At 60.7% G+C, this 55,210-nt stretch carries 50 protein-coding genes, 1 tRNA gene and 3 pseudogenes (1 of these 54 cut by a window edge); 19 read left to right on the forward strand and 35 right to left on the reverse strand.

From position 1 onward, the window contains the following. The 5 genes in view from atzD to atzF are tightly spaced (at most 1 nt apart) and all read left to right on the forward strand, a layout consistent with a single transcriptional unit that may run on beyond the window. Positions 1 to 956: the 3' portion of a cyanuric acid amidohydrolase gene (atzD, locus tag IFT59_RS15775; RefSeq protein ID WP_062460518.1), read on the forward strand. 109 nt of this gene lie to the left of the window's left edge; the window shows 956 of its 1,065 coding nt (coding positions 110–1,065); its start codon lies beyond the left edge, outside the window; its stop codon occupies positions 954 to 956. A 1-nt stretch (position 957) separates the two neighbouring features. Next, on the forward strand, positions 958 to 2,508 hold the full coding sequence (locus IFT59_RS15780; RefSeq protein WP_192087462.1) for an ATP-binding cassette domain-containing protein: 1,551 nt from the start codon (positions 958 to 960) through the stop codon (positions 2,506 to 2,508). Beyond that, entirely contained in the window at positions 2,508 to 3,176 is a 669-nt protein-coding gene (locus tag IFT59_RS15785; RefSeq protein ID WP_184655908.1) for a cysteine hydrolase family protein, read from the forward strand. Before IFT59_RS15780 ends, IFT59_RS15785 begins: the two co-directional genes overlap by 1 nt. Then, positions 3,169 to 3,522, forward strand: coding sequence for a cupin domain-containing protein (locus tag IFT59_RS15790; RefSeq protein WP_192087463.1), 354 nt, complete (start codon positions 3,169 to 3,171; stop codon positions 3,520 to 3,522). Before IFT59_RS15785 ends, IFT59_RS15790 begins: the two co-directional genes overlap by 8 nt. Next, positions 3,519 to 5,336: an allophanate hydrolase gene (atzF, locus tag IFT59_RS15795; RefSeq protein WP_192087464.1), complete on the forward strand. Its 1,818-nt coding sequence runs from the start codon at positions 3,519 to 3,521 to the stop codon at positions 5,334 to 5,336. Before IFT59_RS15790 ends, atzF begins: the two co-directional genes overlap by 4 nt. A gap of 253 nt (positions 5,337 to 5,589) precedes the next feature. Here atzF and IFT59_RS15800 read toward each other — a convergent pair whose 3' ends face one another. From IFT59_RS15800 to IFT59_RS15860, 13 genes are all read right to left on the reverse strand, one after another. Continuing rightward, positions 5,590 to 6,024 (reverse strand): RbsD/FucU family protein, encoded by a 435-nt coding sequence (locus tag IFT59_RS15800; protein WP_162734845.1) that lies wholly within the window; start codon positions 6,022 to 6,024, stop codon positions 5,590 to 5,592. A 236-nt stretch (positions 6,025 to 6,260) separates the two neighbouring features. Next, the gene (locus IFT59_RS15805; protein WP_197978143.1) at positions 6,261 to 7,919 is read right to left on the reverse strand and encodes an ABC transporter ATP-binding protein; all 1,659 of its coding nucleotides are present in this window, start codon (positions 7,917 to 7,919) and stop codon (positions 6,261 to 6,263) included. A 23-nt stretch (positions 7,920 to 7,942) separates the two neighbouring features. Continuing rightward, positions 7,943 to 8,887, reverse strand: coding sequence for an acetamidase/formamidase family protein (locus IFT59_RS15810; protein ID WP_062577668.1), 945 nt, complete (start codon positions 8,885 to 8,887; stop codon positions 7,943 to 7,945). Between the two features lie 186 nt (positions 8,888 to 9,073). Next, positions 9,074 to 10,702, reverse strand: a complete 1,629-nt coding sequence (locus tag IFT59_RS15815; RefSeq protein WP_192087466.1) for an ABC transporter substrate-binding protein — start codon at positions 10,700 to 10,702, stop codon at positions 9,074 to 9,076. 22 nt (positions 10,703 to 10,724) lie between these two features. Beyond that, on the reverse strand, positions 10,725 to 11,645 hold the full coding sequence (locus IFT59_RS15820) for an ABC transporter permease (RefSeq protein WP_192087467.1): 921 nt from the start codon (positions 11,643 to 11,645) through the stop codon (positions 10,725 to 10,727). Beyond that, complete coding sequence (locus tag IFT59_RS15825; RefSeq protein ID WP_192087468.1) at positions 11,645 to 12,493, reverse strand: ABC transporter permease; 849 nt, start codon at positions 12,491 to 12,493, stop codon at positions 11,645 to 11,647. Before IFT59_RS15825 ends, IFT59_RS15820 begins: the two co-directional genes overlap by 1 nt. After that, a complete protein-coding gene (locus tag IFT59_RS15830; RefSeq protein ID WP_062577661.1) occupies positions 12,493 to 13,074 on the reverse strand; it encodes an ANTAR domain-containing response regulator in 582 nt (193 codons plus the stop codon). Before IFT59_RS15830 ends, IFT59_RS15825 begins: the two co-directional genes overlap by 1 nt. Continuing rightward, entirely contained in the window at positions 13,071 to 14,198 is a 1,128-nt protein-coding gene (locus IFT59_RS15835; RefSeq protein WP_192087469.1) for a transporter substrate-binding protein, read from the reverse strand. Before IFT59_RS15835 ends, IFT59_RS15830 begins: the two co-directional genes overlap by 4 nt. A gap of 1,157 nt (positions 14,199 to 15,355) precedes the next feature. Next, on the reverse strand, positions 15,356 to 16,243 hold the full coding sequence (locus IFT59_RS15840) for a 3-keto-5-aminohexanoate cleavage protein (RefSeq protein ID WP_192087470.1): 888 nt from the start codon (positions 16,241 to 16,243) through the stop codon (positions 15,356 to 15,358). Next, positions 16,240 to 17,211 (reverse strand): DUF6282 family protein, encoded by a 972-nt coding sequence (locus IFT59_RS15845; RefSeq protein ID WP_192087471.1) that lies wholly within the window; start codon positions 17,209 to 17,211, stop codon positions 16,240 to 16,242. Before IFT59_RS15845 ends, IFT59_RS15840 begins: the two co-directional genes overlap by 4 nt. Before the next feature lie 34 nt (positions 17,212 to 17,245). Further along, positions 17,246 to 18,154: a hypothetical protein gene (locus tag IFT59_RS15850; protein WP_113166296.1), complete on the reverse strand. Its 909-nt coding sequence runs from the start codon at positions 18,152 to 18,154 to the stop codon at positions 17,246 to 17,248. A 45-nt stretch (positions 18,155 to 18,199) separates the two neighbouring features. Further along, positions 18,200 to 18,943, reverse strand: coding sequence for an HpcH/HpaI aldolase family protein (locus tag IFT59_RS15855; RefSeq protein ID WP_192087472.1), 744 nt, complete (start codon positions 18,941 to 18,943; stop codon positions 18,200 to 18,202). A 19-nt stretch (positions 18,944 to 18,962) separates the two neighbouring features. Beyond that, complete coding sequence (locus IFT59_RS15860) at positions 18,963 to 20,276, reverse strand: MFS transporter (RefSeq protein WP_197978126.1); 1,314 nt, start codon at positions 20,274 to 20,276, stop codon at positions 18,963 to 18,965. 113 nt (positions 20,277 to 20,389) lie between these two features. Here IFT59_RS15860 and IFT59_RS15865 point away from each other — a divergent pair, with 113 nt between their 5' ends. Further along, entirely contained in the window at positions 20,390 to 21,193 is an 804-nt protein-coding gene (locus IFT59_RS15865) for a helix-turn-helix domain-containing protein (protein ID WP_162734844.1), read from the forward strand. A gap of 73 nt (positions 21,194 to 21,266) precedes the next feature. On the opposite strand, the gene IFT59_RS23440 is transcribed toward IFT59_RS15865, so the two are convergent. Next, positions 21,267 to 21,497 (reverse strand): helix-turn-helix domain-containing protein, encoded by a 231-nt coding sequence (locus IFT59_RS23440; protein WP_162734851.1) that lies wholly within the window; start codon positions 21,495 to 21,497, stop codon positions 21,267 to 21,269. 621 nt (positions 21,498 to 22,118) lie between these two features. Here IFT59_RS23440 and IFT59_RS15875 point away from each other — a divergent pair. The 3 genes and pseudogenes from IFT59_RS15875 to IFT59_RS15885 form a co-directional block, all read left to right on the forward strand. Continuing rightward, positions 22,119 to 22,433, forward strand: coding sequence for a hypothetical protein (locus IFT59_RS15875; protein WP_249407611.1), 315 nt, complete (start codon positions 22,119 to 22,121; stop codon positions 22,431 to 22,433). Continuing rightward, complete coding sequence (locus IFT59_RS15880) at positions 22,430 to 23,053, forward strand: exopolysaccharide biosynthesis protein (protein WP_192087473.1); 624 nt, start codon at positions 22,430 to 22,432, stop codon at positions 23,051 to 23,053. The genes IFT59_RS15875 and IFT59_RS15880 overlap by 4 nt, the downstream gene beginning before the upstream one ends. Positions 23,054 to 23,258: 205 nt before the next feature. Continuing rightward, positions 23,259 to 23,557 (forward strand): annotated as a pseudogene (locus IFT59_RS15885) (ethanolamine ammonia-lyase light chain EutC); the annotation flags it as partial. Between the two features lie 115 nt (positions 23,558 to 23,672). Here IFT59_RS15885 and cysG read toward each other — a convergent pair. From cysG to IFT59_RS15955, 14 genes are all read right to left on the reverse strand, one after another. Next, positions 23,673 to 25,148: a siroheme synthase CysG gene (cysG, locus tag IFT59_RS15890; RefSeq protein ID WP_192087474.1), complete on the reverse strand. Its 1,476-nt coding sequence runs from the start codon at positions 25,146 to 25,148 to the stop codon at positions 23,673 to 23,675. Continuing rightward, positions 25,120 to 27,771: a nitrate reductase gene (locus IFT59_RS15895; RefSeq protein ID WP_192087475.1), complete on the reverse strand. Its 2,652-nt coding sequence runs from the start codon at positions 27,769 to 27,771 to the stop codon at positions 25,120 to 25,122. The genes cysG and IFT59_RS15895 overlap by 29 nt, the downstream gene beginning before the upstream one ends. Positions 27,772 to 27,787: 16 nt before the next feature. Continuing rightward, on the reverse strand, positions 27,788 to 28,231 hold the full coding sequence (cynS, locus tag IFT59_RS15900) for a cyanase (protein ID WP_192087476.1): 444 nt from the start codon (positions 28,229 to 28,231) through the stop codon (positions 27,788 to 27,790). Positions 28,232 to 28,266: 35 nt separating this feature from the next. Continuing rightward, on the reverse strand, positions 28,267 to 28,602 hold the full coding sequence (nirD, locus tag IFT59_RS15905) for a nitrite reductase small subunit NirD (protein WP_192087477.1): 336 nt from the start codon (positions 28,600 to 28,602) through the stop codon (positions 28,267 to 28,269). Positions 28,603 to 28,606: 4 nt separating this feature from the next. Continuing rightward, positions 28,607 to 31,054, reverse strand: a complete 2,448-nt coding sequence (gene nirB / locus IFT59_RS15910) for a nitrite reductase large subunit NirB (RefSeq protein WP_192087478.1) — start codon at positions 31,052 to 31,054, stop codon at positions 28,607 to 28,609. Positions 31,055 to 31,059: 5 nt separating this feature from the next. Continuing rightward, the gene (locus IFT59_RS15915) at positions 31,060 to 31,857 is read right to left on the reverse strand and encodes an ABC transporter ATP-binding protein (protein WP_192087479.1); all 798 of its coding nucleotides are present in this window, start codon (positions 31,855 to 31,857) and stop codon (positions 31,060 to 31,062) included. 10 nt (positions 31,858 to 31,867) lie between these two features. After that, on the reverse strand, positions 31,868 to 32,773 hold the full coding sequence (gene ntrB / locus IFT59_RS15920) for a nitrate ABC transporter permease (protein WP_113110450.1): 906 nt from the start codon (positions 32,771 to 32,773) through the stop codon (positions 31,868 to 31,870). Positions 32,774 to 32,847: 74 nt separating this feature from the next. Further along, complete coding sequence (locus IFT59_RS15925; RefSeq protein ID WP_113110449.1) at positions 32,848 to 34,146, reverse strand: CmpA/NrtA family ABC transporter substrate-binding protein; 1,299 nt, start codon at positions 34,144 to 34,146, stop codon at positions 32,848 to 32,850. 349 nt (positions 34,147 to 34,495) lie between these two features. Next, complete coding sequence (locus IFT59_RS15930) at positions 34,496 to 35,779, reverse strand: CmpA/NrtA family ABC transporter substrate-binding protein (protein WP_192087480.1); 1,284 nt, start codon at positions 35,777 to 35,779, stop codon at positions 34,496 to 34,498. Between the two features lie 19 nt (positions 35,780 to 35,798). After that, positions 35,799 to 36,398: an ANTAR domain-containing response regulator gene (locus IFT59_RS15935; protein ID WP_192087481.1), complete on the reverse strand. Its 600-nt coding sequence runs from the start codon at positions 36,396 to 36,398 to the stop codon at positions 35,799 to 35,801. Positions 36,399 to 36,984: 586 nt separating this feature from the next. Then, entirely contained in the window at positions 36,985 to 38,607 is a 1,623-nt protein-coding gene (locus tag IFT59_RS15940) for a dipeptide ABC transporter ATP-binding protein (RefSeq protein WP_192087482.1), read from the reverse strand. Between the two features lie 10 nt (positions 38,608 to 38,617). Next, positions 38,618 to 40,207, reverse strand: a complete 1,590-nt coding sequence (gene ggt, locus IFT59_RS15945) for a gamma-glutamyltransferase (protein ID WP_192087483.1) — start codon at positions 40,205 to 40,207, stop codon at positions 38,618 to 38,620. Further along, positions 40,194 to 40,988: a glucosamine-6-phosphate deaminase gene (nagB, locus tag IFT59_RS15950; RefSeq protein WP_249407612.1), complete on the reverse strand. Its 795-nt coding sequence runs from the start codon at positions 40,986 to 40,988 to the stop codon at positions 40,194 to 40,196. The genes ggt and nagB overlap by 14 nt, the downstream gene beginning before the upstream one ends. Next, positions 40,985 to 42,187, reverse strand: a complete 1,203-nt coding sequence (locus IFT59_RS15955) for an ROK family transcriptional regulator (protein WP_192087484.1) — start codon at positions 42,185 to 42,187, stop codon at positions 40,985 to 40,987. The genes nagB and IFT59_RS15955 overlap by 4 nt, the downstream gene beginning before the upstream one ends. A 217-nt stretch (positions 42,188 to 42,404) precedes the next feature. On the opposite strand from IFT59_RS15955, the gene IFT59_RS15960 reads away from it, so the two are divergent. The 3 genes from IFT59_RS15960 (at position 42,405) to IFT59_RS15970 (ending at position 45,805) form a co-directional block, all read left to right on the forward strand. Then, positions 42,405 to 43,910 (forward strand): ABC transporter substrate-binding protein, encoded by a 1,506-nt coding sequence (locus IFT59_RS15960; protein ID WP_192087485.1) that lies wholly within the window; start codon positions 42,405 to 42,407, stop codon positions 43,908 to 43,910. Positions 43,911 to 43,988: 78 nt separating this feature from the next. Next, positions 43,989 to 44,930 (forward strand): ABC transporter permease, encoded by a 942-nt coding sequence (locus IFT59_RS15965; protein ID WP_062459243.1) that lies wholly within the window; start codon positions 43,989 to 43,991, stop codon positions 44,928 to 44,930. Next, positions 44,927 to 45,805: an ABC transporter permease gene (locus IFT59_RS15970; protein WP_062459246.1), complete on the forward strand. Its 879-nt coding sequence runs from the start codon at positions 44,927 to 44,929 to the stop codon at positions 45,803 to 45,805. The genes IFT59_RS15965 and IFT59_RS15970 overlap by 4 nt, the downstream gene beginning before the upstream one ends. An 875-nt stretch (positions 45,806 to 46,680) precedes the next feature. Here the strand turns inward: IFT59_RS15970 and IFT59_RS15975 are convergent. Further along, positions 46,681 to 46,845, reverse strand: coding sequence for a DUF2256 domain-containing protein (locus IFT59_RS15975; protein WP_113111302.1), 165 nt, complete (start codon positions 46,843 to 46,845; stop codon positions 46,681 to 46,683). A gap of 223 nt (positions 46,846 to 47,068) precedes the next feature. On the opposite strand from IFT59_RS15975, the gene IFT59_RS15980 reads away from it, so the two are divergent. Beyond that, positions 47,069 to 47,719, forward strand: coding sequence for a DUF2461 family protein (locus IFT59_RS15980; RefSeq protein WP_192087486.1), 651 nt, complete (start codon positions 47,069 to 47,071; stop codon positions 47,717 to 47,719). 153 nt (positions 47,720 to 47,872) lie between these two features. On the opposite strand, the gene IFT59_RS23445 is transcribed toward IFT59_RS15980, so the two are convergent. The 3 genes from IFT59_RS23445 to IFT59_RS15995 all read right to left on the reverse strand — a co-directional run bounded on the left by IFT59_RS23445 (position 47,873) and on the right by IFT59_RS15995 (position 49,471). Next, the gene (locus IFT59_RS23445; protein ID WP_082476394.1) at positions 47,873 to 48,130 is read right to left on the reverse strand and encodes a DUF3253 domain-containing protein; all 258 of its coding nucleotides are present in this window, start codon (positions 48,128 to 48,130) and stop codon (positions 47,873 to 47,875) included. Between the two features lie 329 nt (positions 48,131 to 48,459). Further along, positions 48,460 to 49,143, reverse strand: coding sequence for an EthD family reductase (locus IFT59_RS15990; RefSeq protein ID WP_192087487.1), 684 nt, complete (start codon positions 49,141 to 49,143; stop codon positions 48,460 to 48,462). A 127-nt stretch (positions 49,144 to 49,270) separates the two neighbouring features. Then, positions 49,271 to 49,471, reverse strand: coding sequence for a hypothetical protein (locus tag IFT59_RS15995; RefSeq protein ID WP_192087488.1), 201 nt, complete (start codon positions 49,469 to 49,471; stop codon positions 49,271 to 49,273). Between the two features lie 97 nt (positions 49,472 to 49,568). Here IFT59_RS15995 and IFT59_RS16000 point away from each other — a divergent pair, with 97 nt between their 5' ends. Then, complete coding sequence (locus IFT59_RS16000) at positions 49,569 to 49,934, forward strand: winged helix-turn-helix transcriptional regulator (protein ID WP_192087489.1); 366 nt, start codon at positions 49,569 to 49,571, stop codon at positions 49,932 to 49,934. Positions 49,935 to 50,241: 307 nt separating this feature from the next. Then, positions 50,242 to 50,528: pseudogene (locus IFT59_RS16005) on the forward strand (IS3 family transposase); the annotation flags it as partial. Positions 50,529 to 50,617: 89 nt separating this feature from the next. Here the strand turns inward: IFT59_RS16005 and IFT59_RS16010 are convergent. After that, the gene (locus IFT59_RS16010) at positions 50,618 to 51,067 is read right to left on the reverse strand and encodes a phage regulatory CII family protein (RefSeq protein ID WP_192087490.1); all 450 of its coding nucleotides are present in this window, start codon (positions 51,065 to 51,067) and stop codon (positions 50,618 to 50,620) included. A gap of 400 nt (positions 51,068 to 51,467) precedes the next feature. After that, complete coding sequence (locus IFT59_RS16015) at positions 51,468 to 52,157, reverse strand: permease (protein ID WP_192087491.1); 690 nt, start codon at positions 52,155 to 52,157, stop codon at positions 51,468 to 51,470. Positions 52,158 to 52,427: 270 nt separating this feature from the next. On the opposite strand from IFT59_RS16015, the gene IFT59_RS16020 reads away from it, so the two are divergent. From IFT59_RS16020 to IFT59_RS16035, 4 genes and pseudogenes are all read left to right on the forward strand, one after another. After that, positions 52,428 to 52,826, forward strand: a complete 399-nt coding sequence (locus IFT59_RS16020) for a hypothetical protein (protein ID WP_062460147.1) — start codon at positions 52,428 to 52,430, stop codon at positions 52,824 to 52,826. Positions 52,827 to 52,877: 51 nt separating this feature from the next. Next, positions 52,878 to 53,615, forward strand: a complete 738-nt coding sequence (locus IFT59_RS23370) for a CPBP family glutamic-type intramembrane protease (protein WP_197978127.1) — start codon at positions 52,878 to 52,880, stop codon at positions 53,613 to 53,615. A 76-nt stretch (positions 53,616 to 53,691) separates the two neighbouring features. Next, positions 53,692 to 54,231: a hypothetical protein gene (locus tag IFT59_RS16030; protein ID WP_192087492.1), complete on the forward strand. Its 540-nt coding sequence runs from the start codon at positions 53,692 to 53,694 to the stop codon at positions 54,229 to 54,231. A gap of 209 nt (positions 54,232 to 54,440) precedes the next feature. Further along, a pseudogene (locus IFT59_RS16035) lies at positions 54,441 to 54,554 on the forward strand (transposase); the annotation flags it as partial. Positions 54,555 to 54,922: 368 nt separating this feature from the next. On the opposite strand, the gene IFT59_RS16040 reads toward IFT59_RS16035, so the two are convergent. Beyond that, positions 54,923 to 54,999: transfer RNA gene (locus IFT59_RS16040), tRNA-Met, on the reverse strand. Positions 55,000 to 55,210: the final 211 nt, after the last annotated feature.

Genomic DNA, 55,210 nt, shown 5'->3' on the forward strand with positions numbered 1-55,210 from the left:
TCCTCGGAAAGACGGAGGGCAACGGATGCGTCAACGATTTCACGAGGGGCTTCGCCACGGCGAGTTTCGAGGCACTGTTCGCGCGCCACGGCGTCGAGGGTGTCTCGCTGGTGATGTCCGGTGGCACCGAAGGAGCCCTGTCGCCGCACTGGACGGTTTTTGCGCGTGAGAGCTTGATTGATGACGCCGCAGATGCAGGCGGGCCCGCTCTCGCCATCGGTACATCCAGAACGCCCCACCTCCCATTCCATCATCTCGGGCGTCGTGAACAGGCGCTTATGGTCGCCGAAGGCGTAAGAACCGCGATGGCGGATGCAGGCATCGACGACCCCGCGGACGTCCATTTCGTCCAGATCAAATGCCCGCTTCTGACGCTTGCCCGCATCGGCGAAGCAGACAGTACGGGGCACGCCGTCGCCACGCGCGAGACACTCAAGTCCATGGGACTTTCGCGTGGAGCCTCGGCGCTGGGCGTCGCCCTAGCACTTGGCGAAGTCGATGCCGCAACCATTACCGATGAGGTCATCGGCTCCCGTCACGACCTCTTTTCACGTCGCGCATCCGCATCCGCCGGCGTCGAACTGACCGATCACGAGATCATCGTACTTGGAATGAGCCGAGCCTGGAGCGGACCGCTTGCGATCGATCACGCCGTCATGGCGAGCGCCATCGATACTGCTTCCGTGCACGGCGCCCGTGCGCGCCTGCCGGAAAGGGCGACGATTGCCGCCGTACTGGCCAAGGCGGAACCCGACCCATCCGGCATGGTCGGTGGCCGGCGTCACACGATGCTGGACGATTCAGACATTGCCGGCACCCGCCATGCCCGCGCCTTTGTCGGCGGCGTGCTCGCGGGCGTCTTCGGCATGACCGATCTCTATGTCTCTGGTGGCGCCGAGCACCAGGGACCACCCGGCGGCGGGCCTGTCGCTATCATTGTTGAAAAGGAGAGATGAAGTGAGCATTGTTCGCGATACCCCTCTTCCGGAGCGTGGCAAGGCTGCCAGCATCGACACATTGGGAATGACCATGCGGTTCGGCGCGTTTACGGCGCTGGATGACGTTTCGATCAGCGTTCCAGCCGGATCCTTCCACGCGCTTCTCGGCGAGAACGGCGCCGGCAAGTCGACCTTGGTCAAATGCATCATGGGCTTTTACCACGCGACGTCGGGCTCGCTTTCGGTCGACGGACGCGAAGTCGCGATCGCTTCTCCAAGGGATGCGGCGACCTACAGGCTCGGGATGGTCTACCAGCATTTCACCCTCGTCCCTTCGCTGACCGGTGCCGAGAACCTCGTGATCAGCCGGGCTCAAGTGCCGGCCGTGATCAACTGGGCGAAGGAGCGCCGCGAACTCGCTGAATTCATGGAGCGTATGCCGTTCAAGATCCCGCTCGACCGACCGGTCAGCGAGCTTGCCGCTGGCGAGAAACAGAAGCTTGAAATCGTCAAGCAGCTCTATCTCGGCCGGTCCTTCCTCATTCTCGACGAGCCGACATCAGTTCTGACGCCCGCCGAAGCCGACGAGATGCTGGGCCTCGTGCGCGGGATGACGGAGAGCGGCGGGCTGACCGTGCTGATGATATCCCACAAGTTTCACGAGATCACCAAATTCGCCGACGACGTCTCGATCCTGCGTCGCGGCAAGCTGGTCGGGACGGGAAAGGTCAGTGACCTCTCGACCGCCGACATGGCAGCGATGATGATCGGCAATGTGAAACTCGCCGAACTCGACAGCCGCGCGCCTGTCAACCAATCTGCGGAAACGGTGCTCAGGCTCAGCAACGTCAGGGCGCCGGATCGATCTGGGCTGAGGACGATCGAGATCGACGACCTGTCGGTCCGCGAAGGCGAGATCGTCGGGATCGCCGGCATATCCGGCAACGGACAAAAGGAATTTGCCGAGATCCTGTCCGGTCAGCGACCTCTCAGCGCCGGCAGCATCGAGGTCAACGGCTCGGCCTATGGGGCAACTCGCGCAGAAACGCGGGCGAACAACGTGCGCTTCATTCCCGAAGAGCCGCTGCAGAACGCATGCGCACCCCGGATGACGGTGAGCGAAAACCTTTCCTTCAGGACCTTCGATCTCAAGCCCGATGGTCGGGATGCAATGTGGCTCTCCAAGGCCGGCATGAAGAAGCGAGCGACCGCGCTCATTTCCGATTTCAAGGTGAAGACCGCGTCGTCGTCATCGCCGATCGCGGCCCTATCCGGCGGCAATGTACAGCGTGCGGTGCTTGCCCGCGAACTGACAGGCGAAGTCGATCTGCTGATCGTTTCCAACCCGTGTTTCGGGCTGGATTTCTCGGCCGTCGCGGAAATCCGTGCCCGCATCATGAAGGCGCGCAACGCGGGAACGGCCGTATTGCTGCTTTCTGAAGATCTCGACGAGCTTCTCGAAATGTCCGACCGCATCATCGTCATTTCCGAGGGACGGCTCGTCTACGAGACGCCGGCGCGTGGCGCCGACATCGGCGTGATCGGGGCACATATGGCGGGGCACCACTGATGTCGATGATCAAGGCCGAACCGTTCGATTTTCCATTGCGACCTGCCGAGATGGCGCTTGTTGTGATCGACATGCAGCGCGATTTTGCCGAAGCCGGCGGCTTCGGCGCAAGCCTCGGCAACGACGTCTCTCGTATCACCCGGATCGTGCCGGACGTGAAGCGGCTTATCGAAGGTTTTCGCGCCGCGGGCCTGCCCGTCATCCACACGATGGAATGTCACAGGCCCGATCTCTCGGACCTGCCGCCTGCCAAGCGGGATCGCGGCAACCCCTCTCTCCGGATCGGCGACGAAGGGCCGATGGGCCGTGTGCTGATTGCGGGAGAACCGGGCACGGCAATCCTGCCCGAACTCGCCCCGATCGCCGGCGAAGAGGTGATCGAAAAGCCCGGCAAGGGCGCGTTCTATGCGACGGCACTCGGCGAAATCCTAAAGGAGAAGGGCATCACCCAGCTCGTCTTTGCCGGCGTGACCACCGAAGTCTGCGTGCAGACGACCATGCGGGAAGCAAACGACCGCGGCTATGAATGCCTGCTCTGCGAGGAGGCGACCGAAAGCTATTTCCCCGAATTCAAGGCCGCCGCCATCGCCATGATCCGCGCACAGGGCGCGATCGTTGGCTGGACGGCGCATATAGACGACATCCTGAAAGGACTGCCCCATGCCTGAAACGACACGCGCCATGCTGACGTCTGGAGGCTGGAAGGACCTGGACTTCGGGCCGTTCCGCAAAGACGTCACGATCCACTGGATCAGACCGTTCGAGGGCGACCAGCCGGGCGTGGCGATCCTGAAATACCAGCCGGGAGCATCCGTGCCACGCCACCTCCATCAGGGGCTCGAAACCATCCTCGTTCTCAACGGCGTGCAGTCCGATGAAGCGGGGGATTACGGTGAGGGCAGTTACGTGGTCAACGCCGCCGGCACCGAGCATTCGGTCTGGAGCGATAAGGGATGTGTGGTGCTGATCCAGTGGGACCGGCCCGTGAAGATACTTGAAGAGAGCATGGCATGACTTACTCCACATCGACGGATCTACCCGCATTCGACATCGTCTCGCTGTCGAATTTCTATCGCAACGGCGGCACCGTCACCGAGATCGTCGAGCGCGTGTTTGCCCGGATTGCCGAGGTCGATGACCCCGGTATCTTCATCCACCTGGGCGATAAACTCGAGATCCTGGCGGAAGCGGAAAAGCTCGGCGCCTTCGATCCCGCAAAGCTGCTGTTCGGCATACCCTTTGCGGTAAAAGACAATATCGACGTCGCGGGCATGCCAACCACCGCCGCCTGCCCGGACTACGCCTACACGCCGGAAAAAGATGCGACCATCGTGCGCCTGCTGAAGGAGGCGGGAGCGCTGGTGATCGGCAAGACCAATCTCGACCAGTTCGCCACCGGCCTTGTCGGCCTGCGCTCGCCCTACCCGGTCCCGAAGAATGCCATTGACCCGACACTCGTGCCGGGCGGCTCATCGTCAGGATCGGCCGTTGCCACCGCACACGGTATCGTCTCGTTCGCGCTAGGAACGGACACGGCGGGTTCCGGGCGCATTCCGGCCGGCCTCAACAATATCGTCGGCTTGAAACCAAGCCTTGGCGCCTTTTCCACCACGGGGGTCATTCCCGCGTGCCGGACGCTGGATTGCGTTTCGGTCTTCGCGTTGACGGTGGAGGACGCCTGGACCGTGTTTTCCGTCGCAGCCCGACCGGATGAGACCGACGCCTATTCGAGGGCGATCCCGACCACAGGCTATCGCGCGGCGCCTCCCGTGCTGACGATCGGCGTTCCCGCAGCGGCCGACCTGAGGTTCTTCGGCGACGCGTCGATGGAAGCGGCCTACGCACAGGCCCTCGCCGCACTGACGGGCCTCGGACACAAGCTCGTAGAAATTCCCTTTGCCGATTTCTACGAGGTAGCGGACCTGCTTTACGAAGGCGCCTGGGTTGCAGAACGCTACGCAGCCGTGAAGGACTTCTTCGATGCGCATGAGGACACGTTCCATCCGGTAACGCGCAGCATCTATGGCGGAGCGAAAGCCCTCTCGGCGGCCGATGCTTTCAACGGCCTTTATGCGCTGCAGGCGCTGAAGAAGAAACTCGCGCCGGTCATCGGTTCCGTCGATCTGTTCTGCGTGCCCACGGCACCGCGCCATTTCACGGTCGCGGAGCTGGAAGCCGAACCGATCCGGGAGAATTCCCGCCTCGGCACCTATACGAATTTCGTCAATCTGCTCGATATGTGCGGCATCGCCGTCCCGACCGGCAAGCGACCGGATGGCCTGCCGGCAAGCGTCACCCTTCTAGCGCCGGCCGGCAAGGACGGGCTGACAGCGACGCTTGCCCGCGATCTTCACGCCGCGAGCGGGCTGACGCTCGGCGCGACGGGCTGGCCGCTACCGGCTCCGACCGAGGCACCGCCTGTGGTAACGGCAGATGATCTGATCGATCTGGTCGTGGTCGGCGCGCATCTTTCGGGAATGCCGCTCAACCATCAGCTCATCGCGCTCGATGGACAATTCTCCCGAACGACACGGACGTCAGGCGACTACAGCCTTTACGCCCTCGCCGGCACCGTTCCCGCCAAGCCGGGCATGGTAAAGGTCGGCCACGGACAGGGCACGGAAATAGAAGTCGAGATCTGGCGCCTGACGCCCGCAGCCTTCGGCCGGTTTGTGGCGGCCATCCCCTCACCTCTCGGGATCGGCACGATCTCGCTTTCGGACGGAACGTCGGCAAAGGGGTTCCTCTGCGAACAGATCGCGCTCGAGACAGGCGCAAACGACATTAGCCGATACGGAGGCTGGCGCGCCTATTGCAAAAGCGGCTGATTGCTGGCGGCATGTGGTCTCTACCTAACCTCGATCTGCTTCTAACCTGACAGCACTCGATCCGACATAGCCGCAGACGGCTTCGGTGACATGCACGCCCGCTGCAGCTTGGCGGCCGATATTCGCATCACGCAGGTCGTCAACATGAAAAAGTGCATCCACGTCACGATCCCGAAAGCTCTGAATCAGAGATCAAAGGACGCCTAACCATATCAGAACTCTTGCAAAATCGAACCGACGGCGCCGACGGAAACTAGACGGATCGGATGACGCCCTTTGTGAAAATGAAACAACCAAAGGGCCTGTCATCCGTAGTCGCGACAACAGCGAATGCGCGAGCCGCAACGTCGTAAAACTTCGTCCTCTCGACGGGCTCGAAGCTAACCTGCCGCTCCTCCGTGTCGTTTACTATCTTTTCGACATCGTAATGAACCGACGCGGCGTAGCTCGGGTCTCCGTCAGGGACCATTTTAACTACGGGTTTTTCGAGAAAGTCGTCGACCGGCATCAACTTCAATATATCGGCGATGATTGAAACGAGCGGCACTCCCACAATCGGTAAGACACGTTGATGACGAGAATAAGCTGGGTAGTTGGCATCAACCACAGCCAGACAATCACCGTGCCCCATTGCTGCGAGTGCCCACAGCACATCCGGGCTCAAATGCTTTGGGATGTTCTTCAACATTGTCATACGAGTTCCGTTATAGCTGATAGAGTTGTATCGTTGGTGTGATGGCCAAGGCTATCTGCGGCACAAGCTGTCAAAAAAATCGATGAGTAGCAACGAAATCCGTGTCTTGTGTTCGGCATACGTGTTGACGCTCCAACGTTATCCTCGTCGTAAAGCGTCTATCGTCAGCCGCGTCACCGTGGCAAGACAGTCCCGCATCGAGGTCAGGCAATCCACGAATACGCGTCGCCTTAACCGTGATGGCGACGCGCAGCGGGATCGGGGATCGGCACCGCAGCCATCAACGCCCGCGTATACTCGTCCTTCGGCTGTTCGAAGACGTCGCGGCGGCGGCCCATCTCGACGATCGACCCACCGCGCATCACGGCCACATTGTGAGACATGCGCTCGATCACCGCCATGTCATGGGAAATGAACAGATAGGCGATCCCCATCGTCTCCTGCAGTTCCAGCATCAGGTCGAGCACGCGTGCCCGCACCGAGACGTCGAGCGCCGCGACGCTTTCGTCGGCGACGATGAGCTTGGGTTCGAGAGCCAGCGCCCGGGCGATGCAGATGCGCTGTCGCTGGCCGCCTGAGAACTCGTGCGGATACCGGCTGGCAGCCTCCGGCGGCAGACCGACGCGGCGAAGCAGGTCTGCGACACGGTCCTGCCGTTCGGTTCTGTTGCCGATACCGTGGATGACCAAGGGTTCGGCGATCGCCCGACCGACCGCCATGCGCGGATCGAGCGAGGCATAGGGATCCTGGAAGATCATCTGCGCCGAGCGGCGCACAGCCTGCATATCGCGCTGGCTGAGCATGCCGATCTCGCGGCCGTCGATCATCACCTGGCCGGTGAAGGGAATAAGCCCGAGGACGGCCTTTCCGGTGGTCGACTTGCCCGATCCGCTTTCGCCGACCAGACCCAGCGTCTCGCCGGGCAGGATATCGAAGGCGACGTCACTGACCGCATTCACCGGCGGCTTGCCCTTGAAAATCCGGCCGGCAGCGCTGCCATAGCTGACGCCGAGATCGCGGACATTGAGGACTGGCGACCGATCCGGCGCGGGAAGCGGCTGCTTCGGTTCGGCCGAGACACGCGGCGGACCGTCGGTTCCCGCATGCGCACCGAGGATCGGCACGGCGGCCAGCAATTGCTGCGTATAGGCAGCCTGCGGCCGGTGGAAGATATCGATGACGCCGCCCTGCTCGACGATACTGCCGTTCTGCAGGATGACGACGCGGTCGGCCATTTCCGCCACCACGCCCATGTCGTGGGTGATCATGATGATCGAGGTGTCGAACTCGCGCTTCAATTCGCGCATCAGCTTCAGGATCTGCGCCTGTACCGTCACGTCGAGCGCGGTCGTCGGCTCGTCGGCGATCAGCACTTTTGGCCGGCAGGACAGCGACATGGCGATCATCACCCGCTGCCGCATGCCGCCGGAAAGCTCGTGCGGAAATTGCTTCAGCCGACGAGCCGGTTCGGTCATATGCACCGCGTCGAGCATCTGAAGCGCCACGGCGTCCGCATTGTCGCGACCCTGATGCTCGCGGATCGCTTCGGTCAGCTGCGTGCCGATCGAGATCACGGGATTGAGCGAGGTCATCGGCTCTTGGAAGATCATGGCGATATCGCGACCCCGCACCGCGCGCATCGCCCGATCGGAAAGCGATGTCAGGTCGCGATCGCCGAGCAGGATCTTGCCCGCGGTCACCGTCAGCGAGGCCTTCGGCAACAGTCCCATGATCGACAGTGAGGTGACGGATTTACCCGACCCGGATTCGCCGGCGATGCAGAGCGTTTCGCCCGCCGCCAGATCGAAACTCACGTTTCGCAGAACGGGCTTGCGCCCCTCGGGCGTCCGCGCATCGACATCGAGATCGCGGACGCTGAGGATCGGCATCGCAGCTGTTGCGGAATGCTCGTTCACGCGAAGACGATCCGCGGGAAATAGAACGACACCACCCAGTTCGGCGCATCGACGATCTCGCTGATCCTGAGATCGCCGCAGACCGAGCAGAGCATATAGGCATCGACTGGGTTCAACCCGTGTTCGACGGTCAGCAGATCGATCATTCGCATGACGCTTTCGCGCGCACCGGTCATCAGGTCCGGCCCGATGCCGGTCGTGACTTCGTATCCGGCGCCGTCGAGATGGCGGGTCACCGGCTCGGTCACGGTGAAGCGCGGGGACTGGAGCTTCGCATCCTTGACCAGCTCGATCGTCGCCTCGACATTCATCTGGCTTTCGATCGCCGTGCCGCAGACCTCGCCGTCGCCCTGGGCGGCATGCGTATCGCCGATCGAGAACAGCGCACCCTCGACTTCAACCGGGAGGTAGAGCGTGACGCCGGCCGACAGGTCGCGAATATCGAGATTGCCCCCGACCCGGCGCGGCGGCACGACCGAATGGGTGCCCGGTTCGGCAGGAGCGACACCGATCGTCCCGGCAAACGGCTTCAGCGGCACCCGTCCACCGGGGCCGAACAGCGACGGCGCCATGGTTGCGGTATCATAGGTCCAGACATGCAGCGCCGGATCCTTGAACTGGTCGGCGAGAAGACCGAAGCCCGGAATGTTGGCCGTCCAGCCGACGCCTGACGGAATGAACTTGCGCAGCGTGACCTTCAGCGCGTCGCCGGGCTTGGCGCCTTCCACATAAACAGGTCCGGAAACCGGATTGATCTTTCCGAAATCGAGACTGTTCAGCGTCTCCAGCGTCGCATCGCGACCGAGCTGGCCGCCGGAGGAATCCAGGCACTCGAAATGGATCGTCTCGCCCGCTTTCGCGACCACGGCCGGTTCGAAATCCTTGTTCCAGCCGAAATTATGCTGGGCGCGGTGAATGGTGTGGGTACAGGCTATGCACATGAATGTTCTCCCTGGTATCTTTTGTTAGCAAGTCCCCTCCCCGACCCCTCCCCACAAGGGGGAAGGGCTTGCCTGCCGCTCCGTCCGCGATCGAAACTAGACGTCCTCGCGGATTTCTCCCCCCTTGTTGGGGAGATGGCCGGCAGGCCAGAGGGGGTATCGACCTCAGGCGAAAGCCGAAAGCGTCTACTGCTTCACGAAGATCGCGTCGTAATTGATGACGCGGGTCGGATCGATGTAGATGTTGTCGGCACCGCCCATGCGCAGCGACTTGGCAACGACGCGGCGCTCGTTGATCACAGGGACCCATGGCGCATCGGCCATGATGTCCGTGAAGACCTTGCCCCAGGTAGCGGTACGCTCGGCAGCCTTTGCCGGATCGGACATCGAATCGGCCGCAACGGCGCGTGCATCAAGATCCTTGTTGCAGTACCAGGACCAGTTCCAGCCGCCCTGTACCGCGCCGGCGCAGCCGAGGATCGGACCGTAGAAGTTCGACGCGTCCGGGAAGTCGGCGATCCAGGCCATGCCGCCCGACCAGATCATCGGCGCTTCGCCTTCCGTGCCGCCGGCAGCAATCACGTTCGCCTGGGCAAGCGCCCGGATTTCGGCCTTGACGCCGATCGCTGCCAGATCCTGCTGGATCGCCTGGGCAATGCGCGGCTGCGGATCGGTATTCGTCGAGTAGAGCACCGTCTCGAAACCGTCGGCAAAGCCCGCTTCCGCAAGCAGCGCCTTGGCTTTGGCAACGTCGTAGGCATAACCCGTAAACGACTTGTCGTAACCGGGCATCAGCGGCGGCAGCGGCTGGTTGGCGGGCGTGGCGCGGCCGTTGAGGATACGCGCGACCCGCTCCTTGTTGACCGCCATGTTGAGAGCCTGACGCACCTTGACGTTGTCGAACGGCTTCATCTTGGTGTTGAGCGTGATGTAGCCGGTATGCAGCTGCGCGCCGTCGACAATGATCTGGGCGCCGTCGGGCGAGTTCTTGATTTCCAGGAACTTTGCCGGCGGGATGCCGTCACCGGCGATATCGACCTCGCCTTTCTGTAGACGCAGCAATGCGACGAGAGGTTCCTGGCCAACCTCCACGGTGAACTTGTCGATATGCGGCACGTTCTTGACGTAATAGGCCGGGTTCTTCTCGAACACGAGACGCTGACCGATCGTCCATTCCTTCAGAGTGAACGTACCGGAGCCGACAGGGCTCTTGCCGAAATCACCACCGGCTGCCTCGACGGCTTCCTTCGGCACGACCGAGGCGAAGTTGATGGCGAGCACGTGCAGGAAGGTCGCATCCGGACGCGACAATTTGAACACGACCGTGCCGGCATCCGGCGTCTCGATGCCCGACAATGTCGTCGATTTGCCGCCCGTTACGTCCTCGAAGCCATTGATGGCGCCGAAGAAGCCGGCACCGGGGCCTTGCGTCTTCGGATCGACGGCACGCTCGATCGAGTATTTGACGTCGGAGGCGACGACTTCGCGACCGTTCGAGAATTTTACGCCCTTGCGGAGCTTGAACGTGTAGGTCAGCCCGTCCGGAGCGACCTCAAAGCTTTCGGCGAGCGACGGCACCGGGTTCGGCGTGCCCGGCTCGTAATCCATCAGGCGCGAATAAAGGCTCTTGATCATCGACCAGTTGACCCAGTCGTAACCGATCGCCGGATCGAGCGTGGTGATGTCGTCCTTGTAGGTGACGACGATATCGCCGCCCTGCTGCGGTGCGCCCTGCGCCATGGCGGACATGGTGCCCACGGGGGCGATTGCCACCATGGTTGCCACGGTTGTGTTTCGAAGCCAGCGTTTGAACATGTCGTTCCCCTTTTTGTTGCTGTCAGCGGGTTCTAATGCGCGGGTCGATGACCGGCGCGATGAGGTCTGCAACGAGGTTGCCGAGAATGATGGCGAGCGCAGAGGTGAGCGTCACGCCCATGATGATCGGAATATCCACCTGCTGGATCGCCTGCCAGGCAAGCTGGCCGATGCCCGGCCAGCCATAGACGGCCTCGACCACCACAACGCCGCCCATGAATTGGCCGATATCGATGCCGATCATGGCGATGACAGGCAGCACCGCATTCGGCAGCGCATGGCGGAAGGTGATGCGGCGCGACGACAACCCTTTGGCGCGGGCCGTTCGCACGTAATCCTGGTTGAGCACGTCGATCATGGCGGAGCGCACCATGCGCGCATACCAGCCGGCACCGAGCACGCCGAGCGTGGCGGCCGGCAGCACCACATGTGAAAACGTACCGTAGCCGCTCATCGGAAACCAGCCGAGCGTTGCGGCAAACACATAAAGCAGCAGCAGCGCCACCACGAATTGCGGCGCCGACACGCCGACAAAGGATGCCATCATCACCACCCGGTCGACGAACCCGCCGCGGCGGACTGCTGCGATTGTTCCAAGGGTCAGACCGAGCACCACTTCAACGACGATGCCGGAAAACATCAGCGTCAGGGTGGCAGGCAGTCGCGCCATGATCAGCGTCGCGACTTCGGTCTTCTGCGCATAGGAGCGACCGAGATTGCCCTGCAGCAGGTTGGAGAGATACGTCCAGAATTGCACAGGCAACGACTGGTCGAGGCCGAGTTCGCGGCGAATGTTGGCGACCGTCTGCGCCGTTGCGCTGCGGCCGGCAATCATCCGTGCCGGATCCGCCGGCAGGGCGTAGAGCAGCACGAAGGTGATCGCCGCGACCCCGAGCAGGATCAGCGCCATCTGCACCACGCGCCGGAGAAAGAGCATCGCCATCAGCCGCGTCCCCGCTGCGTCGGATCGAGAATGTCGCGAAGGGCGTCACCGACGAGGTTGAAGGAGAGTGCCGTCAAAAGGATGATCGCGCCGGGGAAGAACACCAGCCACGGTGCCGCCTGGAAATAGCTCTGGCTCTCGAAGATGATATTGCCCCAGGACGGCTGCGGCGGTTGTACGCCGATCCCGAGGAAGGACAGCGTCGCGTCAAGAAGCACGGTCGTTGCAATGCCGAGCGTGCCCCAGACGATCGCCGTCGGCATCAGATGCGGCAGGATATGCAGGAACAGGATCCGCCCGTGACCGGCACCGAGCGAGCGTTCGGCCATGATGAAGTCGCGCTCCACCAGCCCGCGGGTTTCGGTATAGACGATGCGGGCGACCTGCACCCAATTGACCAGCGCGATCACCATCGCGACGATCCAGAGGCTCGGGCGAAGCAGGGCGGCAAGCACGATTGCCAGCAGCAGCGCCGGAAACGCCATCATCAGATCGGTAAACCGCATCAGGAGCGTGCCGAAGAAGCCGCGCACGTAACCTGCGACGATGCCGACGAACAGCCCGATCGTCACCGCCACGCCATTGGCGACGAGCCCGATGATCAGCGATGTGCGGGCGCCGTAGAGAAGACGCGAAAACAGGTCCCGACCCAGCGTGTCGGTGCCGAGCAGAAACGGTCCGCCCGGCGGCAGCGGGGCGCCTTCCAGCGAAAGCCCGTCGAACATCTGGTTGTCAGGATCGAACGGCGCGATCATCGGCGCGGCGAGCGCTGCAATGACGACCGTGAGGACGATGAGAATGCCGAACAACGCGACCGGCTGCCTCAGAAGCTCCTTGAACACCCGCATCAGATCGCCTCCGGGAGCGGTTCGGCGCCGGCAACGATAAAGGCCGCGATCTGCTCCATCGGCAAGCGGCGGCGCATGGCGCATTCGCGCAGCGTCCGATAGGCCTGATCCTCGCCGATCGCATGCGAGACCATCAGACGCTCGACCGCCGCATAGACCAGCGGCCTCAGGCGCGAGCGCTCCTCCAGATGCCGAATGCGATCCTGTGCTTCCTCGCGCTCCTGCTGGATGGACAGCGCCATGACGAGGGCGGGGTAGACGGCGGAACTGGCGACGGGCTTGGCGATGATGGCGCCCGCCCCTTGCGACAGCGCCCAGGCAATGCGACCGGGCGCTTCCGATCCGAGCAGTGCCACGACAGGGCGAAGCGGCGCCTGCCTGTCGAACGGCAGGAGATCGTCCCAGCCCTGGTCCGCATCGACCATGACGATGTCGGGCAGATCGCCTGAAGACAGCGGTGCCCACTGGACATTTGCCTCGACACCGAGCAGCCGAAGCTGGCGCACGAGCTTTTCGGTATTGCCGTCTTCGCGGTGCAGGATCGTGACCTTTGAGCCGGCGAAAGTCGGGGTCTGCCTCATGACACCACCCGCAGTCTCGGCTGCAGACGATTGCCGCCGGTGAGATAAGGATCTGCCGCAAGCGGCGGCCGCGAAGCGATCACGTCGAAACTGTTGGAACTGTTGATGCGGCCGAGATGGAAGGGCAGCGCCGCATGGTTGGTTTCCGCATCGATGGCAAGCGGCCCAAACAGGCTCGGCCAGGGCTGGCGGCTGAGCTGCTGCCGCACGGCCCGCGGATCGTCGGTACTCGCCGCCGAAATCGCCGCAAGTGCGAGTTTGACCGCCGTGTAGGCGCTCGTAAAGACACTCGACACCCGGCGCTCGCCGAACCTCGCATGAACATTCCGCTTGAAGCGCGCGTTTTCGGACGTCGCCAGAGTATCGAAATAGGAGGCGGCGCAAAGTTGCCCCGTGGCAGCACCCGGTGCGATATCGGCTAGCTCGCATTCCATCAGGTCGCAGCTGACGACCGGGCAGACCTCAGGCCGAAACGCAGGATCCCTGTCAGCCAGCGCCCGCATGGCGGCCAGAAACGCATAGCTGGAAGGCCCGATAAGGTTGTTCAGAATGAAACTCGGACGCCGCTGCTCGATCTCCGAGATGATCCGTTCGACGGCGGTTTCATCAAGCGGCAGGTAACGCTCACCGAGGACCTCGCCGCCGGCATTGCCCACCAGTTCGCGCGCCAGCCGGTTCATTTCCCAGCCCCAGACATAGTTGGCACCCACCAGATAGGGCCGCTTGCCATAGCGGGGGATCAGATACTCGAACAGCGGCAAGAGATGCTGGTTTGGACAGCCGCCGAGATAGATGACGCTCTCATTGGCCTCGAACCCCTCGTAGGGGCACATGTACCAGAGAAGACCGTCGTGCTTTTCGATCAGGGGCAGGACTTCCTTGCGGGCAGCCGAGGTGATCGTGCCGACAATGTGCCGGCATCCCTGTCGTAGCAGATTGCGGGCACCGTCCAGATAGGCGGCAAGATCCGCGTGGGGATCGAAGAACACAGCATCGACGCCGCCATCAGACGCGTCGCCGAATTCGGCAATCGCGAGATCGGCACCGTCGCGCGCGTCCCGCCCCATCGACCCATAGGGTCCGGTTGTCGAAAAGAGAATGCCAATCCTGATCGGGTCGCTCATGCGGGTGCACCAAAACCAAAAAACCCCACAACGCAGATCCCGCACGGGGCGGGGCGATGTGAGGCGAAACTGCCTGGAGACAATCGAAGTCATGTGATGCGGCGGCGTATGCCTATTCCGCGAGCTTGAGTAAAATACAGGCAGAACCACGTTGTCAAGTGCACTGGGTCTTCAACTTTGACTGTGTCGCGTATGGCTTCGTCATAAGCGGCACAAAACGCGGCAGTCGACGACAGGGACGAGGCGACCGCTCTGAGCCCGGGTAATTTACTGATGGCGCGAACCAAGCACATAGGCATTGTTTGCTATTAACGGAAAGAGCCTCAGCTGGAGCGCGCCTTAAAATTCTATCCAGCTTAGCGTCGATCCACCGGTGTCGGGTCAGTATAGCCTGGACGGTAGCCCGGCTGTGTGTAGCACTTACGGTGCCTTGAGCCGCGTCACGTAGCGGTTCGATGGCCTGAGCGCACAACGCAGGTGTAGGCCGGCAGATGCCAGACTGCGGTCGGTGGTGGTTGCAACGATTGGCCAGTCTGAAGGCCTTGATAACCACGGATCAAAGAACTCGTCGCGCAGCTCCCGTTGGAGCTTTCGACGTAGGCGTTCCAAATTGGCTTGCCACGTACGACGCATGGCAAATCGACATTGACCTGATCGGTCCGTTGCAGGACTGCGTTGCTCGTGAACTAGCTGCCTTCGTCGATGACAATTATCCTCGGCGTATCGCGATCTTCGATGATTCAATTTAGCTCATGCGCAAACAAGCAGACCTGGAAGCGATATTTCAGCGGCGAAGCACAGTCATTGCTTGTGCAGTCGTCTACCATTGTTCGAACTCGGAACCTGAGCTCGCCAACTAACTGATCCGACATGAAGTTCAGAGTTTTAGGTCAATGGCTGCCATCGGGACCAGCACTATTGCTTGTACGCCTGTCGCTCGCTTTTAGCTGCCGAGCCTGCACACAGTCATTTCTTCCCAGATAGACCCGGAGAGGGAGCCTGATTGCACAGAAACTTGTATGGAACCCCATCGGCCAAATGGCCTTTGGGTGCAATTACCTCAACTTTAAAAGTCCTGAATGTCGATACCAACTAGGGCCTGTCGATCAAGGCGTTTTACGCGGTTGGTTGCCTCGACGCACAACTCTCTATGGCTGCTACCACGCGTATTTGCCTTGCAACCCGAGAATCTCTCGGGCCTCTGATGCGCTTGCGATTACACCACCCAGTTTTTGGACGAGACGCACCCCCTTCTCTACCATTTCAGCATTATCCTTCGCCAGACGCCCTCGCTCGATATAGACCGCGTCCTCGAGTCCAATCCGCACATGCCCGCCTAGAAGGAAGGACTGCGCCAGCATCGGGAAGGCAAGCCTGCCGACGCCGAAGGCGCCCCAGTGGGAGCCGGATGGCAACAGGGATTTCATGTAGACGAGCGTTTCGGGGGTAGATGCGGCGCCGTATTTAACACCAGTGACGATCTGGATCATGGCCGGCGAAGAAAGCGTGCTATCCGTGATCAGATCGTGCGCGAGGTGGATGTCGCCGCTGTCGAAAACCTCCAGCTCCGGTCGAGCGCCGGCCGCCACAATGACTTCGGCCATGATCCGTACGTTGCGCGGCGTATTGATCACTACGGCAGTTCCGGAAAACATCGTGTTGAGATCGAGCGTGGCGATTTCCGGCCTCAGGGCAGCAATGTGCTCGACGCGCCGCTCCGGCGGCATGATGGTCGAGGCTGGAGCAGCAATGCCGGGGTCCTCGTCGCTCGGCACATAGCGGCCACCCGGCCCAGTCGTCAGGTTGATGATGATATCGCTGCCACTTACCCTAATCCGCTCGAGAACTTCGCGATAATAGGCGAGCTCCATGCTTTGTTTGCCGGTGTGCGGGTCGCGGACGTGGATGTGGGCGATCGCCGCTCCGGCCTTGCCCGCAGCAATGCACGCGTCGGCAATTTCGTCGGGCGTGACCGGCAGGCTGGGATGCTGTTCGCGCGTCGTCAGGTTGCCTGTTACCGCACAGGTGAGGATCGTGGCTCTCATCGAAATGCGCCTTCTCCGATATGCTGCAGATCGAGGAGCGATGCGGCATTACCGCCGATCAGCTTGCGGATTTCCGCGGCGGGAAAATCGAGATCGAGCAGCGTCTGGACAACAGCGCGGAAACCTGTGACCGGGCGCGGACTGCCGATGAGGCCGAGATCGGACGATAGTATCGTGCGATCGATGCCGGCGACCTCGATCAGATGAGCCAGATCCTGTGGGGTGAACTTAAGTGACTTGCCTCCGACGAACATGCCGATCGAATGCTCCATATGGGCACCGAGCCCGACAAGCTGGCGGATATCCTCGTCGGTGCAGCCGATCACGTAGGTTGGGTGATTGACGAGCATCTTTTTCACACCCCGCGCCCCTGCTTCCTCGAACAGGACGTGCAACTCGCCTGCCGACAGGTGGCCACCGGATAAGATGATGTCGGCTTCGGCGATGATGTCGAGGACCTGCTTGGTTTTATCGGTCAGTGCACCATTCGCGTCCAGCACGCTCAGCGGCTCGACGGGCAACATTCTACGGGTCGTCTTCGGAAATGTCTTCGTCTGCTTTCCGGCATCGGCCAAGTGATTGGCGGCCGACAGTGTCGGCATCCAGACGATCGCTGCCCCGAGCGCGACCGCGTGGTCGACGGCATGGGGATTGATGCCCCCTGTAGCGTTGTTCAAGGCAATTCCGGAGAACAGCTCGATGCGGTCTTCCGGGTAGAGGGACTGCAACAGGATCGCGTGCGGCATGCCGACATAATAGTGATCCTTGAATAGCAACGCCCGGAACCCGGCCTCGGCGGCCTCGCGCATGGCTTCCCGGTGGTCGAGGATGCGCGGCATGGCCGCCGGGCCGCTGTGGCAGTGCAGGTCGACGGCGCCCTTCAACAGGTCCGCGACCTCGCCGGCCCGCGCCGGCTGTTCGAGTTCGAATGCACCGTCATGGCGCGGCAGAAACGGTTCGATATTCATCGGACTGACCTCTTGTCTGGTAGGAACGCAACTCTCACGGACGGGCAGGAATCGGATAATCCTCTGCGTTTAGGACCCAGCCTGGCTTGGCGGAAAAATCGGCGCGCGGCGGGCAGAAGATGTCGACGAGCTGGTTGATCCCGGCTCCGATCGCCTGCGACGTGTGAATTACCTGCGGCGGGATGACGGCGACCGAGGGTGAGGCACAGGTCTCGTGGTTGTCGTCACGCCACTGCGCCTTGTCGGTCGTCCAGGGCCACCGCAGGTGATGAATGTATTCCCCCGACAGGGCCACGCTGCACTGCTCGAAATCGGAGTGCTCGTGTGGCGACAGCAATGACGGATCGCGAGGGCCGTCCTTGGGTTCGAGATAGTTCACCATGAAGGTCGAACCGCGAAAGATCCGGCCGAAGCGTCCAGGCTCCGGTTGAACCGCGAGACTGTAGCTGCGGATGCGGTAGCCATCCACGGGCGCCGGCCAGCTGGCCAGCGGCGGGATGGCCGGGTTGGCAGTGGCATAGAGCGCAGCATTCGATGCCTGTTCGAGAAGATCCCCGGCGGCGCTGGTGAACAGGCGAACGACATGGCCGCCACCTGATAGACGTACGCTGCTATCGCCAGGTGGTAGGAAAGTCAGCGAGTGACCGTCGATCGTTCGGTTTTCGCCGCCCGCTTCGACGACCGCCGTCGTGGCCTCGTCCGGCATGAGCAGCACATATTCGTCCGGCTGGCCCCGTCGCTCGAGCAGCAGTTCGCCCTCTGCCTGAGTGTGGAGAAGGACGAAATTTTGCCCCCGGACGATCCAGGTCTTCCCTGCCCCGTCGGTATCTTGCGCTTCCTGATCGTAGAACCGGGCATAGCTTGCCGGGAAGGCCGGCCCGGCGGGCGAACTCAAAGGCTTTCCTGCCGCCAAACTGGCACGTGGATCACTTGCGTCATACATGACAGACGTCCTTTTCTTTGAAATCGAGGCTGGGATGGGCAGCCGCTAGGCCCGGAATGCCTGCAGCATTTGAAGGCCGGCCTTGCGCATGAAGCCCTGATCGGAAGAGAGGATGAAGGCCGTTGCCCCGAGCGCGGCGAAGACATCGCCCTCCTCGCGCGTAGCCGCCATCACCGCGACAGGCTTTCCCACCTTTCCGGCGGCGACGGACACTTTCACCACAGCCGCGGTCACCTCGTCGGACGACGAGCTTGCGGCGTTCAATGCCAGCGTCAGGTCGCCGCGACCGACGAAGAACGCATCGATGCCGTCGACGGCGACGATCGCGTCGATATCGTCCAGGGCGGAGGGATCCTCGATCATCGCGATCGTCGCGATCCGGGCGTCGCTCCGGTCGATATACGGCCACGACACGTCTGCGCCATAGCGGCCGGACCGCCCCGAGGGCGAGTATCCCCGCGTCCCATTGCGATAGCGCGATGCCGCGGCGACCGATTTGGCCTTGGCGACATTTGCCACATGCGGAACCAGAATGCCGTCCGCCCCGCAGTCGAGAGCGCTGAGGATCGTCACTTCGGAAGAGACGCGCACCAGTGCCGCAGTGCCGGCCGCCCTCGCCGCCAGAACCGCGACGTCGACTGCGGCTCGATCGAAGGGCGCATGCTCCTCGTCAACCACGACAAAGTCGAAGCCAATATCGCCAAGAATCTCGACCGAATGGGATGTCGGCGTCTTGATGAAACTTCCGAGCATTCGCTCGCCGGCCATAAGGCGCTGACGGAAGGTCATTGTGGTTTTCTGCGAGATGTCAGTCATGATCGAGCCTTGCAGTTGCGTGAAAGTCCGGCCGCACTTCGGCCTCGGGGGCGCCGCGCATCGACAGGAAGCGCAAGACGGTGATGATGAAGAGAAGGCCGACGCAGGCGGCGGGCACGATCATCGCGCCGACGGCGGTGCCGGTCATCTGCGCGACACCCGGCATCAGGTTCTGAGCAATGAAGCCACCGATGAGCCCGATCGTGTTGATGACCGCTATGCTGGTTGCGCTGCGTGCACCCTGGAAGAGCTTCGAGGGAAAGTACCAAAAGCACGGAAAGAGGATCGAGATGCAGGGGGCACCAATGGCCAGTGCGATGAAGCGAAGGACATTGGTGTCGAGCTGCGTGGCTGCCACGAACGACATAACGCCAATCAACGTGATGACCATCGTCGCCTTGACGATCGCTTTTTCCGTATGCAGCCGTCGCGGCAGGGTAATGAGCAGCACCGCAGCAATGCCCCAGGGAACGGCATTCAGCAGGCCGTTCTGCGTACCGGTGACGCCGAACCCCTTGATCACTGTCGGAAGCCAGTAGATGACCCCGAACAGGGAGATATTGATGAGCATGTAGACAAGCGCCATCGACAGGACCTTGGGGTCGATCAGCGCGCGTAGCGGGTTCGCATGGTGCCTAGGAGCCGAATTGCTTGTTCCAAGCCAGGACTTTTCAGAGGCCGACAGGAATGTCGCGTCGGCCGGCGTGTTCGGCAGAAATTTCAGTACCACCACGGACAGCAGGATCGGCGGAATACCGGTGACGATGAACACCCACTGCCAGCCAGTGAAGCCGAACGCTCCATCCAGATCCAGCAGCGGACCCGCGATCAGCGCCGAAAGCATGTTGCCGAAAGCGCTTCCAAGCGTCAGCAAACCGACGGCGCGAACACGATGGCGTTCGGGATACCACAGCGTCAGGTAGTAGATGACCGCAGGATAAAGCCCTCCCTCGGCAGCCCCGAGCAGGAAACGCAGGAAATAGAATGTGAGGCCGGAATTCGAGAATGCGAGGACGACTGTCAGCAGTCCCCAGGTCAAGGCGATGCGCGCAAACCACAGCCGGGCACCAAAGCGGTAGGCCGCCAGCGCGCTTGGCACTTCCACCAGAACGTAGCTGAGGAAAAAGATCGAGGACCCGAACGCGAACCCTGCTTCTGACAGATGCAGGTCATCGAGCATCTGCAGCTTAGCAAAGCCGATGTTCGAGCGATCGATGATCGCGCAAAGATAAAGTCCGATCACCATCGGCATGATCCGCCATGATAGGCGATTTATGACACTTGCCTCGTTGACTGATGAGCTCATTGACATGTTTTCCTCCCTTGCACGAAGCTCGTGCCTCTCCGAAAACGGTTGTTGCAAATTCCCTCAGGTCAGGTCATGACTTATATCTATTGTTCCGCCTGGTGGAATTTTGCATGAGCGGTCAAACCGTTGAATCTGTGCTCAGAGCGTTCGACATATTGCGCGAATTGAACCGCAGCCGCGTCACATCGCTGAAGGATCTACACGCGGCGACAGGGCTACCTAAGGCAACTCTGGTGCGCCTGTTAAAAACGCTGGGCGAGGCTGGTTACGTTACGAACGATAGACGTCAGGGCGGTTACCAGGTCACGTCGAACGTGAAGGCTCTTAGCTGCGGCTATCATCGCGACCCGCTGGTGATCGAAGCCGCTCGGCCTTGGTCGATCGAATTCACCCGCAAGTATCAGTGGCCGATTGCCGTCGCCACGCTGGAGGAACGAAACGTCATTGTGCGATTCAGTACTATCATAGATAGCCCTAACTCTCCGTTCCATGGCACCATCAACCTACGCCTCGACCTGCTTACACGGGCGCTAGGTCGCGCCTACTTAGCTTTCTGCCCAATAGCTGAGAGAGAAATGCTCCTGGACCTCCTCGACATCCACGAGCGCGTCGAGCGACAGGATGCGCTAGACATGCTCGGCCGCGTCCGCCGTGCAGGATTTTCGCTACGCGACTTGATGAGCGAACCCCGCTCGTCGAACACCATCGCGATGCCTGTGATGCTGGATGACAAAGTCCTCGCAACGGTTGGCGTCACCTATTTCAACTCGGCTTTTTCGGTCGAGCAGGCAGTAGCGAAATTCTGCGAACCGCTTCATGAGCTATCACTACGGATCGCAAGCGGTTGTGAGCAGTTCCAAGCAGACGTAGCTGACACCTGCAGAGTTCGCTCAGACCATCAAATCGCGACGTGATGCGATGCGGCTCAGTCGAAGCGGGTCTATACTGCACTAGAGCAAACTCAAAACTGGATAATTTGGGGGCAAGTCACTTCCAACGCATCGTGAATCCCGTCAAAGCACCACCGAGCACTTCCGCAAGGCGACCGACATCGGCTGTCGAAATCATCCCTCTGCGATTTTCTACGAAGGGCAGGATGCCTAACCATGCTTGCAGCTGCAAAAGCTGCCTGCTGAAAGCGCTGTGGGGCATGGCTAATTCAACGGCTTCGGCGGTGACGCTTCCAGTCCGAACGATCCCCTCAAGGAACAGTAGCAGCTCTTCTCAACTGTCTTCTGGAAGTTTCCCTTGGCTCATCCATGAGTGCGATCAAATAAAGCCATGATGACCAGCCCCGCTGTTACGCCGGCTGCAAACAGGCTCAATCCTAGAATAACACTCCTGGCTGACAGGACAGGCCGCTTGGAGAGATTTGCATCGGCTGGATTGACGGCTGAGGCCTCAGCCACGATGTCTTGGATCCGTTTCGGGGATGATCGGGGATCTTGCGCAGTCGGTTGCGCGGCTCCCCTTGCAGGGACGTTGGCAACCGTTACCTGCCGGATAGTCTCTTCATCGTGTTTCACGGTGAATCTCACGGCGGAATCCGACTTCAACTTCGCGAGGACTTTCCGAGCGGCTTCAACTTCATCCGCACCCTCCACGAGCGACGTCTGGGTGACGAGGTAATATGGCATGCAGCATTGCTTTCTGTTCGCGCGATTGCAGTGTGATCGACCAGGCCGACTTGCGCCGTCAAGGCCCCACAGCCTTGAACACTCCCACTCCTCTTCCCAAATCATGTTCGACCCGCTGGTCCGGGCCCCTCTGGTGAAAGTCTTCGGCGCTTTCACGATGTCGGACCCCATACCGACAGATGCCGTAAGACACGGGACCAGGATGATGATCGCAGACATTTCCGCATGGATTTTTACGCTATTCGTTATCGATCCGCTGCATGCCGAGATGCGGCAACATCTCGATAACGCTAACGCGCCGGTAGAGCTTGTGCAGCAATCGCGCCAATGCCTCGCTATTGAGGTTCCACGCCTCATCGACAAGGCCGGCAATGAGCCGGGCTGGGCGACGGCTACAGCGATCGGCATCTCGATTGGGTGGATGTCACCTGAACGGGTGTTTGATGGTGCCGATCCGAGCTGCGGCGCGTTGCGCGCACTGATCAGCACGAAAAATACGCGCGAGGCGGAAGGTTGAACCTGGCAGGGCCCGACGGCGAGCACGATACCGGCACAGCGTCCAAGACCTTGTCACATCTTGTAGCAAACGCACGCACCCTGGACGGCCTGACCATTGCCGACGCTCTCGAGCTCATAGGGAGGTCCGGCTTCGGTTTCGTGATGCTTCTTCTGGCACTGCCGGCGCTGATCCCGATCCCCGGTCCTTTCGGGATGATATTCGGCTCCGCGCTCGCAATTGTTTCGCTTCAATTCGCGATCGGACTGGAATCCCTATGGCTTCCGTCGCTGCTCGCCAATCGACGCATATCGGCAAAGGCATTCGAAGCGTTGGAGCGGTATGCATCGCCGTTGGTCCGACGGATCGAACAATTTGTCCGGCCGGGTCGGATGAAGGCATTTGCCGGACCACGCATGCCCTACCTGCTTGCGCTTCCGGTCTTCTGCCTTGCAGTCGCCGTCGCTCTGCCAATCCCGTTTGGAAACCTTGCCCCCGTTGCGGCACTCTGTGCGATCGCCATCGGTCTGATCGAGCGCGACGGTCTCGTGGTTCTTCTCGGGCTTAGTATGACGGCCATCGCGCTCGGCATCACGGGAGCGCTCCTTTACATGACGGCTGACGCCATCCCTTTGCTTTGACGTTCGCCCTCCTGGACAGGAAGTGCGAACGTCAGATCAAGATGGCCGCCTTCGCTCACTGCGCAGCGATCTCTCTCTGAAATACGGGTTAACGAGGCTAACGGCATGACGCGCGACGCGATATCCGAGCGCAAGATTCAGGCTGCGGCAACGGTGATCCGCGACAGTCTCCAGATCCCGCGAGACGCAACCGCCGCGCTGAGACTTACTTGGTGCGCGGATGACGATCATTCTGGTGGGCGAACGACCCGCGCTTTCGGTCGCGGATAGTCTCGGCGCTTACCTGACACTCGCGCCCAAACCTGGACGAACAGATGCCGATCGCAACTGTGTGTCGAACATCAGGCCCGGAGGCCTTGATGCGGAGCCGGCAGCATACAAGCTGAGCTGGCTCGTTGAATGCGCTTTTCGCGAGGCGCCACCGGAGTGCAGTTAAAGGATGAGAGCGATCCAGCCGTTTTGTCACGGGCGGCCTTGAGCGATGACCGGAAAGATCCCGTCTAGGCTTGTCGGGGTTTGGATTGGGCTTGCTGCTGACGGGTGCATCGGGCGGTCGATATCGATGGGAGTTTCAACGGTTCCAGTGCCGCTCCATCCCAGCGACGTCGCTCAGCATCGCTTAAACGCTTCCAACCCGATGCTCCTGCCCTTCCTGGTCGAAACTTTGACCGTGTTCTCCGGCAACCGCGCCGAACACCTCTCCGACCCCGATCAGCACAGGCTCCTCGACGCCGATCGTGCGCATGGCATCGCCAAGGCTTGCGAGCGGGCCAGCCCAGCGATGTTCGTGCGTGCGGCTGACGGAGGAGACAACGACAACGGGCGTGTCAGCTGTCATCCCGTTGTCCATCAAGCGCTGCTCGATCTGGCCTGCCATGCGTCCGCCCATGTAGAACACCGAGGTCTGGTTGGGTTTGGCGAGCGAGGCCCAGTCGACGGTCTGGGGCAGTTCATGATCCCGCGAATGGGCCGTGACGAAGCGGACCTGCTGGGCGTGGTCGCGGTTGGTGAGCGATGTCTTCAGCGACGCAGCCATGGCCGACGCTGCGGTGATGCCCGGTACCACGTCCACGGCGATGCCCTCGCTTTGCAGCCGGGCGATTTCTTCGCCAGCCCGCCCGAAGATCATCGGGTCACCGGATTTAAGCCGGACAACGCGTTTGCCGTCCTTTGCGAACCGCACCATCATGTCGTTGATGTCATCCTGGCGACAGCTCTCCCGTCCGCCTCTCTTGCCGACGAGGAACCGCTTTGCCTCACGCCTCGCCAGTTCCAGCACCTCCGGCGAGACAAGATCATCGAACAGGATGACATCGGCGGCCTGCAGCGCCCGCATGGCCTTGAGCGTGAGCAGTTCGGCATCTCCCGGCCCCGCACCGACCAGGGTCACCGATCCCAAACTCGGAACCGAGGCGATCTGCTCGGCGGTGGCGAGCAACCGGTCCGCGGTATCTTGCGCTGGTGGCTCGTTGGTCGAGAGGCTTCGGGCAACGAAACGCTCCCAGAAAAGGCGTCTTGCCGGACCCGGCGAAAGCCGGCGGTTGACCGCCTCCCGCACCGACTGCGCAAGGCCTGCCCATTGCTTCAGCGCCGGCGGCAACAGTGTTTCGATCCGCTGGCGGATCGCCTGGGCCAGAATCGGTGCCGCCCCGTCCGTCGAGATCGACACGATCACCGGAGACCGGTTGACGATCGAGCCGAACTGGAACTGGCAATAGGCAGGCTTGTCGATCACATTGACGGGGATGCCGGCCGCGCGCGCCGCGCAGTAGAAGGCCTGCGCCTCGGCTTCGGTCTCGCAGTCGGCGAGCGCCAGCGACGCCCCGGCGAAGATACCGCAATGCCAGGGATGGTCATGATGCGTCAGCCCGGTCCGCGCGACCAACGCCTTCATCGTGTCGCCAAGCTCGGCGGTTTCGCAGTAAAGCTCTACCTCAGCACCGCAGGCTTGCAGAAGCTCTGCCTTCCAGGCGGCGCCGTCCGATCCGCCCGCCATGACCGCCCGCTTGCCCGTAAGGCTCCAGAAGACCGGCAGCTTCGCGAGTGCTGCGATGCGTTCGTTTCCGTCACTCTGCTGCAAGGGTTTGCGTCGCATCCAGGATCCTCCTAATTTCGGGGCGGCAGGAGCCGCAATTGGTTCCGGCATTCAAGACTAGGCCGACGGCTTCCACAGAACGGCAACCGCGATGGGCGGCGGCACTAATCTCATTGATACCGACCGAAAAACAAGAGCAGACGATCGCGCCCTTGTCCGGTCGCCCCGCTGCCGGCCGGCCGGCTATGAGCATGGAACGGGTGCGGCTGTCCAGATGCCGCTCCTTCAGCTGCTCGACCGCCCATTGCCGCGATACGCTGACCGGTTCCGGTGCCCCGAACAAGGCTGCCAGCAGATGCTCTCCGTCAAAGGCGAGCAGGCGGTGATCCCCGGCCTGCCGGTCGAGGTAACCGGAGAAGTCCTGGCGCTCGTCGAGCTGCAAACTGCGCCGCAACCAGTCCTCCCAGCCATCGGCGGGCGGGTCGCCTGCAAATTCCAGTCGGTAACCACCTTCGGTTCTCGCGATCGCCCAATAGGCAAACGGGAGGTCGAGCGGACGCTTCGCCGTCACCAGGAAGCCATGCGCTTGCGCCTCTTGGCGGGCAACGGAAACGCGCGCCATCTTCAAGGCAGGCTGGCCGGACACCGGATCGACGCGGGAGGGGACAAGCGTATCGACGCGGGCACTCGGCGCCGTCTCGCCGGTCCAGTGCATGGGAACGAAGACTGAACCCCGCATCTGCCGTTCGGTCAACAGGGCGCGCACGATGATCGACCTGCCGTTTTCGCCTTCGACATGCACGAGGTCGGCATCGCCGATACTGACGTTCGCCGCGTCCGCCGGATGGATCTCGCAGAAGGGCTCCGCGATATGGGCGGAGAGCCGGGCACTCTTTCCCGTCCGCGTCATCGTATGCCAGTGATCGCGGATCCGGCCCGTATTGAGGGTGAAGGGAAAGCGGCCGTCCGTCTTTTCCAGCGCAGGCGTCGCGACCGGCACAAAGCGGGCCCTTCGATCGGCGGTGAAGAAACCACCATCGGCGAAGAAACGGGCAAGCTTTGAACCGTCACCACGCAAGGGCCACTGGAATGGCTGGAGCTCCTTATAGGCGCCGTGGCTGATTACGGCATGAGCGCCGATGTCGAAATCGCGCTCGCCCTCGTTCTCGAAGGCGGACAGGGCTGCATGCTCGGCAAAGATCTGAGCCTCGCCGCTGTAATCGAAGGCCGGGCCGAACCCCATGCGTTTCCCGACCTCAGCCATCTGCCACCAGTCGGCGCGGGCCTCGCCCGGCTCAGATAGGAACGGTCTCTGCCGGGAGATCCGACGCTCAGAATTCGTCACCGTGCCGGATTTTTCGCCCCAGCCGGTGGCCGGAAGCAGGACATGGGCGAGACGGGCCGTATCGGTATCCTGCTGGATGTCCGAGACCACCACGAAGGGGCATGCCTTGAGGGCCGCCTTGACCGCATCGGCCTCGGGCATGGAGACAACCGGATTGGTCGACATGATCCAGATCGCCTTGATCCGACCGTCCGCCACCGCCTCGAACATGTCGACGGCCTTCAGGCCGGGTCTGTCGGCGATGGTGGGTGAACTCCAGAAGCGCTGCACCCGATCCCTGTGCACCGGGTTTTCGATCGCCATATGGGCTGCGAGCATGTTGGCGAGACCGCCAACTTCGCGCCCGCCCATGGCGTTTGGCTGGCCGGTCAGTGACAAGGGTCCCATTCCGGGCCGGCCGATCCGACCGGTTGCGAGATGGCAGTTGATGATGGCGTTCACCTTGTCCGTGCCGACGGCAGACTGGTTGACGCCCTGGCTGTAGCAAGTGACGACCTTCTCGGTTTGTCCGAAGAGACGGTAGAACTGACGGATGAGCATGCCGGACACGCCCGTCGCCTTCGAAAGGTCAGAGCCAGGTGCCGCTGCCATCAACGCTTCAGGGAACCCGGATGTGTGCCTTGACACGTAGTTTTCGTCCACCGCTCCGGTCTCGGACAGATAGGTGAGCAGGCCGTTGAACAGGGCTATGTCGCCATCGGCGGCCACGGCCAGATGCAGATCGGCGATGTCGCTGGTCGCGGTTTTGCGCGGGTCGATCACCACCACCTTCATGGAAGGCCGGGCAGCCTTGGCCGCCGCCAGACGCTGGTAAAGGACAGGATGGCACCAGGCCATGTTGGAGCCGACCAGGACCACGAGATCCGCCAGCTCCAGGTCCTCATAGCAGGCCGGGACGGTATCGGCGCCGAAGGCGCGGCGATGACCGGCAACGGACGAGGCCATGCACAGGCGTGAGTTGGTGTCTATGTTGGCGGAGCCGATAAACCCCTTCATCAGCTTGTTGGCGACATAATAATCTTCGGTCAACATCTGCCCGGAAACATAGAAGGCAACGGAATCCGGGCCATGATTGCCGATGGCCCGCTGAAAATTTGCGGCAACGAGATCGAGCGCTTCGTCCCAGCCGGCTCTTTCGCCATGAACTCGAGGGTAAAGTGCGCGACCGTCCATATCCAGCGTTTCGGCCAGCGCCGAGCCTTTCGAACAAAGCCTTCCGTAACTGGCGGGATGGTCAGGATCGCCCGACACGCTGATCTTGCCCTCGTCGTCGACTGCGGCGATCACGCCGCAGCCGACACCGCAATAGGGGCAGGTCGTCTTGGTTACACCGGACATGGTGGCTTCCCGCATCTCACCAACTATTGTAACCGAGATATTTTCCGCTCATGCGGATCTCAATGCGGTCGCCCTTCGGATTGGCAACCTTCTCCACCACCATGTCAAAATCGATGGCGCTCATGATGCCGTTCCCGCATTTCTCCTGGATGAGTTCTTTCAGGGTCTCGCCGTAAACTCCAACGATCTCGTAGAGCCGGTAGATGCAGGGATCGGTAGGGATATCGCGACCCCAGACCTTGGTCGGGAACTCCGCCAGGACGACAGCACATTCCTGGGGCAGACCGAGATTGCGCACCAGAAGATCGGCCTTCACGCGTGGCAGCGCATTCATTCCAAGGCAGGCCGAGGTAACAAATACCTCGCTCATGCCGATCCCTTCGGCAATCGAGGCCCAGCTCAGGCCGGCCTGCCGCTTCTTCTCGTAGATCATCTCGGTCACGTCTGATTTTGACAGCATCATTGCCTCCTTGGGAATATGCGGGATGGGGGTGTTCACTCGGCCGCTTCCAGCCGTCTCTCCAGGAGGATGGACAATTCGCCGTCCGTGTTGCGCAGCGGCAGTGTCGCGACGGAGCCTTCGTCGGCGCCGAGTGCGCGGCCGCTCTCAAGCGAGATCACCCAGTTGTGCAAGGGGCAGGTCACGGCCTTGCCATGGACGATGCCCTGGGAGAGCGGACCGCCCTTGTGCGGGCAACGGTCCTCGATTGCAAAGACCTCGTTTTCGGCCGTGCGAAACACGGCAACCTTACCCTGCAGCGTCTTTACGCAACGCGCCCCGCGCAGCGGAATGTCGTCTATTCGACCGATCGTCATCCAGTTGCTGTTCATCGCCTCACTCCGCTGCCTGGTTGTAGCTGATGGTCGCCATGGGCTTGAACTCGTGCTTGTCCTTGCCCGAGACACGCTCCGACCAGGGGTCGACCTGGGCGAATGTCTGGGAGAACACGAAACGATCGTAATAGGCACGGCGTTTTTCGGGATCGCCCATGATCTGGCGGCGGATCTCGTCATGGCCGATGCGTTTGGCCCACTTGTAGATGCGCTCAAGGTAACGGCCCTGCTCGCGATACATCTGGGTGAGCGCCACGATATGCTCCAGCGCCTCATCCTCGGTTTTCACCAGACCCAAAACATCCGTGCCCTTGATGTCGAGACCGGCGGCACCGGCGAAATGGATCTCGAAACCGCTGTCGACGCAGATCACTCCGATATCCTTGCAGGTGGCTTCGGCGCAGTTGCGCGGACAGCCGGAGACGGCAAGTTTCAGTTTGGCTGGTGTCCACGAGCCCCACATGAACTTCTCGACGCGGATGCCGAACCCGGTCGAATCCTGCGTGCCGAAGCGGCACCAGTCGGAACCGACGCAGGTTTTTACCGTGCGCAAGCCTTTGGCATAGGCCTGACCCGAGATGAATCCGGCCTTGCCGAGGTCGGCCCAGACGGCCGGCAGATCTTCCTTCTCGATGCCGAGCAAATCGATGCGCTGGCCGCCGGTCACCTTCACCATCGGTATTTCGAACTTGTCGACGACATCGGCGATGGCGCGAAGTTCCGCCGCATTGGTGACGCCGCCCCACATGCGCGGCACGACCGAATAGGTGCCATCCTTCTGGATGTTGGCATGCACACGCTCGTTGATATAGCGCGACTGGTAGTCGTCGGCATATTCGTCCGGCCAGTCGCAGACGAGGTAGTAGTTGAGCGCAGGGCGGCATTTGGCGCAGCCGCAGGAGGTCCTCCACTCCAGTTCCTGCATCACGGCCGGAATGGTCTTCAGGGTCTTCGCCTTGATCAGGCGGCGGACGTCGTCGTGGCCAAGCTCGGTGCAGGTGCACATCGGCGTGACGGCGGCCGGGTTGTAAGCATCGCCCAGCGTCAGCGCCATCAGCTGCTCGACGAGGCCGGTGCAGGAACCGCAGGATGCGGATGCCTTTGTATGGGCGCGGACGTCATCCAGCGAGATCAGACCCTTGCCGGTGATGGTCGTGGTGATCTTGCCCTTGCAGACGCCGTTGCAGCCGCAGATTTCCGCATCATCCGGCAAGGCTGCAACGGCCGCCATAGGGTCCAGCGGAGACCCTCCCTGGTAGGACTGGCCGAATATCAGGGTGTCGCGCATTTGCGAGATGTCGGTCCCGCGTTTCATCAGGTCGAAGAACCAAGAGCCATCCGCCGTTTCGCCGTAGAGTACCGCGCCGATGATGCGATTGTCCTTGAGCACCAGCCGCTTGTAGATGCCGGCGGACGCATCGCGCAGCACGATTTCCTCGCGGTCCGGCGCTTCGGCAAAATCGCCTGCCGAAAACAGGTTGATGCCGGTGACCTTGAGCTTCGTGTTGACGACGGAGCCATGATATTCGCTGGTCCCGCCGATGAGGCGATCAGCGAGAACCCTTGCGGCCTCATAAAGGGGCGCAACGAGCCCATAGCAGATGCCGCGATGTTCGGCGCATTCGCCGAGCGAAAAGACGTTCGGGTCCGAGGTCATCATGCCGTCATCGACGACGATGCCGCGGTTGACGGCGATGCCGGCATCCTTGGCAAGGCTCGAGGCCGGGCGGATGCCGACGGCCATGATCACCATAGCGCCGGTGATGACGCGGCCGTCATCCAGCTCGATACCCTCCACCTTGTCGGTGCCGAGGATCCGCTTGGTATTGGCCTTGGTGATGATGTCGATGCCGCGTTCGGTCAGCGCCTTTTCGAGCAGATAGGCGGCCGGCGGATCGAGCTGACGGTCCATGATGGTCGGGTTGAGGTGAATGACGGTCACCTCCATGCCCTGCCGCTTCAGCCCGTAAGCAGCCTCCAACCCCAGCAGCCCGGCGCCGATGACGATGGCGCGGCCCTTGGCGCCCGCAATCTCGACCATCTTCTCGACATCGGCGAGATCGCGGTAGGCGAGAACGCCGGGCAATTGGTGACCCGGAACCGGGATGATGAACGGGAGAGAACCGGTGGCGATGACAAGCTTGTCATAGGCTGCGGTGATGCCGTTGGCCGAGGTGACCGTCTTCGCCTGGCGGTCGATCTCAGTGACCCTTGCACCCTTGTGCAGTGTCACGCCATGGCTGGCGTACCAATGGTCATTGTGGATGACGATATCGTCGTAGCACTTCTCGCCCGAAAGCACCGGCGAGAGCATGATGCGGTCATAGTTGACGCGCGGTTCGGCGTTAAAGATGGTCACGTCGAAACGACCGGGGGCCCTTTCGAACAGTTCTTCCAGCATGCGACCGGGCGCCATGCCGTTGCCGATGATAACGAGCTTTTCCGTCATGTCGGTTACTCCGCAGCTTCGACGAAGCGGTGACGTTCGTAGAGGAACTTCAGTACAGCTTCGCGGGACTTGAGGTAGGTTCGGTCGGCCGCGAGCGCGATGCGGTCGCGTACCCGCTGGATTGGCACGTCAAGCACTTCACCGATGCGGGCGGCCGGGCCGTTGGTCATCATGACAATGCGGTCGGAGAGCAGCACGGCCTCGTCGACGTCATGGGTGATCATGATCATCGTGTTGCCAAGGCGGGAATGGATCTCCATCACCGCATCCTGCAGATGGGCGCGGGTAAGCGCATCGAGCGCACCGAAAGGTTCGTCGAGCAGGAGGATCTTCGGTTCCATGGCGAGCGCGCGAGCAATCCCGACGCGCTGCTTCATACCGCCGGAAATTTCGGAAGGGCGCTTGTCCTTGGCATGCGCCATCTGGACGAGGTCCAGGTTGCGCATCACCCAGTCATGCTTTTCGGCCCGCGTCTTCCTGCCGGCAAAGACCTTGGAGACCGCAAGATTGACGTTTTCGTAGACGGTCAGCCACGGCAGCAGCGAATGGTTCTGGAAAACGACGGCGCGTTCCGGGCCCGGCGCATTGACCTCTACGTTTTCGAGCAGGACGGCACCGGCGGAAACCCGCGTCAAGCCGGCGATCAGGTTCAGCAGGGTCGACTTGCCACAACCGGAATGGCCTATGATGGAGACGAACTCGCCCTTGTCGATGGTGAGCGAGATGTCCTTCAGCACCTCTGTTGTTGTGCCGGCGCGTTCGAAGTTCTTGTCGACGTGATCGATTTTCAGGTAGGCGCTCATGGCCGTCTCCTCAATTCCTGGCGGTGCCGCGGGTGACGATCGAGCCGAGCAGGCCCACCAGCTTGTCGAGGACGAAGCCGGTCACGCCGATATAGGCGAGCGCCACGATGATGTCGGTGAGGCGCGAGGAATTCCACGCATCCCAGATGAAGAAGCCGATGCCGACGCCGCCGGTCAGCATTTCCGCGGCAACGATGGCGAGCCACGACAGGCCGATGCCGATGCGAAGGCCGGTGAAGATGTAAGGGGCCGCCGCCGGCACCATGATGCGGATGAAGAACTCGAGCTGATTGAGGCGCAGGACCCGGGCGATGTTACGATAGTCATCCGGAATGTTGCGCACGCCGACGGCGGTGTTGATGATCACAGGCCAGATCGAGGTGATGAAGATCACGAAGATCGCCGATGGATTGGAATTCTGGAAGGCGGCGAGCGAGAGCGGCAGCCAGGCGAGTGGTGGAACAGTGCGCAGGATCTGGAAGATCGGGTCGAGGCCGCGCATGGCCCAGACCGACTGCCCGACAAGGGCGCCAAGGAAAACGCCGACCACTGCTGCAAGCCCGAAGCCAATCGCGACACGCTGAAGCGAGATCAGCACGCGCCAGGCAAGACCTATGTCCTGCGGCCCGAAATCGAAGAACGGATGGGCGATCAGGTCATAGCTGTCGATCCAGACCTGTGATGGCGGTGGCAAAGTAGCGCCAGCACCGGAGCAGGCGATCTGCCAGATGGCGAGGAGCACGATCAGCACTACCAGCGGCGGCAATACGTTGCGACAGACGGCAGTGGCGGCATGCCGGATGTTGAGCTTGCGGGCTGGGGGCTGGACCATCATGACAACGGTCGCGCTTTTCTCCGACGCCGCCGGCGTTTTTGGCGTTGTTGCCTGGTCTGACTTGCGGGCTGTTGCAGTCATGGTGATCCCTTCAAGTGATGTTCGTTCTGGACAAGACAGGCCCCCCATGCGCTGCCGCGTAAGGGGCCGCTGCTTCAGGCACTTGCCTTGATCGTCAGGCTCTCCAGATAGGCCTTCGGGTTTTCCGGATCGAAGACCTTGCCGTCGAAGAAGGTCTCTTTTCCACGCGAGCTCGACGCCGGAACGTCGGCGGCAGCGATTCCCAGATCGGCTGCTGCCGCGCGCCAGATGTCTTCGCGGTTGACCTTGTCGACCAGCGCCTTGATGTCGGTGTCGGGTGCGAACTTGCCCCAGCGGATGTTCTCGGTGAGGAACCAGGCGTCGTGGCTCTTGAACGGATAGGAGGCGTGGTCCTTCCAGAACTTCATCTCCAGCCCGGTATTCTCGACAAGGCGCCCGTTGCCGTAGTTGATGGTGCCCTTGAGGCGGCCGGCGACATCCTTCGGCGGCACGTTGAACCACTGGCGCTTGCCAAGAATGGCGGCCATCTCTTCCTTGTTGTCCATGCTGTCGGCCCACATCTGGGCTTCCATGACGGCCATCATCAGCGCACGCGCGGCATTCGGGTTCTTCTCGATCCAGTCTGAGCGAAGCCCGAGCGCTTTTTCCGGATGACCTTTCCACATCTCGCCGGTGGTGCAGGCAGTGAAGCCGATACCCTGGTTGACGAGCTGCTCGTTCCAAGGCTCGCCGACGCAGAAGGCGTCCATGTTGCCGACCTTCATGTTCGCCACCATCTGCGGCGGCGGCACCACGATCGTCGACACGTCCTTGTCCGGATCGATGCCGCCGGCGGCGAGCCAGTAGCGGATCCAGAGATCATGGGTGCCGCCAGGAAAGGTCATGGCGACCTTGATCTCGTTGCCGGCAGCCTTCTTGGCGGCAAACGCCTCCCGCAGCTTGGAAGCATCGAGCTGGACCCCGGTCCCGGCATATTCCTTGGCAACCGAAATGCCTTGGCTGTCGAGGTTGAGGCGGGCAACGATCGACATTGGCACCGGTACGTTGTTCTGGGTCACCTTGCCGGTGGACATGAGATAGGGCAACGGGGTGAGGATATGCGCACCGTCGATGCCGTTGGCGGCACCGCCGAGCACGAGATTGTCGCGCGTCGCGCCCCAGGATGCCTGTTTGAGCACTTCCACATCCGGCAGGCCATGCTTGGCAAACAGGCCCTTTTCCTGTGCAATGATCAGCGGCGCGGCGTCGGTCAGCGCGATGTAGCCGATCTTGAGGCCGCTGACTTCCGGACCTGCCGAGGCGGCGAAGGCGCCGGACGGAAATGCGGCGCGCACAGCACTTGCCAGAGCAACGGCAGAACTGATCTTCAGGATCTGCCGGCGGTTGATGTTCATTCCTGTAGTCTTCGTCATAGCGTTGTGCCCCTCTGGTGTGACGGAGATCCGGAAACAAAAAAACGCCGCGTGCCCGTCTGCCGGGTCCGGGCGATAAGCGCCGGACGGCAAGGGAGCATGCGACGTCGGTGTCGGATGGGTATTTGCGCCTGATCGGGCGCTCATCTGTCCTGCGATCGCCATTGACCGCGGACAGTTAGATACAAGCAAACATCGTGCCAGATCGAAATAAGGCCATCAACGGGAACGATTAGTTTGCATTTACGGACAGTTGCCGAACGCGTAGCCGATTGCAGGGCAAGCGGCGCTGCACGTTATGAAGCCTGACTTTCGATGCAGATGCCTCAGCTTTGCGCACCGCGCGCGATTACGCTTCGGTCACGTCGTCGCCTGATGACGTCGAGCGAACCGCAAAATGCTCCGCATAGGCCTGCACATCACGAGGGTCGAAAATCTCCCCGTCCATGAAGCCATCATATCCCGATGCACTTCGTTCGCCCGGCTCATCCGGGGTGGCCGCGTTTGCACCCAGCGCCATCTCGTAGAGGTCGGGCCGGAAGGCGCTCGTGACCCGTGCCATGCCTTCTTCGCTGAAATCAGCCTGCCCCCAGCGGATCATCTGGCTGTAGATCCAGCTTGCCTGGTCCGGCCGCGGATAGTTTGCCGCCTTGCCGTGGTAGAGAAAGTAGTCGGGAACGACCCGCGTCGTGCCCTGCGCATCCAGACTGAATTCGCCGCTGAGGACACTGCGGATAATGCTCGTCGGCGCCGCGATATAATCGGGGGCGCTGAGGATCTCTGCGAGTTCGTTGTGATTCTGGGCGTCGTCGCACCACCGCGCTGCCCTGTCGAGCGCAACGATGAGGCGCGACACCGTATCGGCATTGGTCTCAGCCCATTCCGGCCGCATGCCCAACACTTTCTCCGGCGCCAGAGGCCATATGTCCTGCTTGGCCGCGACGATCCTGCCAGTCCCGCGTTCAGAGGCGATCATGTTCCAGGGCGCACCGACGCAAAATCCATCGATCGCGCCTGCCGAAAGCGCATCGGATGTCAGCGGCGGCGGCACCACGACCAGCTTGACGTCGCGGTCCGGATTGATGCCGCCAGCTGCCAGCCAGTAGCGGAACTCGTAATTGTGCGAGGAAAACGGATAGGTCATGCCAAGCGTCGGCATGGCTTCGCCGCGGGCGCGCATGTCGGCGAGTAGAGCCGCGAGAGCCTTCGCATTGGCAAGCGCGCCCGCATCATCGGCAAGCCCCGTCAACGACTTCATCCGCTCGAAGATCCGCGCCGACAGCGTGATGGCATTGCCGCCGCGGCCAAGCGAAAAGGGTGTGATCGTCGGCGAAGGATTGGATCCTAGGCCCAGCATGGAGGCGACCGGCATCGGCGACAGCATATGGGCAATGTCGAACTGACGAAACGCCAGCCGGTCCCGCACATTGGCCCAGGTGACATCCCGTACCAGTTCGAGACGTAGTCCCTCCCTTTCCGCAAAGCCGAGTTCGGTTGCAACGATCAGGATCGCTGCATCCATCAAAGGGATGTATCCCGCGCGCAGAAGCCTCTGCTCCTTGCCGCGGACACGCGACGGCGCTTTGATGGCGCTGTCGCCAGATTGCGTGGAAACACGATCACTCACCAGCATTCTCCGATCGATGCCGCGCTCAAAGCAGCATTCCTGCAGCCGTGACGACGCTTTGCGCGATGTCTGCCAGCTTCTTCTTCTCGTTCATCGCCGTCTGGCGTAGCAGCGCGTATGCCTGTTCTTCGCTCATCCCCCGCATCCTTATCAAAATGCCCTTGGCCCGCTCGATGACCTTGCGCTCCTCAAGCGCACTGCGTGCCTCGGCGAGTTCGCGCTGCAGCCGGCTGAAGGCATTGAAGCGGCTCACCGCCATATCGAGGATCGGCTTGATCCTCTCCTTCTTCAGCCCGTCGACCACATAGGCGGAAACCCCGGCATCAACAGCAGCCTCGATCGCCGCCGTATCGGATCTGTCCACGAACATGGCAATTGGCCGCGAAATCATGCGGGTGAGCTGGAACATGTGCTCCATCATGTCACGATTTGGATTTTCGATATCAATGATGATGACATCCGGATCCATCGTCTCGATCAGCCGCGCCACGCCCTGCATTTCGTGGATGACCCTGACATTCAGGTGCCCTGCCTCGTTCAAACCCTCTTCGATGATCGAACCCCGGATGGCGTTCTCGTCGATGACCAGGATCGTCAGGTCGGTGGTGATTTTTGATCTGCTCATGCCGGGGCAACAGAGCAATGGCATGCGAGATGCAAGCGACCCACGCTTGACGCAGCCCCCCGACCCCGGAGCAAAGACGCACTCCTGTTGCTCACGACGATCAGGGTTTGCCTTACTTCGAGATCGCGTACGGCAATAACCGGCAACACAAGTGCTTTGGTCCTATCATGGCGCAAAAATGCGCTGATCGCTCTCATTCCGATGCAGCTCAGCGCAATCACGGTGCATTGGATGGGCGCGTAAACTGCCAATGACGTCTCCCGGCTCACTATCTCCCGGTCACACGCAATTCTTAGGCCATGTGTCTAGTTGGAGTGATGGGACAGAGAACTAGCTGGGCAAAACCGTGGCTGGCCTAGGAAACGTCGCAATTCCCTCTCGCAGGCGAACGCTGGTGGCAGCAATGCCACCAGCACAAATTAAAGTGCAGCACTCGAAGGAATCGGACCAACGAGGTCGCTAGTAATTCTTCTTACCCTCTAGGTTTGCAAAGATTCTATGGTGTAAAACGGGTTGTGTGGCGCTTCTAGGTAAGTATTCGCACCCGGCGTGCCAGCCTGAAAACGAGTTCGCGACAAATCAGCAACTAGCTGATCGATACACGGTGTTCGAGCGACTTACCCGGTATCGCCGCCAGCAGAAGCTGCGTGTAGGAATTCTGCGGATTGCCAAGCAACTCTCGGGTCGGTCGCATTTCCACGATCTCTCCGCGCTGCATGACTGCAATGCGGTCACAGACCTGGGCTGCAACATGCAGGTCGTGGGTGATGAACAGCATCGCCAGATCTAGCTTGCCCTTCAGTTCCTCGAGAAGCTCCAGAACCTGTTTCTGGATCGTGACATCCAGCGCCGAGACGGATTCGTCGGCGATCAGCACGTCCGGCTTTAGCGCAAGCGCTCTTGCCAACCCGATACGCTGCCGCTGGCCGCCTGAAAATTCGTGCGGAAGGCGATCGATAGCACGGGCATCGAGCCCAACGAGTTTCAGGAGATCAACTGCCTGCTGCAGAGCTTCGCCTTTCGGCACGCCATGGGCAATCGGACCGTCAGCGATGCTGAGGCCCACCTTGCGACGCGGATTGAGCGAGGCAAAGGGATCCTGGAACACCATCTGGATGCGTTTGCGCGCATGGCGCAGGCCACGTGCCGGAAGCGCACCGAAATCGTCACCTCCCAGCATGATCGTGCCACTGTCCGGTTCGACAAGTCTTGTGACGAGCCTCGCCACCGTCGATTTTCCCGAACCGGATTCACCGATGATGCCAAGTGTCTCGCCGCGCCGGATCTCGAAGCTGACATCCTTCACCGCGTGCACAATGCGCTTCGGTTTGAACAGGCTGCCGCCTGTCACGTAGGTCTTGCGCAGGTTGGCAACCGAGATCGCGATGGTCTTGTCATCCACCTCGGCACGAACCGACGGAACGCCGTTCGGAACGGCCGCAAGAAGGGCTTTCGTGTATTCGTGGGTTGGTCGGCGCAGCACGTCGTCTGCTGTGCCCTGCTCTACGACGATGCCCTTTTGGAGAACCAGCACTTCGTCTGCAATATCGGCCACGACCCCGAAATCGTGGGTGATGAAGATCACCGACATGCCGCGCCGTCGCTGGATGTCGCGGATCAGCGCAAGAATCTGCGCCTGCGTGGTAACATCGAGAGCGGTCGTCGGCTCGTCTGCAATCAATACGACGGGCTCGAGCGCCAGGGACATGGCGATCATCGCACGTTGACGCTGACCGCCGGAAAGCTGGTGCGGAAAGCTCTGGATGATACGCTCGGGATCAGGCAGGCCGACTTCTGTCGCGAGTTTTACCGCCTGCGCACGGCGCTCCTCGGGTGTCAGCAGCCCATGGGCCTCGAACACTTCTGCGATTTGGTCGACGATCCGCATCGACGGATTGAGCGCCGTCATCGGTTCCTGGAAGATCATGCCGATCTGGCTGCCGCGCAGGGTACGCAGGCTCTCTTCGTCGACCTTTAGGAGATCGCGGCCGCCGAACAGGATCTCTCCGCCGGCAACGCGGATTGCCTTCGGCAGAAGGCCCATCACGGTCTGGGCACAAAGCGATTTTCCCGACCCGGATTCCCCAACAATGCAGAGAATTTTCCGTTCATCGAGATGGAAGGTCAGATCGTCGAGCGCATATTCGCGGTCTCCGCCTTCCGGAAGCGCGAGCCGGAGATTTTTGACCGTCAGGATTGGAGATGACATGCTGATTACCTCAATAGCCGAGCGCCATGCCGTCCTTGCGGTGGTCGGATGCCCCCAGAAGAACGCCGCGCTTGTAGTCGATCATGATTGCCTGGCAACCTCCGATGGGCTCGTCCGCCCATTCGGTCACGTGACCACGCCGTTCTAGATCCGCTTTCACGTCCGGCGAAATAGTCGGCTCGAGGCTCAGCTTGCCGTTGTGACAAAAGCTGCGCGGCTGATCGCTCGCCTGCTGTGGATCGAGATCGCGGTCGAGGATCTGGCTGAGAAGGTGGGCGTGTCCCGTCGCCTGATACTGGCCGCCCATCACCCCGAAGGCCATGCGGGTGCGTCCGTTTTCGGCAAGTTGCGCCGGAATGATCGTATGGAAGGGTAGCTTGCCGGGGCCGATCGCGTTCGGATGGCCGTGCCTGACGACGAAGCCGGCACCGCGGTTCTGCAAAAGCACACCCGATTTCGGTGCATAGATGCCGCTGCCGAAGGCGAAGAACACCGAGTTGATCAGTGACATGGCATTGCCGTCGCGATCGACCACGGAGACGTAGACGGTGTCCTTGTGCTCGGGACCTTCCCATATGCCGGGTGCTGTTGCCTTTTCCAGACTGATCTTCGCCCGCATCGCCTCGATCGACCGGTCGGACAAAAGTGCTGCGATATCAAAGGTAATATGCTGCGGATCGGCGATCAGCGCGTCGCGCCTCGCATAAGCAGCCTTGGTGGCTTCCGCGAGAAGATGAATGCGGTCCGCTTCCGAGAGGGTTGGATCGCGAAGATCGAAGCCGTCGAGAATGCGGGCGATCAGAAGCGCTGCCAGCCCCTGGCCATTCGGCGGGCATTCGAGAAGATCCATGCCACGAAAAGAAGCGCTGATCGGACCGGTTTCGAAAGCACGGTAGGATGAAAAGTCGCCCTCCTCGTGCAGTCCGCCGAGCGACTTCAGCAGCGTGGTGATCTCCTCGGCGACCGGCCCGGCATAGAAAGCGTCGCGACCTTCACTGGCAATGCGACGCAATGTAGCTGCAAGCGCCGGGTTGGTCATCCGCTCGCCGGTCCTCGGTGCCCGACCACCTGGGAGGAAATAGGCGGCGGCATCCGGATATTTCTGCACCCGGCTGGCGTAGCGTACCCAGTCGAGTTCGACGCGCGGCGTGATGCAATAGCCTTTTTCCGCAGCCTCGATAGCCGGCGCGAGCACCCGGCCCATATCCCGCCCGCCATAGGTCGCAACGAGATGGCACCACGCATCGACGGCGCCCGGCACGGTCACCGCGTGTGGGCTGTCATCGGCAATGGTCGTGATGCCGTTTTGCAGGAAGTAATCGAGGGTCGCTGCCCCCGGCGCACGCCCTGAGCCGTTGAGCGCAATCGTCTTGCCACCAGCCGGCGTATAGAGCGCGAAGCAATCGCCACCGACTCCCGTCATATGCGGGTCGATCACCGATTGTAGGGCGATAGCGGCCACCGCCGCATCGACGGCATTGCCGCCGGCGCGCAGTATGTCCACCGCAGCAAGGGTTGCCTGCGGATGCGAGGTTGCCGCCATACCGCGGTCTGAAATTGCCACCGACCGGCCGGGCTTAAAGAAGTCACGTTGCTGCATGGACATTCCCCGTCATACTCAATTGCTGGATGTCCAGCTGGGCGGCTGCTGCTTCGTCGCAGAATACAGTGACCGTAGCGTGCCGTTGCAGAGCCGAAGCCGGACAATCGAGGCAGACCTGCCCCTGCAACGCTGCCGCCAGGGCTTCGGCTTTCGCCGCCCCCGTCGCAAGCAGCACGATCTCACGTGCCTCGAGAATGGTGCCGATGCCCATCGTCAGCGCGGTTTCCGGCGGATCTTCGCCGTCTGGAAAATCCGGACGGTTGGCATCGATGGTCGATTGCGCAAGCCGAACCCTTCGCGTCCGGCTGTCATGTGCCGAGCCCGGCTCGTTGAAACCGATATGACCGTTGCGGCCGATGCCGAGCAACTGCAAGTCGATCCCGCCATTGTCTGAGATCATCTGTTCATAGGCCTTCGCGGCCGCGTCGAGATCAGTGGCGGTGCCATCGGGAATGTGCGTTCGGGACACGTCGACATCGACATGATCGAAGAGCAGCTCGCGCATGTAATAGGCGAAGCTCGCAGAATGATCCCGGCCGAGACCCGCATATTCGTCGAGATTGAAGCAGCGCGTCTCTCGCCACGAAACCGTCTCGGTTTGACCGATCAACGTCCTGTACACCGTTCGTGGCGTTGCACCAGTTGCAAGCCCCAGCGTCAGAGCAGGCATCGCAGCAATCCGCTCCAGTATCAGAGAAGCCACAGCCTCGGACGCAAGCTCGGGGGTCTGATAGATCCGGATTGTGGGGCGGTGAAGGTCCCGTGGCATCGAGTTCATAAAGCACCTTCCAGGGACTTCGGAGTAACCGGCTCGACCCCGCGCAGAGGGAGGCCGAACAGAGCTTGGTAAAACCCCTCCTGCGCAATTGCGACGGCGCCAAGAATGCCAGCCCGGTTTCCGAGCGAGCTGATGACGCAGGCGGGCGGCACGGGCATGCAGCGCGTGAGATGGTACTCCACCCGATCGATCAATTCCGCACGGGAGCCAACGCTGCCTCCAAAAATCACCCGCTGCGGATCCAGCACGGCGGCAATCGCCGCAATGGCAACGGCAACGGTGCGGCCCACTTCGTCTATGACTGTCTGGGAAGCCCCGTCTTGTCGCGAAAAGATTTCGCGAACCGTCAAACCTTCGACGCCACTGTTTCCGGCATACCGCGACCGGATCGCGGCGCTGCCGACAGATGTTTCAAGCACGCCGGAACCGAACGCAGAGGAATTGAAGGGGTCGCCGCCGATCGGCAGGGTCGAGATCTCGCCAGCTGCGCCACGGGCACCACGAATGAGCCGCTTCTCGCTGATGATACCCATCCCGATCCCGGTTCCGAGCGCCACGAAGACGAAATTATCGATATCCTGCCCTTCGCCGAGGACCTGCTCGCCCTTGGCCGCGACATTGACATCGTTTTCGAGAACCATCGGAAAGCCGAGGCGCCCGGTCAGCGCCGCCTCGAAATCGAAATCGGTCATGCCGGCGATATTCGGCATCATGGTGATACGACGGGTCTTTGGGTCCACCGCACCAGGAATGCCGACCGCGCCCATCCGCACGAGCTGCGGTGCGATCCCCGCCTTGGTCGTCATAGTGTCCAGCAGTACCGCCAGCTGTTCGACGAGATGCATTCCGCCGCGGGTGTCTGTCGCCTCCAGGATTTCTTCCACGACAGTACCAGAAAGATCCGCGATCGATGCATGGACCTTGGTCCCGCCAATGTCGACACCGAGGAGAAAAGCCTTGCCGGGATCGAGCTCGTAGTTGACTGCGCTGCGCCCGACGCCGCCTTGTGTGCGTCCCGTCTCACGAACCCAACCGTCGACCTCGAGATCGCGCACGATCTCGGACATCGCCTGCTTCGACAGTCCGGTGACGCGGGCAAGCTCGGCGCGTGAAATCGGTGAACTATCTATGATCGTACGGAGCACGGTACGCGAGGTGATTTGTCGCGTTAGGGGCGCCAATCCAGAAATATCGGTCATGATCTCATTCAATTCGTCATCTTTGCGGACTAAGTTAACTGGCGGGGTATGTCTGTCAATCGAAATAAGGCTAAAATCGATTGAACTTCATGCAATTTGTGAAGGAAGGAAATTATTTAGTCATCCTTCTTTACAATAGGGATGTTCCTGTGCATCACTGATCGACGTACAAAAACTGGGCGAAACGCGCTCTTCTGCGCGGGTTTGAGGAAAAATAATGGGAACGAGCATCAAACTGGCGCTGATGGCGACTGCCATCGCGATGACTTTCACAACCGCGCAGGCGGCAACGCTACGCGTCGGCATGCAGGACGATCCGGATGCGCTGGATCCTGCGACCTCTGGCACCTACGCCGGACGTATCGTATTTTCGGCAATGTGCGACAAGCTCGTCGATATCGACGCCAAGCTCGAGATCGTACCGCAGCTGGCAACCGCCTGGATCTGGAACGCCGAGGGTACGGAGGTGACGTTCACCCTTCGTGACGGCGTCAAATTCCAGGACGGAACACCCTTCGACGCAGCCGCGGTGAAGTTCAATATCGAACGCATGAAGTCCCTGAAGGATTCCAAGCGCAAGGGTGAGCTCTCGCCCGTCGAAACCGTCACCGTTATTGATGCGACCCATGTTTCATTCAAGCTGAAATCGGCCTTCGCCCCGCTTCTCGCCGTCCTGTCCGACCGCGCGGGCATGATGGTGTCTCCGGCGGCTGCCGCGGAAGGCAAGGAATTTTCTGCCAACCCGGTTTGCGCGGGCCCCTTCAAGTTCACGGAACGCCGCGCGCGCGACGTGATCTCACTCGAAAAATTCGACGGCTACTGGAATGCCGCGGCGATCGGTTACGATGACGTCCAGTACCTCTATATTCCGGATTCGACCGTGCGCCTTTCGCGGCTACAGGCCGGTGATCTCGAAATCGCCGAGCGCATCGCGCCGACCGACCTCGGCGCCGTCCGCGGGAACAAGGCGCTGGCGCTCCACACGTCGCCCGGCCTTGCCGTCTCACATCTGATGATCAATGTCGGCAACGGCGAAAAGGGCGGCGCGCTCGGCAAGGAGCCACGGCTTCGCCAGGCACTCGAGCTCTCGATCGACCGCAACGTCATCAACAAGGTTGCCTTCGCCGGCGAGTTCTCTGCCGACAACCAGATGATCCCGCCATCCAGCGTCTTCTATGACAAGGCGCATCCGGCTCCCGCCCGCGACATCGACAAGGCCAAGGCTTTGATTGAAGAAGTCGGCGGCGACGCACCCGTCGTCGAGATCACCTACGAAAACTCGCTCGCCGATGGTCGCGTGGCTCAGATCATCCAGTCAATGGCGGGCGAAGCTGGCTTCCAGATCGAACTGGTTCCGCTCGAAACGGCATCCGCCGTCGAACGCTACCTCGCTGGTAACTTTCAGGCCTATATCGGCAACTGGAGCGGCCGCGCCGATCCGGACCCGACACTGATCTCCTTCTTCGGCAAGGAAGGCAGCCAGAACGTCAACAAGTATAGCAACCCGGAAATGGATAAGGCCCTCGGAGAGGCGCGCTCTACGTCTGACGTCGAAAAACGTAAGGCTCTCTACGGGACGGCGACCGGCATCTACCTCGCCGACCTGCCGACGATTCCGCTTTACCACCCGAACTGGTTCTATGCGGTACGCACCGATGTCGGCGGCATCACGGTTTATCCAGACGGCCTCCTGCGTCTGACCGACGTAAAGCCTGCGAAGTAAGCCCAAGCCCGTCAGGGCATTGTGTAAATCATCCCGCCAGCCGGACCGTGGTGCTGGCGGGACCACACGAGAAAGCTCATGCTCTCCTACGTCCTGCGTCGCCTGGCAATCGCCATACCCACACTTCTGCTCGTCTCGATCCTGGTCTTCAGCCTGCTGAAGTTCCTTCCCGGTGATCCGGCGATCGCGCTGGCCGGTGAGGAACGCGATCCTGCCGTCATCGAGTATCTGCGGCAAAAGTACAGCCTCGATCAGCCGCTATACGTCCAATACGGCAAGTGGCTCGCCGGGATCGTCCAAGGCGATTTCGGCCTATCGATCCGTACTCGGCTTCCGATTGGCGAAATGATTGCGCAAAAGCTGCCGGTCACGATCCAGCTGTCGGTCATGGCGATGATCCTTGCGACCCTTATCGGCATTCCGGCCGGTATCATCGCAGCGCTGAAGCGCGGAACGGCGGCCGATTACGGCGTCAGCATCATAGGCCTTGCCGGGCTTTCAGTGCCAAGCTTCTGGCTCGGCATCATGCTGATCCTGCTTTTTGCCGTCACGCTCGGATGGTTTCCCTCTGGCGGCTACGTCGCCTTCTTCGATAGTCCTCTCGACAATCTGCGCCACACGCTTCTTCCCAGCCTAGTGCTCGGAACTGCTGCTGCGGCCATTGTCATGCGCCATACGAGAAGCGCAATGCTGCAGGTGCTCAAGCAGGACTATGTCCGCACCGCCCGCGCAAAGGGCTTGAAGGAGCGCATCGTCGTCGTGCGGCACGTCCTGCGCAACAGCCTTGTCCCCGTCGTCACGATGAGCACGCTGCACTTGGGCGAACTCCTGTCGGGTGCCGTATTGACCGAACAGGTGTTCGGGATACCGGGCTTTGGCAAGATGATCGTCGATGGTGTTTTCAGCCGCGATTACGCTGTGGTCCAGGCTGTGGTTCTCTGCTCGGCAGCACTCTTCCTGCTGATGAACCTTCTCGCCGATATTGCCTATGTCATTCTAAGCCCGAGGTTGCGCGGATGAACACGTTGAACGCCACGCTTCAGTTACCGAGCACGTCAGGTGCAAGAAAGTCGGTGCTTTCACGGTGCCTGCGCCAGCCCGGCGTGATGATCGGCGGAACGATCATCCTGTTCTTCGTGCTGGTCGCGATTGCAGCGCCTCTGATCGCGCCCTACCAGCCCAATGCGTCCGACTGGATGGCAATCCGGCAGGGGTCGACAGTTGCTCACTGGTTCGGCACGGACGACCTTGGCCGCGATATCCTGACGCGTATCATCTATGGCACGCGGGCTTCACTGCTTGTCGGCATTGTGTCCGTCGCCATCGCCATCGCCATCGGCGTCCCCCTCGGCATGATCGCCGGCTATTTCGGCGGCCTCGTCGACATGGTGATTTCGCGCATTACGGACGCGCTTCTCGCATGCCCCTTTCTGGTGCTGGCGATCGCGTTTGCCGCCTTTCTCGGTGCAAGCCTTGAAAACGCGATGATCGCGATCGGGATATCGGCCATGCCGATTTTTGTGCGCCTGACGCGCGGGCAGGTCATGACGGTCAAGGCCGAAGACTATGTCGACGCCGCCCGCCTGCTGGGAGTGCCGCATAGGAAGATCATGCTGACCTACATCCTGCCGAACGCTATGGCACCGATCATCGTCCAGGCGACGATTACCATGGCAACTGCGGTTCTTGCCGAAGCCAGCCTCGCCTTTCTTGGCCTCGGCCAACGTCCACCGTCTCCATCATGGGGAACCATGCTCGATGTCGCCCGGCAGTTCCTGACGGAGTCACCCTGGATGGCTATCTGGCCGGGTGTCGCGATCATCCTGCTCGTCATGGGCTTCAATCTGTTGGGCGACGGACTGAACGACGCGCTGGATCCGCGACGCGACGACTGATTTGTCACTGAAGGCGCAAAAGCGACTGAAGCTATCAGTGGCGGCGATCGGATAGAAATCCGATTCACTCGAGTTGGGCCTTTTGTAGGTGGACTGGCGAGCGGCCGCTACGGAGCCTGTTCATCGAGGTTGCCGAGGCATTTACCTTGGCAGACATGAAAGGTGCGCAGCAGCCATGCTGCGGTAAAGGTTCGAATGTCAGTGTACCACGGGAACGTAAGAGACGATCGGCGATACTGTGGCGTTGGCAGAATAAGCCTCGACTATTCTGCATCCTCAATACCGTCGTGACCACAAAAGCAACGCCATGCCGCAAGCTGCTGTGAGGGCCCCACCGACGATTTAGGGTCGTGGGTCGATCATGAAACTCTTGGCGGGATAGGGAAAGAAGCCGCTCCTTGGGCCGCCCAGATCAGCCCGGCAACGATCAGCAGTAAGCCGAAACCCAATAACGCTTTTTCAGCCATCGCTGCCCCTTGCCGGCACGGTAGGCAACGCGGTGAATCGATCGGTAAAACTTTGCGTAGCTGTCGTAAAGACTTGTGTCAGACCTTGGGGCTCTGCGCGACTTACCCGGTCTTACTGGTGGTACGATGCAGTAAACTCGGCAGTCTTTTCCGGATTGTGTCGGCTGTGACTGGGCGCGAAGTCGTCACGACCTGATCGGGCCACTGTTGCGCCAGGGGTCAATACGACCCGCAAAGCAAGAGGATCAAAGGCATTAGGATCATCTCTTCGGCAGCCGTGATGGTGCCAAGACACTTCGCCTCCATCTTTCGTCACCGAAAATAGCTCAGAATGTCCGAAGTTTGCTCCACCATAGCCAGAAGCGGCTTGTACGGCAGCCTTCGAAGCATCTGCAGGCGGGCAGGATTCTATAACTTTGGATGTGGTGGCTTGAGCTTAGAGCGGCGGCAGCGTTCAGAACAGTACTTCACGTCGCTCCAGTTCTTGGCCCACTTCAGCCTCCATGCAAAGGGTTTGCCGCATGTCGCACACGTTTTTATCGGCAGATCCGCTTTCTTGACCATTCTCGCCATATGGATCCTTTCCTAGACAATGTGTTTACGAAAATGCGAGCGAACCACTCGCCGCTCAGTTACCGAAGTAGCAATTCCACGAGCCCTACCCTATCTGGGGGTAGCAATCAGCGATTGGAAGCATCCGACTTCCAACTCTTTTCATGTCCGCTCGAGCTATTTCCGTTCACTTTACGTTCCGCCCGTTCTATGACAGGCCGGTTTGCCATGTTTGAGACAGTGGATGATCAACCGATCGACTTTTGAATTTCTAGAGGAAGCCTCCAGTAATCACGGCGCCGAGTGGCTCGACGACAACCGAGCTAGACTTGATTGCGCGCGCCGCGACTTAATTGAATTCACCTTAGCGTTGGCTAATAGCACAGGGTCGATCGACAAGCGCGTAGATGAGGCCAACCGAGATCCCCGCAAATGTTTGAGTACCGCGTCTATCTCGAAAGGCACATGCTGCATCACGTTGCGAGTTTCGCCTTCGAAGAACGCAGCCGCGACATATTTCGTGCAAATCTCTCCGCACAGCTCATACAGCGGAGGCGGAGCGCTGCTACCCCCGCCAAGGCTTGCGCGCGTTTTGCGGCAAACAATCGCAAGCCACACCGGCAAATGGAGAGGGATCGTCGACGGTTCATTATTTCGGACATATTTCCCACATGGTCTGACGGGCGGTCATAATTTGAGCGCCAGCGGGTACGTCAGAAATCACGACGCGCTCGACTTTCTCAATCTCAAAAACTTCGGAGCCTGTCGCAACGTTTCTGACGAGATGCTCGTGTCCTCCAATCTCGTCGAGGAAATAGTAAAATCATTCGCCGCTGCCCGCGCCCTGGTCGATTACATCAATCGGGCAACGACTAAGCTCCCCGAGTCCCGATAACCGGACCGCTCTTGCGCGCACACTTACTGACCCGAAGCTTATAGAGATGCTAAAGTGGGCTCGCGACTATCAGCACGGTCGCGATGTGCTTGAACGGTTTCCTGTCATTGAGCTCGTCTAGGGCGCTAAAAAGCGGCTGCAGACGTCTCGGCATTAGCGATTTTGCTTGCGAGCGCTTATACGGTAGGGACCGGTTCTCTCCCCCATTACGACAGATTTCCAGGAAAGAGTGATCTCTCTTCGCGCAATCAAGGCATCAACCGCTTCATGGACGGCTGGCATGTAGTCACGCCACTCAAGCGGGGCGTTGTGATCATTTGCAAGGCTGCGCGCAACTTCGCTCGGGCACGTCGTCCCATCAGGTCGACTGGCGACAAAACTCAAAATGGTCGATTCCGCATTCGCTCTCATGGCTCGTCCCCATTTAACTGAACTGTCTCGCGGGTCATTTGACAGTTACATTGTCTCAGCAAAGCATCAGACAAGACCACCTCTGCGGGATACACCTCACAGCGGTGGTGGTGGACTGGACGGCTCCGTGTTGAGCTGGGGAGAGATCGACCTCCTTAAGGCAAAGCGATACGAAAACCTCTCACCCCCCTATGGCGACCTTCAGCGCTCCCCTTCAGTCCGATTAACCCGCAGCGGCTTGACAGTGTCTCTGCGGGTTAGTCCGATCAGATAAGACGTAAAGGGTCGGCAGGGTTAGCGCCCTGTCGGCCGCTCCAAAAAACTCCGCCTCACCGCACAAACCGCTCTGAGACCGCCAACATGGTGACGGCTTTACCGGCCTGGGCGAGGAGCCCGTCGAAGGCGGCCCGATCGGCGTCCACGCCGTCCTGGAACGCCGTCAATGTGGGCCACCACAACTGGCGGGCGCCCAGGAACGGTGCGCCGTCGCCGTGCACCTCGGCGCTCGGCCGGTTCACCGCGTGACGCAGCGCGCCGATCCGCAGGCCGAGCTCGGCGTCATCAGCGCCCACCCAGCCAGGATTGCCATCAAGGTGCACGAATTGCAGGAGATGGATGCTGGTCGGCCGCTCCAGCACGTCCCATTGTCGATCAACGTCGGATACGGCACCCATTGGAGGCCGCGAGACGATTACATCCTCCTCGGTGATGAAGAAGATGACATTCGGCAGGTCTTGGAACAACGGCTCGTCGGGGCGGATGTTGTCGACGAACAAGGGCTCGTCGACCAGTGCGGCGGCGTCTTTCGGGGAGTCGAACGACGGCATGGCAACGCCGTCGTACTTGTCCTGACCCGGGCCGAGGCGGTCGGTGTCGAACTGGTGCCCTTGGACGTAGGTGAGCATGCCCGGGATCTGGCGGCCCATGGTGCCGTGCGGGTGACGCCAATGGTCGTGGAAGCGCTGGCGATCGATATCGGGGCGGCGGGGGAGGAGGGCGAAGAAGCGGATCACGGAAGGTTCCTGACTGTGTTATGTCGATTGACTTGGTTAAATTGATTAGCTGGCTGACTTTTCCCGGCTGCGGATGATCTTGCTGTTTGGGATTGACCGAACGCCCTAACTTGATCGGCCCGTCACGTTACTTCACCGACGTTAGACGAAGCAGATCGGTCGAGCAGGCCGACGACGCCTGCCGCCCGCAGCCGGTAGTACGCGGGATGCGCCGGGCCGCGAATCCGTTGGGGGCGAAGCTGTGAATTATCAGCGGCATGACGATCCAGTTCGCTAGCTCCATCGAGCCGATGCGAATGGATCGGAACAGAACGTCGGTTGAAGTCATAGGGGGCCTCCCTCGTTGATTTGCGAGATAGGTATACTTCTGCTACTAAGTTGCAAGAACCCACTTACAGTCGCCTAGGTATCACCAAGGAAACCCCATGCCCGTCTGCCAGTACTTCGATGAGAACTGTCCTAGCCGCTCGCTGTTCGACAATATCGCCGACAAGTGGTCGATGATGGTGCTCAGCGTGCTGGACGCGGGACCTATGCGCTTCAATGGCATCAAGCGGCACCTGGGGGGCGTGACGCAGAAGGCACTGACACAATGCTTGCGGCGGCTGGAACGCAACGGCCTCATTTCCCGCCGGGTCATAGAGACCTCGCCAATTGGGGTTGAATACACCATCACGCCGCTTGGCTGTTCGCTACTCGGCCCTTTTCAGGCACTCCATGCCTGGACCATGGAGCATCTGGATGCGGTGGAGCGGGCGCGCCAAGCGTTCGACGGCCGCGACGCCGCGTAACCGGATGCGCCGCCGAATTGACCTCAACAGCGACGTCCCGGCCTCCAAGGATTGCTGGACTTTGCTGGTCGAAGGTGAACAGGAAATGGGCTGGTCATCGGGGACAGTGAACCGCCGGGTTTGCCGGAGGCTCCAACTTCAGAGAAAGTGGAGCCATCATGACCAATATAAAGAACGAGTTTTCACCTGAAGTCCGTGCGGTTGCCATCCGTATGGTGCTGGACCGCCAGCCGAGCATTCATCACGCTGAGCTGCCGTTTTATCTATAGCGGCCAAGATCGGCTGCTCGCCAGCCACGCTGCACGAGTGGGCGGGCGAGCCGACGGCGAATGCTCGCTTTGTCCTCGATGCATTCAAGCAGGCTCTTCGAGCTCGGCGTGCCGCTCATCGAGGCGCCCTCGTGCATCACTCGGACAGGGGCGTTAAATACACCATGCAGTTGGCAGAAGCTGGCATCAAGCTTTCTATCGAAAGCGTCGACGACAGTTACGACAACGCCCTCACCGAAACGATCAACGGTCTCTACAAGCCGAGGTCATCCATCGGGGCGGGCCTTGGGGGAACTTCGAAGCGGTCGAATTCGTGATCAGTTGGAAAACACGGTTTCAGGCGGCTACAACCGTTCAATCTTGCAGCTTGGATCAGAACCGCTTGTATCGTTGATGGCCTGCTGTCTCCGTCGGTCAAGCATCTGCGATCTGCAACCGAAGTGTTGCAAGCGCTCGTTCGGCCTCAACGATATCCTTCAGTAGAAGCCTCTTGTGACGGTGGTCCAGACCGCCGCCTGCCAACACAGCATCCACAAGCTCAAGGATATCAGCCGCCTCGACCACGACCTTTGTCGCTCCCCTTTGTACGGCTTCGTTGGCAAGGCGATGGTCGACCGGAGGCATTATACGCTCCGCTGCCACGAAGACGCTTCCGTCCAGAAGATAAGACGCCAGTCTCGGGTCCGGTAACACTCTGATCAGAGCCTGGATCTCATCGGCGGAAAAAGGGCTGCGCGCAATCAGCCGGGAGTGAAGCGAGGCGTAGCTCATCCCCAAGGCGGCCGACGCTTCCTCAACCGACATCTGCTTCTCCACCACGAGAAGCGTGTAAACGATGTGGGCAAAATCTTCGCCGCGGTTCATGAGGTCCCTCCTGAGTGTTGGATCGTCACACAGAGACCCTGTTGCTGCAAGGCCGTCAAAACGGCGCCCGCGTTTTGATCGCCGGAGCCGGTGTAGGATTCTATCTGCGCCAAGGCCGGCGTGACCCCCGTCGGCTGGGATGGTCCTGTGAAGTACCGTGCCGATCACATCATCATGGAATGACAATGCTTTTCTGGATCATCATGTCCGTCACAGTCTTGGTGACAACCGTAGCGGCCGTTGTCCTCGGCATATCGCTTGCCGAAACAGGAAGACTTCACTTCGTTGCCTTTGTAGTTCTCTGGGCCGTCATCGGAGTTTTCATCCCCATGTGGCTGATCATCCGTCACGGACGAAAATGACGACATGGCACCACCGGTCGCTCTTCTCCGCCAGTCAATCAACCAGGGGCGGGAGCGATGCTCTTAGCGTCGAGAGTAATCACCGCCGCAACGGTAAACGCCGCGATGGTGGCAAACAGGAATGCGCCGACGAAAATAGCGATCGCTTTCAGCGCGCTGACGCCAAGGTCGTGCCTGAACCAGCGGACCTGCGCCTGCGCGTACCAGATAGTGGCAACCGCCATTGCGACGACGCCGGCGAGATTTCCCTGCTCCTGCGGCATGCTGAAGAAATCGAAGCCCAGCACGAGAAGGAAGGCAAAGGGTGCCGCGACATAGCACTGGCTGAAGAAGGGCGGGCGGAGCGAATTGCGGGTGATCCTGACCCTCTTTGATCGCAGCAGCGTCACCGCCATGCAGAGCGGAAAGATACCGAAGATCACCCCTCTTGCGATCAGAAGATTGGAGCCCGAGCCGAGCTCGCGGGCAGCTTCCGTCGGATCGTAGACCGATGGCAGTGCTCCAGACAGCGCCTGCGAGAGAAGCAGCGTAATGAGCAGGAACAGGGGCGGACTAAGCGTGTCCTGATACTGTTCTTCCGGCTCGTCGGCGAGTTCGATGTCTGCGTAGCGCATCATGCTGAGTGGCCTGACGACGGCACGCCACATGGTAACGGGATAAAAGACCAACCACGACACCAGCTCGTAGAGAAGCTCTTCGAGCGACTTCAGCAGTTTCATGAAGTCCACGTGCCAGTCCTTCCCGTTGATGCCTGCGTGTGGTTGGACCCTCTTACCAGTGTCGGCGCCAGACGTCACTGTGCAGAGCCCGTCTTTGCGCACAGGCGTTGTAGCTGCCACAATGAAGGACGTGGCCGAACAGGCTTCCCATGTCGTTTCGGCTAATGTAGGTTTTTGAAATAGACACCGTGAGGTCGTCGCATGAACCCGAGCAACTTCGTCAAGGTGCCAAGCCGTGCCAGAGATGTTGCTCGTAGATCGAACGGGAGGAGCCAGTCGATGAAGATGATGAAAAGCCTGATATTCGGGGTCGCCATGATGGCAGCCGTGCCCTCCGTCGCCGACGAGATGCGGCGCGAGACAGTTCGTTTTGCTACGGGATCCTCGAGCTCGACCATCAAATCGTCGGTCAAAGGCTACCAGACGGTTCAGTACGCGCTGTCGGTTACGGCCGGCCAGAAGATGAGCGTCCAGCTCGATTCCCGCAATACAAGCCTCTACTTCAATGTGACCGCTCCGGGCGCCGATGCGGCGATGTACAACAGCTCGATCGATGGAAACGGCACCAGCATCACGATCCCGTCGAGCGGCAAGTACCTCATCGACGTCTATCTGATGCGCAATGCCGCAAGGCGCAATGAGACCGCGAGTTACGATCTCACGCTCTACGTCGAGTAGTCATCCGAACCGCGTGCGACACGGTCGTCCGGAAATGTCGAGGTTCGAAGGGTGATTTCAACCGATCGCGATTTCCCGTTCTACAACGGCAAGCCCGTCGAAATCGATGGACCGGGCTGGCTCCTTGTCATTGTATCGTTGGCGAGCGCTCTGCTTGTGCTCACCCTCGTTCCCCTTCGCACCTTCCCCTACAATCTCATTCCGGCGCTGCTGTTCGTCGCAGTCCCCGTGTTGGCGCTTCGCAAGGTAGCCGGGCCACACTGGAACTGCCTGTTCCGTCCTGTCGGATTTCGATCCGTGGGGCTGATGGTGCTGTTCGGGGTTGCTACGCTGCTGGGATCCATGGCGATGGGCTTGGTCCTGCAACAGTTTTTCGAACTTTACTCCAATCCCGTCGCGGATGCGATCGCCGCGATGTCGGCAACCCAGGTGAGTGCCACGCTTCTCGTGACCGGCATCCAGTTGGTAGGGGAAGAGCTTTTCGGAATACTGCCTTTCCTCGCTGTATTGTGGCTGTGCGTGCAGCGTTTGCACCTGTCACGAAGGTTGGGGATCGTTATCGCCGTTGTCATTTCGTCTCTGCTCTTCGGCGCGGCGCATCTGCCGACCTATGACTGGCACTTTGCACAGTCTCTCATAGGCATCGGTTTTGCCCGCCTGATACTCACGCTCGCCTATATCGTCACGAGAAATCTCTGGGTCTCCGCGGGCGCCCATATCATCAACGACTGGACTGGCTTTGTCTTCATGTTGGAGTTCGGCCACGTGCCGATCAACGCAGTGGAGTGAATCTCGAAGGCCGGTCGCCATCGAAAAATCCAACTCATGGCCTTCGTGCCGCAACGTTCGAACGAAAGGACTTGGAATGCGTCTCGTAGCGAAATCTCTCATTGGAATAGTCCTGCTGTCGGCCCTCCCCGCGTCTGCAAACGACGTTCATCAGACGAAGTGCAAGGGCAACAGCGGAGCATGCATCCAGGAAGCCCAGCGCGTCTGCGGTGGTGAATACCACGTTCTTTTCAGTGAAAGCCACGCCGGAGGGCTCCTCGGCGACAGCGTTCCAGGACCGGTGACCTGGTACTCCATGAGCTACGAATGTCCGAACTCCCGTGGCGACAAGCCGGACTTCCCGTTCCGCGGCAACACGTATTCACCGCCGCCGGAACGCGATATCGAAACGAAGTCGCGGCAGAGGGTCTCCATCGGAAGCATGGGTAAATTCTGCCAGGGAGAGGCATCAGCCACGTTCGGCCGCAGGCCTCAGGAAATCCTTACTCTCCCGGTGGAGCGCACGGGGGGCGGGTTCACTGTCTACGGCCAGTTCCCACCCGAGGGATCGCGGGTCACCACGTTCGAGTGTCGCTTCGATTCGTCCGGTGCATTCAGACGCGTTGTTCGCGATTAGTTACATGTACCTGATCTTGCGAAACCTATTGAAAGACAACCCTAGCCACGTAGTAGTCCGGCCTCACAATCTCATATCTGGAGTTTCGGCGGACTACTTGGACCCCTTAAGCTGACGGTGCGATTGATTCATGCCGCTTTACGACCGTTACCTGCCACTGCGAACTTTCGCCAGGAATGTTTAGAGCCAGGACCGTTGAGCACGGACACATGAAGAAGCAGAGATTTAAAGAGGAGCAGATTATCGGTGTTGTGCGAGAGCAGCAGGCCGGCGCGGAGGCGGCTGATCTCTGCGGGATTCACGAGATTTCCGAGGCGATATTCTAACTTTGCCGGGATCACCGCAATCGGCTGAAAAACTACGCGATGTGGAAGCTTCGCGCCTCCGGCGGTTGATGTCACCGAGCCAGTTGGCATATCGAAAATTGCCGTGGCTCTCATCGAAGCCAGATGAATGTTGAGTGGAAGGTTAGCGGCGCCGACCATCCATGGCCGCCTCGCGGCCATTCTGGCGGCGCAAGAAGCGTGGCGAGATGTCTCACGGGAACTACGCAGTGAACAATCGGCGGAGTTTGGCCGTAAGAGTTCCGCTGGCGAATTCAAGTCATTGGCGGACAGGACAAAATTCCTGTGCGGCTGCGAAGCCTTGCTGGCCGAGCGTGAGCAGGAGTGGATGCTGTTACAAGTATGTTTGGTTGCGGGGGCAGGATTTGAACCTGCGGCCTTCAGGTTATGAGCCTGACGAGCTACCGGGCTGCTCCACCCCGCGCCAAGCGAATTTGGCTTTGCCAAATTTCGCGATGCGTCACGGCTTTGCCGTGATGCGTAGTTCCGGAGCAAATCCTTTAGGATTTGTCTCCTGTGAGGGACGCACCGGCTACAGACCGAACGTCCCGTAATTGCTTCAACGCCACCAACGACAAAAGGCCGCTTTGGGAGCGGCCCTTGGTTTGGCCAGGGGCCGGTTTGTTATGTGTGAG

The sequence above is a fragment of the Rhizobium sp. CFBP 8752 genome, assembly GCF_014842035.1.
GTDB lineage: Bacteria > Pseudomonadota > Alphaproteobacteria > Rhizobiales > Rhizobiaceae > Neorhizobium > Neorhizobium soli.

Excerpts from the sequence above, each read along its gene's own strand:
- IFT59_RS15785 (WP_184655908.1), top strand. The coding sequence starts at position 2,508 with ATGTCGATGATCAAGGCCGAACCGTTCGATTTTCCATTGCGACCTGCC.
- IFT59_RS15790 (WP_192087463.1), top strand. The coding sequence starts at position 3,169 with ATGCCTGAAACGACACGCGCCATGCTGACGTCTGGAGGCTGGAAGGAC.
- atzF (WP_192087464.1), top strand. The coding sequence starts at position 3,519 with ATGACTTACTCCACATCGACGGATCTACCCGCATTCGACATCGTCTCG.
- IFT59_RS15800 (WP_162734845.1), bottom strand. The coding sequence starts at position 6,024 with ATGTTGAAGAACATCCCAAAGCATTTGAGCCCGGATGTGCTGTGGGCA.
- IFT59_RS15805 (WP_197978143.1), bottom strand. The coding sequence starts at position 7,919 with ATGCCGATCCTCAGCGTCCGCGATCTCGATGTCGATGCGCGGACGCCC.
- IFT59_RS15810 (WP_062577668.1), bottom strand. The coding sequence starts at position 8,887 with ATGTGCATAGCCTGTACCCACACCATTCACCGCGCCCAGCATAATTTC.
- IFT59_RS15815 (WP_192087466.1), bottom strand. The coding sequence starts at position 10,702 with ATGTTCAAACGCTGGCTTCGAAACACAACCGTGGCAACCATGGTGGCA.
- IFT59_RS15820 (WP_192087467.1), bottom strand. The coding sequence starts at position 11,645 with ATGGCGATGCTCTTTCTCCGGCGCGTGGTGCAGATGGCGCTGATCCTG.
- IFT59_RS15825 (WP_192087468.1), bottom strand. The coding sequence starts at position 12,493 with ATGCGGGTGTTCAAGGAGCTTCTGAGGCAGCCGGTCGCGTTGTTCGGC.
- IFT59_RS15830 (WP_062577661.1), bottom strand. The coding sequence starts at position 13,074 with ATGAGGCAGACCCCGACTTTCGCCGGCTCAAAGGTCACGATCCTGCAC.
- IFT59_RS15835 (WP_192087469.1), bottom strand. The coding sequence starts at position 14,198 with ATGAGCGACCCGATCAGGATTGGCATTCTCTTTTCGACAACCGGACCC.
- IFT59_RS15840 (WP_192087470.1), bottom strand. The coding sequence starts at position 16,243 with ATGAGAGCCACGATCCTCACCTGTGCGGTAACAGGCAACCTGACGACG.
- IFT59_RS15845 (WP_192087471.1), bottom strand. The coding sequence starts at position 17,211 with ATGAATATCGAACCGTTTCTGCCGCGCCATGACGGTGCATTCGAACTC.
- IFT59_RS15850 (WP_113166296.1), bottom strand. The coding sequence starts at position 18,154 with ATGTATGACGCAAGTGATCCACGTGCCAGTTTGGCGGCAGGAAAGCCT.
- IFT59_RS15855 (WP_192087472.1), bottom strand. The coding sequence starts at position 18,943 with ATGACCTTCCGTCAGCGCCTTATGGCCGGCGAGCGAATGCTCGGAAGT.
- IFT59_RS15860 (WP_197978126.1), bottom strand. The coding sequence starts at position 20,276 with ATGAGCTCATCAGTCAACGAGGCAAGTGTCATAAATCGCCTATCATGG.
- IFT59_RS15865 (WP_162734844.1), top strand. The coding sequence starts at position 20,390 with ATGAGCGGTCAAACCGTTGAATCTGTGCTCAGAGCGTTCGACATATTG.
- IFT59_RS15875 (WP_249407611.1), top strand. The coding sequence starts at position 22,119 with ATGATGATCGCAGACATTTCCGCATGGATTTTTACGCTATTCGTTATC.
- cysG (WP_192087474.1), bottom strand. The coding sequence starts at position 25,148 with ATGCGACGCAAACCCTTGCAGCAGAGTGACGGAAACGAACGCATCGCA.
- IFT59_RS15895 (WP_192087475.1), bottom strand. The coding sequence starts at position 27,771 with ATGTCCGGTGTAACCAAGACGACCTGCCCCTATTGCGGTGTCGGCTGC.
- cynS (WP_192087476.1), bottom strand. The coding sequence starts at position 28,231 with ATGCTGTCAAAATCAGACGTGACCGAGATGATCTACGAGAAGAAGCGG.
- nirD (WP_192087477.1), bottom strand. The coding sequence starts at position 28,602 with ATGAACAGCAACTGGATGACGATCGGTCGAATAGACGACATTCCGCTG.
- nirB (WP_192087478.1), bottom strand. The coding sequence starts at position 31,054 with ATGACGGAAAAGCTCGTTATCATCGGCAACGGCATGGCGCCCGGTCGC.
- IFT59_RS15915 (WP_192087479.1), bottom strand. The coding sequence starts at position 31,857 with ATGAGCGCCTACCTGAAAATCGATCACGTCGACAAGAACTTCGAACGC.
- ntrB (WP_113110450.1), bottom strand. The coding sequence starts at position 32,773 with ATGACTGCAACAGCCCGCAAGTCAGACCAGGCAACAACGCCAAAAACG.
- IFT59_RS15925 (WP_113110449.1), bottom strand. The coding sequence starts at position 34,146 with ATGACGAAGACTACAGGAATGAACATCAACCGCCGGCAGATCCTGAAG.
- IFT59_RS15930 (WP_192087480.1), bottom strand. The coding sequence starts at position 35,779 with ATGCTGGTGAGTGATCGTGTTTCCACGCAATCTGGCGACAGCGCCATC.
- IFT59_RS15935 (WP_192087481.1), bottom strand. The coding sequence starts at position 36,398 with ATGAGCAGATCAAAAATCACCACCGACCTGACGATCCTGGTCATCGAC.
- IFT59_RS15940 (WP_192087482.1), bottom strand. The coding sequence starts at position 38,607 with ATGTCATCTCCAATCCTGACGGTCAAAAATCTCCGGCTCGCGCTTCCG.
- ggt (WP_192087483.1), bottom strand. The coding sequence starts at position 40,207 with ATGCAGCAACGTGACTTCTTTAAGCCCGGCCGGTCGGTGGCAATTTCA.
- nagB (WP_249407612.1), bottom strand. The coding sequence starts at position 40,988 with ATGAACTCGATGCCACGGGACCTTCACCGCCCCACAATCCGGATCTAT.
- IFT59_RS15955 (WP_192087484.1), bottom strand. The coding sequence starts at position 42,187 with ATGACCGATATTTCTGGATTGGCGCCCCTAACGCGACAAATCACCTCG.
- IFT59_RS15960 (WP_192087485.1), top strand. The coding sequence starts at position 42,405 with ATGGGAACGAGCATCAAACTGGCGCTGATGGCGACTGCCATCGCGATG.
- IFT59_RS15965 (WP_062459243.1), top strand. The coding sequence starts at position 43,989 with ATGCTCTCCTACGTCCTGCGTCGCCTGGCAATCGCCATACCCACACTT.
- IFT59_RS15970 (WP_062459246.1), top strand. The coding sequence starts at position 44,927 with ATGAACACGTTGAACGCCACGCTTCAGTTACCGAGCACGTCAGGTGCA.
- IFT59_RS15975 (WP_113111302.1), bottom strand. The coding sequence starts at position 46,845 with ATGGCGAGAATGGTCAAGAAAGCGGATCTGCCGATAAAAACGTGTGCG.
- IFT59_RS15980 (WP_192087486.1), top strand. The coding sequence starts at position 47,069 with ATGATCAACCGATCGACTTTTGAATTTCTAGAGGAAGCCTCCAGTAAT.
- IFT59_RS23445 (WP_082476394.1), bottom strand. The coding sequence starts at position 48,130 with ATGAGAGCGAATGCGGAATCGACCATTTTGAGTTTTGTCGCCAGTCGA.
- IFT59_RS15995 (WP_192087488.1), bottom strand. The coding sequence starts at position 49,471 with ATGACTTCAACCGACGTTCTGTTCCGATCCATTCGCATCGGCTCGATG.
- IFT59_RS16000 (WP_192087489.1), top strand. The coding sequence starts at position 49,569 with ATGCCCGTCTGCCAGTACTTCGATGAGAACTGTCCTAGCCGCTCGCTG.
- IFT59_RS16010 (WP_192087490.1), bottom strand. The coding sequence starts at position 51,067 with ATGAACCGCGGCGAAGATTTTGCCCACATCGTTTACACGCTTCTCGTG.
- IFT59_RS16020 (WP_062460147.1), top strand. The coding sequence starts at position 52,428 with ATGAAGATGATGAAAAGCCTGATATTCGGGGTCGCCATGATGGCAGCC.
- IFT59_RS16030 (WP_192087492.1), top strand. The coding sequence starts at position 53,692 with ATGCGTCTCGTAGCGAAATCTCTCATTGGAATAGTCCTGCTGTCGGCC.